We start from the raw sequence: 57,671 nt of genomic DNA on the forward strand, positions 1-57,671 counted from the left end.
GAGGGTATGGATACCGAAACAACGCACATCTTTTCTTGCGCATCCGCCTAGAAACGGGAGGGAAATTTGTCACCCCCGACTTTTGGTGATGAACCCATTTTATAGAGTTTTAACAAAAAAGCTGTGAGATAAATCATGACTTTGGGAAGATGTGATGAAAATCATATCGGTAGTTTGCCGTACCTCATATTACCGCTATGTTGACAAGCGTTACAATGAAAGCGAAAGTAGTGAAGAGGAAGGGGTTGAACATGGAGATTAACAGGGAGATGCGAAAACACAAAATCGCTTTTTAAAATCGATATTAATTTTTACGATTTTAATAGCTTTATCGTTTTGCTTGCCGGCGGGTATTGGATTTTTAAAGAAATGGCTTCAAGGCCAAAAGAGAAGAGGCTGTCCAACAACTCCCGCAGCACAACAGTGCGCGAGGGGAGAATTTATCGGGCAGCCATTTTTACATGTTAGCGCTCTTGTCCTGCTTCTTTCTTTTCATAGCACTGGAAGCAATATAACATTTCTTTTTCTTCACTTACGATACCATTTAAAAAGCCATGCAAACAATGAATCGGTTTGCCGCACCCGGAACAAAAGCCGACGAACTCTTCCAACCGCCATTCTCCTTTCGCGAGCATTGAGAATTTCCATAACGAGTTTGTGATGTCCATCATTACGAAAAATAGGCAAAGTCATTATGATGCGTATATAGATTATTATAATATAAAGTATCTATGTTTTATGAGCAATTTATAGCCGAATTTCATGCTGCAGCAATTTTCCGCTGATTTGACAGCCTAAACTAGGAAAAGTAATGGAGTTGACAAATGACCATGACTCGAGACAGCTTCATTATCCATTTACGATGGAACTGGAAAATTAATTTAAATGAGAGTATTTGGAGAGGGGTTCGAAAATTTGGTGGAGGCTATTGGAAAGAAGTGATAAACTTGACGGACGGTTGTAACTAATTTACGTTCAGATGGATCCAACAAAGAAGAGATAAAACGGGAATGTTCCATCATAATTCTAAGCCAAAACTTATTTTCAGCCAGTGAACGCTCAATAAATTCCTTTTCTGTCAACGATTCAGGTGGATCTGCTTTTGTTTCAGGGGGGAATTAACATTTGATTTTGGGAACCCGTTGCAAAGTGACCAGGTATCGGTGGAGGATTCTGCAAACTTCCCACTCCTTTTTAGAATAATTAAATTACCTAAAATTATATTCAAGGTGCTATTCTTTTGTGTGTTTTTATAGGAAAATATTGTTAAACTATGATGAATTGTATCACAAATAGAGCAAAAATTTTTTAACAACCAGCAGCTTCTATTTGAATAAGGGAAGCTTTTCTTTTTGTTTTCTTCATGTTAAAGTGGTACAAAAGTTTTCGATTGAGGAGTGAACAAAGGTGAAAGAGATTGCAGGAGCAGTTCTTGCCGGCGGGGAGTCGCGGCGTTTTGGCAGCCCGAAAGCGTTTGCGAAACGGGAAGGAACTTATTTTTTTCAGTTTTCTGTCAATGCGCTGCGGCCATTTGTTCAAGAAATATATATTGTCAGTCATCCTTCCCTTATATCGCGCTTTCGACAAGTGACGAATGAAAAAATTTTGCTTGACGAAGAAATGTATCGCGGCCAAGGTCCGCTTGCCGGAATTTATACGGTCATGAGGCGAACGGATGCCGAATGGATTTTTGTTCTTCCTTGTGATATGCCGTATATACGTCCAGATACGGTAGGAAAAATGGTGAAATGTATCGATGAATCGTTTGATATCATCGCTTCTGCTCATTTCGGCCGGATTCAGCCGCTAGTAGGGATATACAACCGGCGCACGCTGCAAGAAATTGGGCAGCTGTTGAACGAACGAAACAATCGAATGCTGTCTTTGTTCGAGCACTGCCGTGTCCGCTATGTCAACGAACAAGACTTTTTCGAAGAGGAATGTGTTTTTCAAAATATTAATTATCGGCAGGAATATGACAATTATATGACATAAGTAATATTGTGATGTGCATCACATGAGCTTCTCTTCTTATGCTTTACAATTGAAAGCAAGGAGGGAGCATTCATGAGAGACTTTCATGAAAATCCGTTTATTGTTATTTGGGAGCTAACGCGGGCGTGTCAGCTTAAGTGCCTTCATTGCCGGGCGGAGGCGCAATATGATCGCGATCCGCGCGAGTTGACGCTGGAAGAGGGAAAAAAACTGATTGACGAAATTTATGAAATGGATCAGCCGCTTCTCGTGTTTACAGGCGGCGACCCATTGATGCGGCCGGATGTGTATGACATTGCTAAATATGCAATTGAGAAAGGATTGCGTGTTTCGATGACGCCAAGTGCGACACCGAATGTGACGAAAGAAGCGATTCGCAAAGCAAAAGAAGTCGGGTTGGCGCGCTGGGCGTTTAGTTTAGATGGACCAAACGCGGAAATTCACGACCATTTTCGCGGAACGCCGGGCTCATTTGACTTAACAATCAAAGCGATTAAATATTTGCATGAACTTGAAATCCCCGTGCAAATTAACACCGTTATATCCCGATATAATGTCCACGTGCTCGACGAAATGGCCGCGCTTGTTGAAAAATTGAAATGTGTGCTTTGGAGCGTCTTTTTCCTTGTGCCAACGGGGCGCGGCAAGGAGACGGATATGATTTCACCAGTTGAACATGAAAAAGTATTTAAATGGCTATATGAAACAAGCAAACGTGTGCCGTTTGATATTAAAACAACAGCAGGGCAGCATTATCGCCGCGTCGTGCTGCAGGAAAAAATGCGCGAGAAGAAAAAGGCGGACGGACAGATCCGCTATGAAGATGTACTCATGAAAGGGCTGACTGGACAAGTGGACGGCCTCGGCCGGGCGCCAAAAGGGGTCAATGATGGGAACGGATTTCTCTTTATCTCGCATATTGGCGATGTGTATCCAAGCGGATTGCTGCCTGTGAAAGCAGGAAATGTACGAGAAACACCGCTGGCGGATATTTACCGTCATTCACCGATTTTTCAAGACTTGAGAAACCCGGATAAGTATAAAGGAAAATGCGGCGTCTGCGAGTTCCGTTTCGTTTGCGGCGGCTCGCGTTCACGGGCGTATGCCGTAACAGGAGATTACTTAGAGAGCGAGCCTTTCTGTGTTTATATTCCAAAGGCGCTGCGTAAGAAGAAACAAACATTGCATTAGCTGGCTCACTGAATGAGTCAGCTTTTTTATCATCCGGATAACGAAAATAATCTATTTTTTACAAATATGTGACACTGTATAAAAATGTGAAAAACATCACATTTTTATCTCTCTATTTTTTTTATTATCAAATTACAAAAATGATTTTTGAATTTAAAAGGAGAGAATACTCATATGAGTCAATTAGCTAAAAAAGCAGCGACAAATGACTTGCCGAAGAAAAAAGGACGAATCGGCATGGATTGGAATCCGGAAAATCCTATGTTTTGGGAACAAGAAGGAAAGAAGCATGCGAGACGCAATCTTTGGATTTCTGTTCCAGCTTTAATGCTAGCCTTTATTGTATGGCAAATTTGGTCTGTTGTCGCGATCCGGTTGAATGATATTGGGTTTTCATTTACCGATAGTCAACTATTTACATTAGCAGCTATTCCAGGCTTAGTCGGTGCGACATTGCGTTTCGTTTATACGTTTGCCGTTGGAAAATTTGGCGGAAGAAACTGGACTGTGTTTTCAACAGCGATTTTATTAATTCCGGCCGTTGGGATTGGCATTGCTGTACAAAATCCGGATACGCCGTATTGGGTGATGATATTGCTCGCCGCATTATGTGGGCTTGGAGGAGGAAACTTTTCTTCATCTTCTGCCAACATTAGCTTCTTTTTTCCGAAAAAAGAAAAAGGAACGGCGCTTGGAATTAATGGCGGCTTAGGAAATATGGGGGTATCTGTTGTTCAATTCGTAACGCCGCTTATCATTACAACGGGGGTATTTGCCGCAATTGGCGGGGAAAGTCAAGTTCTTCCTGATGGAAAAGAGATTTGGCTACAAAACGCAGCATTTATTTGGGTTGTTCCGATTATTCTCTTAACGATCATTGCTTATTTCGGCATGGACAATATTCCAAATGCACAACAATCAGTGTCTGACCAATTTGTTATTATAAAGCGTAAACATACATGGATTATGACATGGCTTTATGTGGCTACATTCGGGTCGTTTATCGGCTATGCAGCAGCGTTTCCGCTTGTGTTAAAATCGCAGTTTCCTGAGCATACATCGCTTGCCTTTTTAGGGGCGTTTCTCGCAGCAGCATCCCGCCCGGTCGGAGGATGGTTATCAGATAAGTTCGGCGGCGCGCGCGTGACAAGTTACGTGTTAGTTACGATGGGAATTGGTGCTGGCGCTGTCATGTATTTTACTAACGAAAAACAGTTTGCCGGGTTTTTGATTTCGTTCTTAATCTTGTTTATCGCAGCGGGAATGGGTTCGGGTTCTACATTCCAAATGATTCCAGTTATTTTTCCGCCAAAAGAAGCGGCACCAGTGCTTGGATTTACGGCAGCATTTGCAGCATATGGCTCATTCCTTATTCCAAAATTATTCGGCTGGTCTGTGCAAACTACAGGAACACCAGTTACAGCATTTTATTTCTTCATCGCTTTTTACGTTATTTCAATTATCTTGAATTGGTATTATTATGCAAGAAAAAATGCGGAAGTAAAATGTTAAAAAGGGTTTAGGAAAAAGAAAAAACTCCTATTGTAGAAGTGCCGCTTGTTTGTATCGAAAACAACCATTCTACAAAGGAGTTTTTTCTATGATAAGAACCGGATCAAGCGCTAGAATGCCACGGTTTTGCCGGGGAGTTGATTAAAATTTGCATTAAAGAAAGAGGGATGACCTGAAAATATTAGGACGCGCAATCACAATTCATTAGTGTGGCTAAATATTTGCCGGTCAGCTTCTTTTAGAAGTCTCCCACCTCTAAAAGAAGCGTAGGTGGGAGATGTTCATTGATTTATTCAATCCGGCAAATTTCGACTGGACAATTTTCGCATTGAATTTCGCTTTTTAAATAGTCAAGGTCGTGAATTGTAATTTTTCCTCTTTTGATAGACAGAATTCCTTTGTTTTTTAACGCATTTAACATGCGGTTGACACTTTCTCTTGTCGTTCCGCAAAAATTTGCTAAATCTTGATTTTTTAACGGCAAATCAATAAGGATGCTGCCGTCTTTGAGAGGAATGCCGTAACTGTTGGACATCCGAATGAGCGTCGAGTAAAGTGCCCCTTTTTTCCCATGCAAAATTAAATCGCGAAACTTCGTTTGCGTCCGTCTCGTATGGTTGCTGAGCCATTGCATATATTCAAATGTCAATGAAGGGTTTAAAAGAAGCTGCTCTTCCAAGTAATCTTTTTCAATAACGGCCACTTCGCCGTCTTCGATGACTTTCGCAGTTAATAAATATTTCGGATCATTTGTAAAAAGTGTCAGCTCCCCGACAATTTCTCCGACGCTGCAAATTCGAAAGCACATTTCTTTTCCGTCCGGGCACGTTTTAATCATTTGCAGTTTGCCTGAGCAGATTAAGTACAGTTCATTTGCCGGCATTCCTTCTTGAAATAGAAAGGAGCCTTTTTTTATTTTTTTGCTATAGTTCGCTGAACGGAGCAATTCTTTTAATTGGTTGAAGCGTGGATTCAATTGTAATTGTTCGGAAGGTAAAGCCATCAGTTTTCACCTCCAAAGTTTCACTCATTATGCATCATTCATCAACGAATCAATGCGTTTAGCTAATTCATTATAGTACGTATATAATAATGTCTCTTCTTCATAAAGCATTGGAACGATTCCATCTTCTCTCGGCGGCTCAAGCGGCAATCGCGAGATGACTTCTGTACATAGCTTATCCGCGAGCAAATCACCGCCGCCTTTTCCGAAAATAAAATATTTTTCATTTTGGCCGGGAGGAGAAAAGTAAGCCATATTTTCGATAACTCCGAGTATTTCATGGTTTGCCTTTAGGGCCATTGTCCCGGCGCGTTCCGCAACGAATGTCGCTGCCGGATGCGGTGTTGTGACAATTAATTCTTTACTTTGCGGAATAAAGTAGTGCATATCAAGGGCGACATCACCAGTGCCCGGCGGCATGTCTAATATAGCATAATCAAGTTCTCCCCATAAGACATCTTCTGTGAAATGCTGCACCATTTTTCCTAACATTGGCCCTCGCCAAACAACCGGGTCGTTTCCATTCAGTAAAAAACCCATGGACATAATTTTGACTCCATGTGATTCGACAGGAATGATTTTTCCGTTAAATGTTTTTGGCTTGAAGGTAATGTTAAAAAATTTTGGCACGCTGAAACCATATATATCTAAATCAATAAGGGCAACATTTTTTCCAAGTCTTGCAAGGGACAAAGCAAGGTTAACAGAAACGGTCGTTTTGCCAACCCCGCCTTTTCCGCTTGTTACTGCAATTACGTTATTTGCCAGCATGAAAACACTCCTTGCATTCAATGTTTACTATCATTTTAGAAATTATTTTTTTTTATCGGTGTGACGAATATCACACTTTTATGCAACTGTCAAAATCCTGTCACAAAGCATAGCTGCGCTTTTCCGTTTTGCAGGAAAATGTGTAGAAAATGTGACGATTTTTGTTTTCCAAGAAATAAGGGGGGATTATGTGATGTTCCTCACAGTGAAAACGAAAAAACATTTTTACAATTAACATTGAAATCAATGGAATGAGGTATTTCGTAAGGAGGTTATCCTTCATGCAAAGATTAGAAAAATCCTTTTACTCGAAAACAAGCATGTATGCTTTTTTTGTTACGCTAGTTTTATTTTTCACCGTTTGGATCGGGACGGGAAAGTTTCAACATATTGACATGGCTCTGCTTGGATATTTGCTGTCCTCGTTCATATTTGCCATCGGTTTAACCGTCCGCATGTGCTCATGGCTGTTAAGACCAGCCACCTATCAAGTAGTAAAAAGAAGTTTAAAAAATTTAAAAGATAAAAAACGTGTCAAGCGCAATATTATCTCAATTTTAAAAACTGCTTTTGAAAATATCTTTTTACAAAAATTTATTTTTAAGCGGGGGATTTACCGGGGAGTTCAACACTTTTTGATTGCCTGGGGATGCATTGGCTCATTCGCGATTACGTTCGGACTTACGTTTGGCTGGATGCGTTTTGATTTAGTTGATTCAGACACGTACCAAATTGTTGTCATGGACCTGCCGACGATCACGATGAAAGCGCATGGAATTTTTGCGGAAATGATTTATAACGGATTAAATATTACCGCGGTGATGGTGTTAGTTGGTGTATGTATGGCACTGGCACGAAGAATTGTCGACAAAGATGTGAAAGTAACGCAGCGGTTTGAGTTCGACTTATTTCCTTTGTATCTGCTTTTGGCTGTAACGGTTTCCGGATTGCTTTTAACCGTTTCTTACACGTTTTTGGACGGCTGGATGCATCATTATATTACGCTTATTCACCAAATTACCGTCGTCGTGATGCTCGTCTATTTTCCGTTTGGCAAATTATTTCATTTGCCAATTCGTCCGTTGGCGACGGCTGTTCCGATGAATTATCAGGAGGAATGGAAAGTGGACACAAGACCATGTAAAAAATGTGGAGCAACTTACAGCAGCGATGAGCAAATTGAAGATGTTAAAGGAATTTTGCAAGCGCAAAATTTCGATTTGCAATTGGCAGACGGCAGCTTTTTAGCGGATTATTGTCCAGCCTGCCGCAGACGGATGCGTGTGATGAAGCAGCTGAATATGGAAGCGCCAAAAGGAAATCCGTACGGTCCGATTCAAACATTGAACGGCATCCAGATTTCTGGATTTGGTAAAAAGCGCTCTGATGAATTTTACAATATACCGAAAGAGGAAGAAAAAGTACATTAAACAAGTGGAGGAGATTCATATGACACAGTATCTCGTTAAAGAAGGGGTAAAAAATTTAATCCATCCGGATGAACAGCTCATTACAACTCATTGCTGTTATTGCGGCATGCAATGCGGCATGCATATTCGCGTTCATAAAAAAACGGGAAAAGTAGTAGGGGTGGAACCGCGGTATGATTGGCCTGTCACGCGCGGAAAAATGTGTCCAAAAGGGGTAACGGCTTATCAAACGATTGAGCATAAAGACCGGATTTTGCGCCCGCTCATTAAAAAGAACGGAAAATTTGTTGAAGCTTCATGGGAAGAAGCATTAGACCTTATCGAAAAAAACTTTAAACGAATTCAAGCTGAATATGGAAAAGACGCTTTAGCCGTATTCGGCGGCGTCTCAATGACAAATGAGAAATGTTACCTTGTTGGAAAGTATGCCCGAGTTGCGTTAGGAACGAGATTTATTGATTATAACGGCCGTTTTTGTATGAGTTCAGCAGCCGGCGGCTTTTTAAAAACATTAGGTATTGACCGTGGCTCTACTCTTCCATGGACGGAATTAGAGCATACCGATTGTTTCTTTATGGCCGGCACAAACACAGCGGAATGCCATCCGACGAGCATTCAATGGTTTTGGCGTGCGAAAGATAAAGGCGCAAAATTAATTGTTGCCGATCCTCGGGAAACGCCAACGGCCCGCGTTGCTGACGTTCATCTTGATCTAAAGCCGGGAACGGATTCCGCGCTTGCCAACGGCATTATGCACTTATTGATTAAAGAAGGCTATGTCGATGAAGAGTACGTCAATGAGCGCTGCAACAACTATGAGGAATTAAAGGCAATGGTCGAAAAGTTCACGCCGGAGTATACAGCGAAAATTACGGGAGTTGCTCCAGAAAAAATTGTGAAAGCCGCTCATATTTACGGACGTTCTCCACGATCCGTTGTCATGTTTGCCCGCGGTGCCGAACAGCAGTCAAAAGGAGTAGACAATGTTTCATTATATACATCCATGGCACTGCTGCGCGGACAAATTGGAAAATTCGCATCAGGTGTTGCAACGTTTACAGGGCAGGGAAACGGTCAAGGCGGACGCGAGCATGGACAAAAATCAGACTTACTTCCGGGGTATAGAAAAATTACCGATCCTGAGGCAGTAAAGTACATTTCAAGCATTTGGGGAATCAAGCCGGAAGACATGCCGGGACCAGGAGTTTCCGCTTATGAAATGTTCGATGAAATTCATAAAGGTACGATTCGTGCTATGCATGTCATTTGCAGCAATCCGGCCGTGTCGGCACCAAACCTAGAATATATTTGGGAAGGGTTAAGAAAGCTTGATTTTCTAGTTGTGAACGACTTTTTCCTTTCCGAAACCGCCGAGTTTGCCGATGTTGTTTTACCGGCTACAACATGGGCGGAAGATGAAGGAACAACGACAAACTTGGAGGGACGTGTCATCCGCATTCGGAAAGTGCGTGAACCTTTAGGAGAAGCAAAGCCGGATTGGATGATTTTAAGCAAAATTGCAGAAAGAATGGGTAAAGGTAAACATTTCCAATATAATAGCGCAAGAGAAATTTTTGACGAACTGCGCCTTGCCTCAAAAGGCGGAAAAGCAGACTATTACGGAATTACGTATGAGCGCATTGACAAAGAAGACGGTGTGTTCTGGCCTTGCCCTTCCGAAGATCATCCGGGAACACCGACAATGTTTAAAGAAAAATTTGGAACTCCAGACGGGAAAGCGAATCTTGCTGTTGTCGATTGGGAACCTGCTGGAGAAGAGCCGACGGAAGAATATCCGCATTATTTAACAACCGGGCGGGTTGTATTCCATTATTTATCTGGAAATCAAACGCGAAGAGTGGATTTTCTAAAAGAGCAATGTCCGGTTCCTTATGCGGAAATGCATCCGGAACTTGCAAGCCAATATCGTTTGAGCAATGGTGATTTAGTGAAGTTAACTACGAAACGGTCATCAATGGTTCTAGAAGTTCGCTTAACAAAAGCGATTCGCAAAGATACCGTGTTTGTTCCTTATCATTGGGGAAAAGAACTTGCGGTTAACCAGCTGACGAGTGCTTGTCTTGATCCGGTTTCGAGAATGCCGGAATTTAAAGTATGTGCCGTGAAGCTCGAAAAAGTGTCAGCAAAAGAGGTGAAAGCGCAATGAGGAAAATTATGTATCTCGAATTTGAACGCTGCATCGGCTGCCGCTCGTGCCAGGCGGCATGCCGGGAGTGCGGCGGACATGAGGCGAAAGAGCGCAACTATGTAGAGTATGTTGATTTTATGGAAAGCCGCCAAACATATCCAATGTTATGCATGCAATGTAAAGACCCGGCGTGCGCCCGCGTCTGTCCGGCTAACGCGATTCAAATAACAGAAGAAGGCGTTGTTTTATCAGCGATGGAAGAAAAATGTATCGGCTGCCGGAATTGTACGTTCGGCTGTCCATTTGGTATACCAAAATTCGATTTTGAAGCAAATAAAATGTATAAATGCGATATGTGTTATGATCGCTCAAAATACGATATCGCTCCGATGTGTGCTTCTGTATGTCCAAGCGATGCGATTCGTTTTATTGATTTTGACGAAATGCAAGCTCTCCGTCGCCGTCGGGCGCAAATGAATTTAGTCGAAGGGAAAAAGCCGCAGGAAGGAAACAAATGGGAGTATGTGCCTGAATTTTTCGGAGTGTATACGGATTGATGGATAAGTGCCCAGAAGGAGAGAGTGTGATGGATAATAAGAAGAAATTAGCACGGAATAAATATGAAACAAATGACGATATGATCAATTTGATTGATAATCTTAACCGTGATGACGATGTGAAGTATAACCGGCGCGCCTTTTTGAAAACGGCCGTCGGCGCTTCGGTCACATTAGGGCTGGCGACATTGCCGTTTTCGATTAAGGCGATGATGAACACGGCTGGCGAAGATGACAAAAGAATAGCGATTGCGAAACTTTCGGAAATATCGAAGGGGCAATCATTGAATTTTAACTATCCAACTGATGAGGATCCTGCCATTTTAGTTCATACGAAAGACGGCAAGTTTGTGGCTTACAATAACAAATGTACTCATTTGCAATGCCCGGTTTTTTACGAAAAAGAACAAGATGTTTTATTGTGTCCGTGCCATAAAGGCTATTTTGATGTAAAAAGCGGTCATCCGCTGGCCGGGCCGCCGCAACGAGAGCTGCCGAGGATCGAACTGGAAATTGTGGATGATACGATTTATGCCGTTGGAAGGAAGGTTCGCCATGGATAAAAAAACGTGCTGGATTGTCATCTTTCTTTCCCTTGCCGTGAATGTCGTCATGCTGCAATGGACAGTAGAAGCTTATTTTGGTTTAGAATATGAGCGGGTGTATTTATTTACGTCAATTGCGTGTTTATCAGTGCTCGCTGCACTCGCTGCATTTTTTAGATGGAGAAACTTGGAATATAAAGAAAAAAAATAAAGAGGCTGTTTCATAAGGGTCTGACTTCACGCACAATCCATCATATATAGGAGCATTATCCAATTACGTCCTGTCCTATATATATGATGGCGGTGGAGGCTGACCCTTTTCTTTTGAAGCAGCCATTACCATTCATTTGTTGATTCGATGTGTAAATGTTGATTACGGAACGTTCGTTCACCAAATGAAGTAATTAATGTACACTCATATATACAGCCTGCTTCATCAAGCTTATAGTCCAGAAGCAATCCGCTGGCAAGTTCGGTTTCTTTGTCGTCGTATACGCTCACTTTTCGCCCTTCTAACGATTTCAATTTAGCCGACATAATAAAGTGAGCCCATTCATTCCAATTTGTCACAATGTAAGCACCTCTTCCGTCAGCAAGATAGCCAAGCAAACTGTTTGAATCATCGACCGTTCCTTCTATGTAATGTTGAATGCTGGTGATGAGGCGGTGAATTTGTTGATATTGTTCAAATGATAAATGGTTTGCAAATGAAAAGATGAGCTGTTGTTTACTTTTTTCGTGTACGATATACACGTCGTTTTTTCGATCTTTTAATGAGACTTTCCAGCCATTGTCTGTTGCCGTTCCTTGAAGAAGTGAAAAAATTTCATGTAAATCTTTTTTTGCGTGATATGATATACTAACAGTTAACATATATGTTGCTCCTCCTGAAAAAAATAGTTTTCAATTATTATAAAGTGAAAGAAAGAGACAATCTGTGAAACATGTCACAACTGAATATAGAATGATTTTATACAATGATGAGAGAGGGTAGCAAACATGACGATGGAATTTTGGCTGCCGATCGCGCTGTCGATGAAAGTTTCACTTACAGCAGGAATCATCGTATTAGTGGCGGGACTTTTTGCGGGAAAGTGGATGTCCCGCCGTCGTTTCAGGGGGAAAACCATTTTAGAAACTTTTTTCATGCTTCCGCTCGTTCTTCCACCATCGGTAATTGGCTTTTTTTTAATCATTCTTTTCGGAAAAAACAGCCCGATTGGAAAAGCGATTGAAGCGCTTTTTCATCATCCGGTTATGTTTACATGGTGGGCTGCCGTCATTGCTTCAGCCGTTGTCTCTTTTCCGTTGATGTACCAATCAGCAAAATCAGGCTTTGAATCGGTCGATGAAGCAGTGGAAGGAGCGGCACGGCTAGATGGTGCAAATGAATTTCAAGTATTTTTCTATATATCGATCCCTTTATCGATGAAGGCAATTGTTTCCGGAGCGATTTTATCGTTTGCAAGAGGATTAGGGGAATTTGGCGCTACTCTCATGTTTGCCGGGAATATTCCTGGAAAGACGGAAACGATCCCGACAGCAATTTTTGTCGCCATTGAATCAGGAAATATGACAATGGCTTGGATGTGGGTATTAGTGACAATCGTCCTTTCCTTTTTGTTATTATTATGCTCAACGATTTTTAAATAAATTTTAGGAGTGTCATTTGATGAAACGAATTGTCGATCGCTTAGGTCGTCCGTTAAAAGATTTGCGCATCTCTGTGACAGATCAATGCAATTTTCGCTGCGTTTATTGTATGCCGGCGGAAATTTTTGGCCCCGATTTTCGCTTTTTACAGCCAAACGAATTGTTAACCGTTGATGAAATGGTGATGCTTGCTCATAGTTTTGCCGATTTAGGAGTTGAAAAAGTCCGCATCACAGGAGGCGAGCCGCTTCTAAGAAAAGATTTAGCTGTTTTTATTGAAAAATTGACGAAAATCGACGGAATTAAAGATATTGCTTTAACAACAAACGGGGTGCATTTAGTAAAGTGGGCGGAAATTTTAAAGCAGGCTGGATTGCAGCGGGTAAATGTAAGCCTCGATGCTCTTGACGATGACGTTTTTAAGAAAATGAACGGCGTTGGAGTGGGGGTTGCTCCGGTTTTAAAAGGAATTGAGGCAGCGAAAAAAGCGGGACTGAAAGTAAAAGTAAACATGGTCGTTAAAAAAGGCTTAAATGATTCACAAATTGTACCGATGGCGCGCTATTTTAAACAGGAAGGTATTACGCTTCGCTTTATCGAGTTTATGGACGTTGGTACGTCAAACGGCTGGGATTTCTCCCACGTTGTCACGAAAAAGGAGATATATGAACAAGTTTGTCAAATTCATCCGCTTGAGCCGGTAGAACCTGACTATTTTGGTGAGGTCGCCAGCCGTTATCGCTACACAGGCACGAATACGGAAGTCGGCTTTATTGCTTCTGTGACCGAATCGTTTTGCCGAAGCTGCACAAGAGCAAGAGTTTCTGCGGATGGAAAATTATATACATGTTTATTTGCCGCAGAAGGAGTGTCGCTAAAGGAGCTTTTAAGACAGGGAGCTGAAAAAGAACGCATTGAGGAATTCATTATCGCGACATGGAATAAACGAACTGACCGATATTCCGATGAACGGACAGAACAAAGTGCTAAAGAACGGAAAAAGATTGAAATGTCTTATATCGGCGGATAGAGAGTTCTATGTTATGTTAACTTGAACGTGATAAAAAGCGGACTGACTCAAGAAATGGGCCAGTCCGTTTTTGCTGCTGTTATGCTTTTATCGTGCTTTCAGCAAGAACGCGCGGGAACAAAATGTTATTTTCTAAGTGAATATGTTCAAAAAGATCGGTTTCTAACGCTTCAAGTCGTTTATAAACGAGCTGATATGTTCTGCAAGCCTCTTGTGGTGGAGTGAAATCAGACGTAATTTCACGAATTTCTTTTATGATATTCCCAGCTGTATCGTGTTCGGTGACAAGTTCGCGAATCACTTGCTTCATTGCTTCTTCATTTTCGTTTGTCGGATTTTGCTCGAATTGTAAAATAAGCGGAAATGCTTTTGTTTCTTCTTTGAGCGTATGTTGTTCTAATTCCGTTTTTAATTCATTAAACAGTTTATGAATTTTTGCTAAATGGGGATGTTCGGCACCGTGTACCCGTAATACTTTCGTCACATAAGGGCTGAGCTGCGGCAGCTCTTCCGCCAAATAGCGGTGATGCGTTTGGACAATGTGGTTAATAAGCTCGGAATAGGAGACTTGCGACCAATTTTTGTCGATTTTTTCAGCTGTTTTTGCATACTCTTCATTAAGTTGTTGTAATATTTCGTCAACAGGTAAATTTTTTTCTTTTAACGTCTCCCCTAAAGGACGGTTTCCGCCGCAGCAAAAATCAATTTTATATGCTTTAAATAAATCGCTTGCCTTTGGAAAAGCGGTCACAATTTCACCGATGATCGATTGTTCTGTAAATTTTTTCTCCATTGGACAATCCCCCTTTAATTTATCGGTTACATTGCAAGCATAACTTCTTTTTTATTGTGAAGAAGTGACCTGCATCACATTTTTGAACAGATTTTGACAAAGTCGTGTCTTATTTATCAGTAATATTAAACTTGTGATAAAAATCATAACCATTCGCTTGTTATTTTCGATACAATGTCAATAGTAGAAAGGAATGGCTGACCTATTGCATAATACAGAATATTTCCGATACATGTGGCCGGAATGATAAACTAGAAGAAGCTATGATGTTTTTAATGATAGAAAAATGTAGAGAGGGATGGATTATGGTTGAAAGAAGAACACCGATTCCTGTTTCCGAGGCGGTTAAAAGGGTGATGATTTATGCAAAAGCGGGAGAGATAGAAACCGTTTCATTAGAAGATGCGTACGGGCGCTATTTAGCGGAGCCGTTAATCGCCGATCATGATGTTCCGCCGTTTGACCGTTCGCCGTATGACGGATTTGCCATTCGTGCCATTGACTCTGCCGCTGCCAGCTCAACGAATCCAGTCGAGTTTGAAGTGATTGAAGAAATTGGTGCCGGCAAGGTCGCTGAAAAAGCAGTGCAGCCGTTTCAAACGGTGCGCATTATGACTGGAGCGCAAATGCCGCCTGAATGCGATGCGGTTGTCATGCTGGAACTGACGAAACAATATGAACGTGACGGTAGAAAATACATGTCGATTAAACGTCCATTTAAGCCGGGAGACAATATTTCTTTTCAAGGAGAGGATGCAAAAAAAGGGACTGTATTAGTTCAAAGAGGAACTTTCATTAATCCGGGCATACAAGCGTTATTGGCAACGTTCGGTTATTCAAAAGTAAAAGTGGCGAAAAGACCGAGAATCGGCATTTTCGCGACCGGCAGCGAGTTATTGGATGTGTCTGAGCCGCTTGTTCCGGGAAAAATCCGCAACAGCAACTCATATATGATTTGCGCGCAAATTATCCGAAATGGAGCACTTCCCGTTTATTTTGGAAAGCTTGCTGATGATGTGGACGAGTGTTTTACGGCGATAAAAAGCGCATTGGAGAACGTAGATATTCTTATTACGACAGGAGGGGTTTCCGTCGGCGATTACGATTATTTGCCGGTCATTTATGAACGGCTCGGGGCAGAAGTGCTGTTTAATAAAATTGCGATGCGCCCGGGAAGTGTAACGACCGTAGCTCAATTAAATGGAAAATTGTTATTTGGGCTCTCCGGTAATCCGTCAGCTTGCTACGTCGGCTATGAATTGTTTGTCCGGCCGGTCGTTCGCACAATGATGTTTTCGCCAAACCCATATTTGCGGCAAACAAAAGCGATTTTGCAGGCCGATTTTCCTAAACCGAATCCGTTTACGAGATTTGTCAGAAGTTATGTCACATATGACCGTGGGCAGCTTTTTGTTTTACCATCAGGAATGGATAAGTCAAACATCGTAACTTCTCTTGCCAAGGCGAATGCGTTGATGGTGCTTCCGGGAGGGACAAGAGGGTTCGAAAAGGGAGCGCTTGTCGATGTGCTCCTGTTAGAAGACGAAGAAGGAAGCTCGCAGTTTGGAGAGGAATCATGAAAATCTTGCAAGTTGTCGGCTATAAAAATAGCGGAAAAACGACGCTTGTCGAAAAACTTATAAAAGAAGCCGCACATCAAGGGTACAGAGTAGGGGCGGTGAAACACCACGGGCATGGCGGTTATCCGGATTTGTCTGAACAATGGAATGATTCAAACCGGCACCGCCAAGCAGGGGCCGTCGTTTCTTCAGTAGAGGGGAACGGATTATTGCAACTGCAGGCGATTCAAGATAAATGGTCGCTGCAACAAATTTTACACATTTATTCCTTCTTTCCAGTCGATGTTGTCTTCGTCGAAGGATTTAAAAAAGAGAAATATCCGAAAATCGTGATGCTGCGGTCGGACGATGACATAGAGCTTTTGACTTCGTTGGAAAATATAATTGCGGTTATTGCATGGACAACGTTATCTAAGTCATTTGCAATCGATTATCCCATCTTTTCGATCGAAGATGAGAAGCAATATATACAATGGATTATGAATGATGTGAGGGATGCGATGTGAACAGTCAACGATTTACGATTACGAAAGAACCAATTTCCATTGAAGAAGTAGTAAAAAAAGTAATTCGCCCAGAAGCGGGGGCAGTCACTACATTTATCGGAACAGTCCGGGAATTTACAAACGGCAAAAGAACATTATTTTTACAATATGAAGCTTATGTTTCGATGGCAGAAAAAAAGCTGGCAGAAATCGGCGAAGAAATTGCCCGAAAATGGCCGGATGCTAAAGTGGCGATTACTCATCGCATTGGAAAGTTAGACATCTCTGATATCGCTGTTGTCATTGCTGTTTCTACCCCTCATCGCAAGGACGCTTATGAGGCGAATCAATATGCGATTGAACGAATTAAACAAATTGTTCCAATTTGGAAAAAAGAGCATTGGGAAAATGGAGAAGAGTGGGTTGGAAACCAATTAGAAACAAAGGCGTATCCAACTGGAAAGCCGGAAGAGGAGGATTTACAGTGATAACAATACTCTTTTTTGCCCATTTGCAAGAGGCAATCGGAAAAGAGCGAATCCAATTGAATTGTGCACCGCTGGCGGTCAAACAGTTAAAGAACCATTTAGAATCAGAATACAATATCGATTTACAGCATGTGATGGTTGCTGTGAATGAGGAGTACGCCTCAGAAAGTGAGCTCATTCATCCGGGAGATACGGTCGCATTTATTCCGCCGGTAAGCGGAGGATGATTTTTGTCTTCCGCCAAAAAATGAACGAACTGAGGTGTCGGTTTATGAAACCGCTTATTCCAAAACAACACGGCGCGTGGGCAATGCTGGTAATCCCGTTTGCATTAGGAGCTTATGCAGGAGGAGTTTCGTGGCTTCATATTCCTTTATTTTTCGGCTGGTTGTTTTTATACTTAGCAACATATCCAATGTTGATGGCCGTCAAAAATAAAAGAAAAGAATATTTTTTTAAGTGGGCTGTCACTTATTTTCTTCTCGCTATCGTTTTGTTGATCATTCCGCTTATTTACGATTTTACATTAATCTATTTTGGGTTTGCCATGCTGCCGTTTTTCTTTATTAATCTTTATTATGCAAAAAAGAAAAATGATCGGGCTCTTTTGAATGATATGGCAGCAATAGCGGCGTTTGGCGTCGGCGGACTTGCAAGCTTCTATATCGGACAAGGCCGCCTAAATATGACAGCGTGGGAAATTTATATGTTTTGCTTTCTGTTTTTTATCGGAAGCACTTTCTATGTCAAAACAATGATTCGCGAAAAAAAGAATGCTATATATAAATGGACATCATGGGGATACCATTTACTGTTAATAATCGGATTAGTCATCGTCGGTTATCCGTTGTTGGCTATTGCCTATGCACCAAGCGTAATAAGGGCGCTGTATCTATACGGAAAATCGTTGTCAGTAATGAAAGTCGGTGTTTTAGAAATTGTTAACTCCGCATATTTCCTTTTAGTTATGTTCTTTCTTTTATAACATGTGGGCGAAAGAGGCTGACTCTGAAGTCAAAGAAATTTTTCTGCAGAGTTAGCCTTCACGGTTAATCGATTCTGCATATTTCTGGCGGACAATCTTCACAATTAATCTCTTCTCTTAAATATTTTAAATTATGAATTTTAATTTTTCCTTTTCGCATCGAGATGATTCCTTTTTTTCGCAGCTCGCTCAGCATGCGGTTGACTACTTCGCGTGATGTGCCGCAAAAATTCGCTAAATCTTGATTCGTTAATTGCAAATTAATTAAAATACCGTCTTCTTTCATGATTCCATAACTGTTGCACATGCGGATAAGGGTCGAATAAAGGGCGCCTTTCTTTCCATGGAGAATAAGGTCACGGAATTTTGTTTGTGTTTTTCGAAAATGATCGCTCATCCACTTCATAAACTGTAACGCCAGCTTGCCGTTTTTTAGCAGGCTTTTTTCAAGAACATCTTTTTTGATAGCGGAAACAACGCCATCTTCAACTACCTTGGCACTTAGCATATATTTCGCCGGCGCGCAAAAAAGAGTAAGTTCCCCGATAAGCTCGCCTTCACTGCATATTCTTAATGTAAGTTCCTGCCCATCTGCTGCTGTTTTACTTATTTGTATTTTTCCCGATTGAATATAATAAATTTCATCGGCTGCCCCGCCTTCATGAAATAAATACGTTCCCTTTTTTATTTCTTTATTGTAATGGACCATATTTAATAATTCTTCAAGTTCATTAGAAATCGTTTGCATTCCTTCCCCATCTTTTCTGCATAAGTCATATATTTGAAAAACATGTAACCATATTATACATATTTTCACTATATTTATGCTAGTAAATATGGAAAGTGTGTTGAGGAATCAAATAATTTAAAAAATAATTAAATATACATTTGATTTTATTTTTATACAGTATTATAATGTTAACTAATTTAAGAGATTTTTAGGAGGCTTATTATGAAAATAGCAATTATTGGAGCAACAGGATATGGCGGAGTGGAATTGCTTCGATTTTTGCAATACCACCCATTTGTACATGTTCAATCTGTTCACTCATCTTCTCAGGAGGGAACAGCTTTATCAGCTGTTTATCCTCATCTGCAGCAGGCTGAATCGTCCATGCTTGAAAAAATTGATGTCGAACAAATTTCCAAAACATCGGATATTGTTTTTTTAGCGACACCGCCCGGAGTATCAAGCGAACTGACACCACGGTTTTACGAGTGCGGTGTTAAGGTGATTGATTTATCCGGTGATTTTCGGATAAAAGAAGGTCATGTTTATGAACAGTGGTATAAACGTACAGCGCCTCCTCAAACATATTTAGAAAAGGCAGTATACGGTCTTTCTGAATGGAATCGGGCAGAAGTTAATGATGCTAAAATTATCGCCAATCCAGGCTGCTATCCGACAGCAACGCTGCTCGGTTTAGCACCGCTTGTACAAAACGGTCTTATTAAAGAAGACTCGATTGTCATTGATGCAAAATCCGGAGTTTCAGGAGCCGGACGCCACGTTTCTCTTAACACGCATTTTTCGGAAACAAACGAGAATGTAAAAATATACAAAGTGAATGAACATCAACATATTCCGGAAATTGAGCAAATGTTGCTGAAGTGGAACGAACAGATAAAACCGATTACATTCAGCACACATTTAATTCCAATGACGCGCGGAATTATGGCAACGATTTATGCCCAAGCGAAAAAAGAGCTGTCAGCGGAAATGTTAGTAGATTTATATAAAACAAGTTATGAGTCTGCAAAGTTTGTGCGCATTCGCGAGCGTGGAAATTATCCGTCAACAAAAGAGGTTTACGGCTCCAACTATTGTGATATCGGAATTGCTTATGATGAACGTACGGGAAGAATTACAGTTGTTTCTGTCATTGACAACTTAGTAAAAGGAGCGGCAGGTCAGGCGATTCAAAATTTGAATATTATGATGGGAATCGAAGAAGATACAGGATTACAGTTTATGCCGGTTTATCCATAATGGGAGGGAGAAACAATGGTTGTTACGAAGCAAGAAGATGAGATTCAACATATCGCAGAAGGAACAATCGTCACACCGAAAGGATTTAAGGCAGCGGGAGTACATGCCGGGCTTCGCTATACAAAAAAAGATTTAGGTGTCATTGTGTGTGATGTCCCTGCTTCATGCGCTGCTGTTTATACACAAAGCCATTTCCAGGCAGCACCATTAAAAGTGACGCAGCAAAGCATCGCCGTCGAACAAAAGCTTCAAGCTGTTGTCGTAAACAGCGCGTGTGCGAACGCCTGCACGGGAGAACAAGGATTAAAAGATGCATATGAAATGAGAAATTTATGCGCAGAGCAACTCGGGCTTCAGCCTCATTTAGTGGCAGTAGCTTCAACAGGAGTTATTGGTGAATTTCTTCCAATGGATAAAATCCGTGCCGGGATCAAACAATTACGGCCGAGTAATTTAGCGGACGATGCCATCGCTTTTCAAACAGCGATTTTAACGACAGATACCGTAATGAAGAAAGCTTGTTACCAAACACAAATCGACGGAAAAGTCGTAACGATTGGCGGAGCAGCGAAAGGCTCCGGAATGATTCATCCGAATATGGCAACGATGCTTGCATTTATAACGACGGACGCCAATATTTCATCAGACTCGCTGCAGGCGGCTCTCCGCTCTATAACAGATGTTTCTTTTAACCAAATTACAGTAGACGGGGAAACGTCAACAAATGATATGGTTGTTGTGATGGCAAGCGGGTTGGCGGAAAACAACGAACTTACGCCAAATCATCCAGAGTGGCATAAATTTTACGAGGCGTTAAAAAAGACGTGCGAAGACTTAGCGAAGCAAATTGCTAAAGACGGAGAAGGAGCGACGAAACTAATCGAGGTGCGTGTGACAGGAGCGGCAAACGATGAGGAAGCGAAACAAGTCGCTAAGAAAATTGTCGGTTCGAATTTAGTAAAAACAGCTGTTTACGGAGCCGACGCCAACTGGGGAAGAATTATCGGAGCGATTGGACATAGCGATGCAACAGTTGATCCAAATAATGTCGATGTTTCGATCGGAGAGATTGTCATGTTAAAAGCTAGTCAGCCGCAAGCCTTTTCCGAAGAAGAAGCGACTGCATATTTACAAAACGAAGAAATTGTCATTGAAGTAAATCTTCATGTCGGAGAGGGAAGAGGAACTGCCTGGGGCTGTGACTTAACTTACGATTATGTGAAAATTAATGCAAGTTACCGTACGTGAGTGATTTTGCTAGAGGGGAGAGAAAAATGGCGGAGACAATAGTCATTAAATGCGGGGGAAGCGTGTTAAGCGAATTATCGGAATCATTTTTTCATAGTTTAAAAGAAATGAAAAACAGAGGAATGAACATTGTGATCGTCCATGGCGGCGGTCCGGAAATCGGGCAAATGTTGAAACAATTAAACATTGCAAGCGAGTTTGTCAACGGTTTGCGGAAAACGACGAGTGAAGTGCTGGAAGTGGTCGAGATGGTTTTAGCGGGAAAAGTGAATAAGCAGCTTGTTTCGCTGTTGCAGAAAAAAGGATTGAAGGCAATTGGGCTTTCAGGGATTGATGCGAATTTAATCGAAGCGAAACCAATTGATGTAGAGCATTTAGGATATGTTGGGGAAGTAACAAATGTAAATCATTTGCTTCTTCAGCAATTAACTGCTTCCGAATATATCCCCGTGATTGCTCCAATCGGTTGTGATCAAACAGGGCAGAAATATAACATTAATGCTGATACGGCGGCAGGGGCGGTGGCGATGGCGCTTGCGGCAAAACATTTATTATTTGTCACCGATGTTCCTGGAATTTTACGAAATGGAACATTAGTCGAACATGCGACCGTTGAGATGATTTTAGAAATGATTGATGAAGGGACGATTTACGGCGGCATGATTCCGAAAGTAAAAGCAGCGATTGAATCCATTGCTGGTCCGCTGCATGAAGTCATTATCGTAAGCGGCAAGCTGCCATTTTTCTCAGCCAATGGTGAAATATGCGGCACAAAAATTATGAAAGAAGCGGGGGTTTATTAAATGGGAGCCTTATTTCCTACATATAACCGTTGGGAGATTGCGGTGGAATCAGCTGAAGGAACGAAAGTAATGGCTAAAGATGGAAAAGAGTATTTAGATTTTGTAGCGGGAATTGCGGTTTGTAACCTCGGTCATCGTCATCCCGCTGTACAGGAAGCGCTTGAAGAGCAGTTAAAAAAAGTATGGCATGTTTCAAATTTGTTCGAAAATGAATTGCAGGAAGAAACAGCGCAGCTGCTTGTACAGCATTGCAACGGTGATGCAGTGTTCTTTTGCAACAGCGGTGCCGAGGCGAACGAGGCAGCATTAAAGCTGGCGCGCAAATATACAGGGCGCTCAAAAGTGATTACGTTTAAGCAGTCCTTCCACGGACGGACATTTGCAACGATGTCAGCGACTGGACAGGAAAAGATTCACAAAGGATTTGGACCGCTTTTACCGGAATTTATTCACCTCCCTTATAACGATATTTCGTCATTAGAAAAAGAAATGAATGAAGAAATTGCCGCGGTTATGGTTGAAGTGGTACAGGGAGAAGGCGGTGTAATTCCGGCTGATGCGTCCTTCTTAAAGGCAATGGAAGAGCTTTGCAGACGATACGGAGCCTTGTTGATCGTCGATGAAGTACAAACAGGTATTGGAAGAACGGGAAAAGCATTTGCCTATCAACATTACGGCATTTCCCCAGATATTATTACGGTTGCAAAAGGATTAGGAAGCGGCTTTCCAGTAGGGGCCATGATTGGAAAGGAGTTTTTAAGAAACTCCTTTACTGCCGGGGTTCACGGTTCTACATTTGGCGGCAATCCGCTTGCGATGGCAGCAGCCAAAGCGACACTGCAAGTCATCTTTGAAGAGAAATTTTTGCAGGAAGTATCGGAAAAAGGAACATATTTTCTGCAAAAGTTAAAGGAAGCGTTGAAAGATGTTGATGTCGTCAAGGAAGTGAGAGGACTTGGCTTAATGATTGGAATTGAATGTAAGTATGATGTTGCTCAACTAATTAAAAATATTCATGCCAATGGTTTGCTTGTATTAACAGCCGGCCCGAATGTCATTCGTCTATTGCCTCCGCTTGTTGTCCGTAAAGATGAAATCGATGAAGCGGTGAAGATGATCCAATATACACTTATAAAGGAAAATGTAGCAGCTAATTAATAAAGTAGCTGCCCCTTTATTGAATTTTATGTATAAAAATGCTTATGTTTAAATAAAAATTCAATCGTGAGGTGTCACAATGAAAGCTTATTTGCATTTAGCAAATGGGAAAACGTTTGAGGGAAAATTAGAAACGGCCATTCCAGACAGTGAAGTGAATGGTGAAGTTGTCTTTTTTACAGGAATGACCGGGTATCAGGAAGTGCTCACTGATCCTTCATATAAAAACCAAATTATTGTATTTACTTATCCGCTCATCGGCAACTACGGAATTAATGCAGCCGATTTTGAAAGCAAAAAGCCCCACGTTCAGGCGGTGGTCGTCTATGAAGCAAGCACGAAAGGATATCATTATCAATCGCAATATAGTTTAAAGGACTATTTGCAAGCATGGAATATTCCTTTGCTTACTCATGTTGACACACGTGCGGTAGTAAAACAAATTCGCACAGAAGGAGCCATGCAGGGGAAGATTAGCTTAACTTCTGAATGCGGAGAATTCGGAGAAACAGAGCGGCAAGAACAGCCTATACAGCAAGTATCTACTACACAAATCGAAACATATGGAAATGGCTCAACACATATCGTGCTTTTCGACTTTGGCTATAAAAAATCCATTTTGCAGTCTTTATTGTCAAGAGGATGTAAAGTTACAGTTGTTCCATACAATACGTCATTTGAAACGATTCAAGCACTTGAGCCGGACGGTATTTTACTGTCAAACGGTCCGGGAAATCCAAAACAGCTTTCATCACAGCTGCCAACGATTCGCAAAGTGATAGACCATTATCCGACTCTCGGGATTTGCTTAGGCCATCAATTAGTTGCCTTAGCATACGGGGCGGATACAGAAAAACTGCGTTTTGGTCATCGCGGAGCCAACCAGCCGGTTTATGATTCAGTGAAAAAGAAGGTATTTATGACATCACAAAATCACGGATATGTCGTAAATAAGGAAAGTTTGGCGCATACGCCGTTTGTGGTTCGTTTTACAAATGTTAACGATCAATCGGTAGAAGGAATGTTCCATCCAACAAAACCGATTTTATCCGTGCAATATCATCCCGAAGCACATCCGGGTCCGAGCGATACGAACAGCATTTTCGATGAATTTTTACAAATTATGAAGAACGTAAGGAGCGAGAAAGTGTATGCCTAAAGATGAGACACTTCAATCGATTTTAATTATTGGTTCAGGACCGATTGTCATCGGCCAGGCAGCGGAATTTGATTATTCCGGTACGCAGGCATGCTTAGCTTTAAAGGAAGAAGGATACCGCATCATCCTTGTGAACAACAATCCAGCGACCATTATGACTGATGAAGTGCATGCAGATGCTGTTTATTTTGAGCCGTTGACAGTAGAAAGTTTAGAGAAAGTCATCGCCAAAGAACGACCCGATGGGCTGCTGGCGACGTTTGGCGGACAGACAGGGTTAAATTTAGCATTCCAGCTCCATGAAAAAGGAATTTTAACAAAATATAATGTGAGATTGTTAGGTACACCGATTGAGGCGATTAAAAAAGGGGAAGACCGTGAAGCGTTCCGCCAGTTAATGTATGAACTGGGCGAACCTGTTCCGGAAAGTGAAATCATTACAAACGTTGAGGATGCCATTGCATTTGCCGAAAAAGTTGGTTTTCCGATTATTATCCGTCCCGCTTACACATTAGGAGGAAGCGGCGGCGGTATTGCTGCTTCAATGGAGGAGTTTGTCTCCCTTGTTGAAAAAGGGCTGGCGGAAAGTCCGATTACGCAATGCTTAATTGAACGAAGCGTTGCCGGTTACAAAGAAATTGAATATGAAGTGATGCGCGATTATACCGATACATGCATTACTGTGTGCAACATGGAAAATGTCGATCCTGTAGGAGTGCATACGGGAGACTCGATTGTTGTTGCACCATCGCAGACATTGACAGATGAGGAATATCATATGCTTCGCAGCGCAGCTGTCAAAATCATTTCTGCGCTTGGAATTATCGGCGGCTGCAACATTCAATTTGCGTTAGACCCATTTAGTAAAAATTATTATTTAATCGAAGTCAACCCGCGCGTGAGCCGCTCCTCGGCATTAGCGTCAAAAGCGACCGGCTATCCAATTGCGCGGATTGCGGCAAAATTGGCGGTCGGATATACGTTGGCGGAATTATTAAATCCGGTCACGAAAAATACGTATGCGAGCTTTGAACCGGCGCTGGACTACGTCGTTGTCAAATTTCCGCGTCTGCCGTTTGATAAATTTCCTTATGCGGACCGTCAGCTTGGCACGCAAATGAAAGCGACGGGTGAAGTGATGGCGATTGATCGGAATATGGAGCGCGCTTTCCAAAAAGCGGTTCATTCATTAGAATGGGAAAATATTGGCTTACTGTTGCCTTCATTGCAGAAGATGACAACGGAAGAGTTGAAGCAATTGATAACAAAAGCCGATGACCGCCGCTTTTTTGCGATATTGGAGCTGTTCCGCCGCGGCGAAAGCATTGAAACGGTGCAGCAATTAACGAAAATCGACCGCTTCTTTTTAAATGTATTCTGGCAATTGATTGCATTAGAAAAAAAGGCGATGGAAACAAACATGCAAGATGTGGACGAGAACACATTGCAACTCCTAAAGGAAAAAGGGTTTTCTGATTTCTTTTTAGCTAACGTATGGAATGTTAGTGAAAAAGAAGTAAGGGAAAAACGAAAAGCATTAGGAATTGTTCCTTCTTATAAAATGGTTGACACATGTGCGGCGGAGTTTCATTCAGAGACAGATTATTATTATTCAAGCTATTTTGGTGAAAGCGAGCTAAAGAAAAGTGATAAGCAAAAAGTATTAATCATTGGTTCCGGACCGATTCGCATCGGACAAGGAATTGAGTTTGACTACAGCTCTGTTCACAGCGTTTATGCGTTGCAGCAGGAAGGCTATGAAACGGTCCTTATTAACAACAATCCGGAAACAGTCAGCACCGATTTCGCTGTTGCCAATCGTTTATATTTTGAGCCGCTTACGTTTGAAGATGTGTTAAACGTCATTGAGGCGGAACAAATCGATAAAGTAATTGTTCAATTCGGCGGACAGACAGCGATTAATCTTGTTAAAGAGCTGGAAGAGGCCGGGGTGAACATCATCGGCGTTTCCCATGATGTGATTGACCAATTGGAAGACCGCGAGCGTTTTTATCAGCTGTTAGAGGAATTAAAGATCCCTCACGTCCCGGGATTGATGGCCGATGATGAAACGCAACTATTTGCGAAAGCAAGAGAGATTGGTTTTCCGGTTTTATTACGACCTTCATATGTGATTGGCGGAAAGGGAATGTTCATTGTAAAAAATGAAGAAGAGCTTCATGGCTTACTAAACGAACATTTTATTACGTACCCTGTATTAATTGATGCGTATTTGCAAGGAAAAGAAGCGGAAGTGGATTTAGTCGCTGATGGAGAAAACATTTTCATTCCAACCATCGTTGAACATGTAGAAAAAGCGGGAGTTCATTCAGGTGACAGCTATGCGATTTTACCGGCAGTGTCACTCACCGAAGATGAAAAAGAACAGATTGTGACATATGCAAGAAAAATCGTTCGCAAGCTGCATTTCAAAGGAATTATGAACATTCAATATGTGATTCATAACCATGTTGTGTACGTGTTGGAAGTGAATCCGCGCGCAAGCCGCACCGTACCGATTGTCAGCAAAACGACAGGTGTTCCGCTTGTGCAAATTGCGACAAAGTTATTGCTTGGGAAATGTTTGGAGGATGTAGTTGAGACAAAAGCCGAACTGCTCGCTGATGTCCCATATGTTGTTTTAAAATATCCTGTCTTTTCAACTCATAAGCTGCCTGGAGTTGACTCGCTTGTCGGACCAGAAATGAAATCAACGGGAGAAGGAATCAGCATCGCAAACACGCTTGAAGAAGCAGCAGCAAAGGCATTCCATCCATATGTTTCACGAAAAGGAGAAGCGAATGAAATTTATTTAGATATCGATGGTTTAGAAGAGACAGATGAAATTAAGCAGCTAACAAACACGATAAAAGAAAAGCGGCTTACGGTTGTTACGGAAGCGCCGTTTGAAGAATGGGTGAAACGTAAGGAAGCATTGGCATTTTTTAGCTTAAAGAAAGATGAACAAAGTTCGACATGGAGAAAACTTGCGCTGTCCCGCCAAATTTTGACGTTTACAGAACTGGAAACATGCCAACTGTTTTTAAAAGGAATTCATTGTAAAGAGTTTTCTGTCTCTTCGATTCAACAGTGGCTTTTCCTAAAACAACAAACAGAGAAAGCGGTGATTTTATGAATACGGCAGCTAATGACAAAAGTGTAAATATAAAAGGAAGAGATTTTTTAGCGCTCAAAGATTTTTCAACTGCAGAAATTGAATATTTATTAGCATTGGCAGGTGAATTAAAGCAAAAACAGCGTTCAGGGGAAACGTTTACTCCTCTCTCCGGGAAAACGCTGGCAATGATTTTTGAAAAACCGTCTACGCGTACAAGAGTTTCATTTGAAGTGGGGATGACGCAGCTTGGCGGTCATGCGCTTTTTTTGAGCAGCAATGATTTGCAGCTTGGGCGCGGTGAGACGATTGCGGATACAGCAAGAGTATTATCACGATACGTTGATGCCATTATGATTCGTACGTTTGCTCATAGTAAAATTGAAGAATTAGCTGAATATGCAACTGTTCCAGTGATTAATGGCTTAACAGATGATGCTCATCCGTGCCAGGCGCTTGCAGATTTATTAACCATTTATGAAATAAAAAAGAAATTTAAAGGGGTTAAGCTTGCCTATGTGGGGGACGGCAATAATGTTGCCCATTCGTTAATGATCGCTGCCGCGAAAGTAGGAATGGACTTTGCGATTGCCTGTCCGATAAACTATGAGCCGAAGAAAAAGATGGTAGAAGAAGCGTTGCAAATTGCTAAACAAACAGGTGCATCCATTACAGTCACAAATCATCCGGATGAAGCGGTGAAAGATGCGGATGTGATTTATACAGATGTATGGACAAGCATGGGACAGGAAAATGAAAGTGCTGAACGTCTGCGCGTTTTTCAGCCGTTTCAAGTAAACGCGGAATTAGTGAAATATGCTAAACATGATTATATTTTCCTTCATTGTTTGCCGGCTCACCGCGGCGAAGAAGTTACGTCAGACATCATTGATGGTGAACATTCTGCCGTGTTCCAACAAGCAGAAAACCGTCTTCATGCACAAAAAGCGATTTTGTTGTCATTATTAGGAGCATAAAAAGCGGCTGTCTCAAACGTGAAGGGTCAGACCCCCGCAACACAATATATCGGCATTAGATAAATGAGCTATATATTGTGAAACGGACATGGGGTCAGACCCTTATGAGACAGCCTTTTTGTATTAAGTAAATAAAATGACGAGTGCGCCGACAATAAAACAATAATAAGAAAAATATTTCAAATTCCCGCGCGCCATAATTCCCATAAACCATTTCAGTGAGTAATAAGATGCGATAAATGAGCCGATAAAGGCAATCGTATATGGAATCAATAATGTACGGATGTTCGGATCATTTAATAAATCAGAAAAGCTTAAAATCATTCCACCGACACTGACAGGGATATAAAGCAAAAATGAAAAACGCAATGCCGTCTCTTGTTTCATTCCTAGCAGCATCGCCGCAACGATGGTCGCTCCTGAACGGCTGATGCCGGGAATTAAAGCAATTGCTTGAGCCATACCAACGATAAGTGCATCTTTTGCTGTTAATTCTCCATCCCGCTTATGTCCGCGCAGGTTGCGAATGACCCATAAGCCAATTCCTGTAATCATTAACGTAAAGCCTAACACTTTTATCGATTTAAAATATTCGGCAATCGCATCTTCAAATAAAATTCCTATAACTCCAGCAGGAATCGTGCCAAGAATTAAATAGGCTATAAAGCGAAAATCATCTTTTGCACTTTGTTCTTTTACCGTTACATATTTCATTCCATTTTTTGTTAAACGAAGCAGGTCTTCTTTGTAAATCAGCAATACCGCAAACAAAGAAGCGGTGTTCATAAGCAGTTCAAAACTAAGACCTTCAATTTTTAACTGTAAAAAGTGCTGGAGCAAAACGAGATGCCCGCTTGAGGAAATGGGGATTGGCTCGGTGAATCCTTGGAAAATTCCCAACAATAAGTATTTAAAGATTAAATATATTTGATTAAGCTGCTCCATCATGATTTCCTCCAACTAATTTTCCGTCCTTCATTATTTAACTATATTTTGCCTCCAAATGTAAACGATAAATGATCGAATAAACGGAAATGTTAATAGTGTAGCTTCGTTTTACAAGGAGGAATCAAAACATGGGTCAACGAAGACACTTTGGACCGGGAGATAAAGCTCCAAATAATGGAGTATATATCGAAATTGGAGAAACAGGAGACAACGTAAAAAATCCAAAGAAACTTAAATTGAAAGCAGGGGACACGTTCCCGGAAACATCGAATCATAACCGTCATTGGACTTACGTGCGCAAACCATAAAGAAAGCGGCGCGTGGAGTCAATATTCAAATGCTCAAAGCCATCCTATTTTCGGGTGGCTTTTCAATTGAAAATAGAAAAAACAATCAGATATAATAAAATTAAAGGTCAAAAAAAGTCAAAAAGGAAGGCGAAAAAGGCAATGGATATGAACAAAATGACGGAAAAAGTTCAAGAAGCATTCATGTCCGCCCAATCGTTAGCTATGCAACATTATCATCAAGAAATCGATATTGTCCATCTGTTACTCGCCTTAATCGAGCAACAAGACGGGTTGGCGAGGCGGATATTCGATTATCTTCACATTGATATTGAAGCGTTTGTCAATGATCTGCATGCACTCATAAAGAAAAAGCCGCAAGTAATCGGAGCTGGTGTAGAGAAAGGAAAAGTATATATTACCCATCATCTCCAACGTCTGTTAGTGAATGCTGAGGAAGAAGCCAAGCGGTTACAAGACGAATACATTTCAGTCGAGCATTTGTTGTTGGCGCTGACAAATGATACACAAGCAAATGAAATCGTGAGCTTATTCAAAAAATATCGTATTGAACGTCATTCGTTATTGAAAGTATTAATGGACATAAGGGGGAATCAACGCGTGACGAGTGCAACTCCTGAAGCTACATATGAAGTGTTAAAAAAATACGGACGGGATTTAGTTGCCGAAGTGAAAGCGGGAAAAATCGATCCTGTGATCGGGCGTGACAGTGAAATTCGCCGCGTCATTCGCATTTTATCGCGCAAAACCAAAAATAACCCGGTGTTAATCGGTGAACCGGGGGTCGGTAAAACAGCGATCGTTGAAGGCTTGGCGCAGCGTATCGTTCGCAAAGATGTTCCGGAAGGGCTAAAGGATAAAACAATTTTTGCGCTTGATATGAGCTCACTTGTTGCCGGGGCGAAATTCCGCGGAGAGTTTGAAGAACGTTTAAAAGCTGTATTAAATGAAATAAAGAAAAGCGAAGGGCGTATTATTCTGTTTATCGATGAACTTCATACGATTGTCGGTGCCGGAAGAGCGGAAGGGGCAATGGATGCAGGCAATATGTTAAAGCCGATGCTTGCACGCGGAGAGCTGCACTGCATCGGGGCGACCACGCTTGATGAGTATCGCCAATATATCGAAAAGGATCCGGCCTTGGAACGACGCTTTCAACAAGTACTCGTTGAGGAACCGACAGTGGAAGATACGATTTCGATTTTGCGGGGATTAAAAGAACGCTTCGAAATTCATCACGGGGTAAATATTCATGACCGGGCGCTTGTTGCGGCAGCTACTTTATCAGACCGGTATATTTCTGAACGCTTTCTTCCGGATAAGGCGATTGACTTAGTGGATGAGGCATGCGCGATGATTCGCACGGAAATTGATTCGATGCCGACGGAATTGGACGAAGTCATGCGCCGCGTCATGCAGCTTGAAATTGAAGAAGCAGCGCTCCGAAAAGAAACAGATGAAGCGAGCAAAGAGCGTCTGGAAGCATTGACAAAAGAATTGGCTGATTTGCGTGAAAAGGCGAACAGCATGAAAGTAAAGTGGCAGCAGGAAAAAGAGGAGATTCAAAACGTACGCAATTTGCGTGAGGCGTTGGAAAAAGCAAAACGCGAATTAGAGGAAGCGGAAAATGAGTATGATTTAAATAAAGCCGCTGAATTGCGTCATGGCCGCATTCCTCAGCTTGAAAAAGAATTAAAGCAGCTTGAACAGAAAATGAGCGAAAAACAAGAGGAAGGACGTTTGCTTCGTGAAGAAGTGACGGAAGAAGAAATCGCGGAAGTTGTATCAAGATGGACAGGCATTCCGCTTGCTAAGCTTGTCGAAGGAGAACGTGAGAAACTATTGCGCCTGCAAGACATTTTACATGAACGTGTCATCGGTCAAGACGAAGCGGTAGAGCTTGTTGCCGATGCAGTGCTGCGCGCCCGTGCCGGCATTAAAGATCCGAATCGGCCAATTGGCTCTTTTATCTTCTTAGGACCAACCGGAGTCGGAAAAACGGAGCTCGCCAAAGCGTTAGCACAATCATTGTTTGACAGTGAAGAACAAATGGTCCGCATCGATATGTCAGAGTATATGGAAAAACACGCTGTATCTCGTTTAATCGGCGCACCTCCTGGATATGTCGGCTATGAAGAAGGCGGACAGTTAACGGAAGCGGTTCGCCGCAAACCTTATTCCGTCATTCTTTTAGATGAAATCGAGAAAGCTCATCCGGAAGTGTTTAATATTTTACTGCAAGTGCTTGATGATGGACGAATTACAGATTCGCAAGGCAGAACGGTCGATTTTAAAAATACCGTCATCATTATGACATCCAATATTGGTTCACACTTCCTGCTTGAAGGAGTAACAAATGAAGGAGAAATGAAAGAAGAAACAAGGGAGCAAGTATTACAGCAATTGCGGGCACATTTCCGTCCGGAATTTTTAAACCGCATCGATGATATTATTTTATTTAAGCCGTTAACTGTGAATGAAGTTAAAGGAATTGTCGATAAATTGGTGAAAGAGCTTAGCCAGCGGCTTGCCGACCGTCATATTACGCTAACATTGACAGACAAAGCAAAAGAATATATTGCAACTGCCGGATTTGATCCTGTTTACGGAGCGCGTCCGTTAAGGCGGTTTATCCAAAAACACATTGAAACGAAATTGGCAAAAGAAATCATTGCCGGCCGCATAAAAGACTACAGCAATGTGCTGATTGACTACGAAAACGGCCAAATTATGCTTGAAAAGCAATAAGAAAAAATGAGGGCTGACCCAAAAGCGAAGTGCCGGACCTCACAATCTATATATTATGGGTTGCACGTGAGGTCAGACACGAATGGGTCAGCCCCTGTTTTTGTAAGCATTAGCAGTGTTCAGCTTTGAGCATTTTTTAATGATGTTCTACAGGATCGTTTGGAATCACATTTGCAATCACGATAATGATAACGGTAGCTACTACAGCTAACAATGAACCAGATGCGAAATCATATGCGTTGCCTTGCATTGAGCTTACAACATATGTAGCCATGTGCACAAGCAAAAATGTCCAAAAGAAAGTCCAGAAAAATTTCATCGCCTTCACCTCAGTTTCCATAACATTCTTTTTTTATCTTAGCATAATTAACTTCGGTAGCAAAGCTGTTTTCTAAAATTGGCGTTTTGTCCTGTCGCTCTAGGCAAATGCCCTTACCACTTTGATTATTCCACATAAATTATAATGTACAATTATGTACTGTGAAAGTAAGGGTGAAATGTGATGACAATCAAGGAACGCTTCTTTCAGCTTGATGAACAATGGTGTACGATTCATTTGCCTGAACGTCCCAACGGTTTTGCTATATTGCTCATTGGAGATACGAATCATTTTGTCAATGAAAAAACGAGCTTTTGGATGCAGCATGCAGGAAGAAGCCAACTTATTGAAGAGTTGAAACAATACGGCTATACCATTTTTTATTCGAATTTATATGGCAGGCATTGGGGAAGCCCAAAAGCAGTTCGGCTTGCTAAACAGCTCATTTATTACGTATTAAAAAGTGAAATACTAAACAAGCGAATCTATCTTCTTGCTGAAGGAATGGGTGCTTTAGCTGCTTTACGTCTAGTGGATGCAATGCCGGAGCGAATTCGCGCAGTGGCGATGCTGAGTCCATGTTTAGATTTGCAGGCACAAGTAGCTTATGAACGAGAAAATAAATTTTTTTACAAACGAATGATAAAAGAAATAGCTTCAGCCTATGAGGTGAAGGATGAAAATGTTTCCTCCGTTCTTTCGTCACTGTCAACGAACCAGAAGTGTTTCCCGGTGAAAATATGGCAAATGTCTGGCGTTGCTCATTATCCATCTTCGCTTCATTGCCGAAAATATGAAGAATTAAGGAAAACTTGGTGTTGTCCGATTACGGTTATTTATCATTTGCCGGAAAAAAGATACGGATTTTCTCATGCGATCCATAAGTTTTATCAAGAGAATAATGATTTATCATAAACTTCCTCTATCAAGCGCAAACAAATGGTAGAGGAACGATTTTTTATGGCAAAAATAAATAAACTTTACCATATCGTCTCATGCATGTAAAATGAAGGTGAAAAACAAGCATTTTCAATGTCAGTTTTTTAGGGAGAGAGGATTTGAGGGAGTGCAACATTTAATGAAAAAACCTCTTTTAGCTATACTTTTATGCTTTTTTATATTAGCAAGCTGTCAACCAGTAGGACGGACAAGTGGACAGCTGGAAAAAGTGGGATTATTAGTTCCCGAAACGATTAATGATCAAGTTTGGGGAACGAAAGGATATAAAGGGTTATTGAAGATTCAGTCGCAGTTTAAAGTAGATGTTTTCTATAAAGAAGGCATGGATAATGAAGCAGCCGTGAAACAAGCTGTGGCAGAATTTGACCGTAAAGGGGTCAATTTAATTTTTGGACACGGAAGCGAGTACGCTGAATATTTCAATCGTCTAGCTTCGCAATATCCTCATATTCATTTCGTTTGCTTTAATGGAGAAGCAAAAGAAAAAAATGTAACGAGTTTAAATTTTGCCGGGAACGCTATGGGGTTTTTTGGAGGAATGGTTGCGGGAGAAATGACAAAGACAGGTAAAGTCGGAGTAATCGCCGCTTTTGAATGGCAGCCTGAAGTGAACGGTTTTTTTGAAGGAGCGTTATACCAAAACGAAAATGTTGAGGTGGAAGTCCGCTTTGTTCAACATTGGGATGATGTTCACCGCGCTCTAGAGTTGCTTGATGAATTAATTGCTGATGGGGTTGATGTTGTTTATCCGGCCGGTGATGGGTTTAATGTTCCTGTCATTGAAAAACTAAAGCAGCACGGCCTCTATGCCATTGGTTACGTTACTGACCAATCCGATTTAGGAAAGGCGACTGTTTTAACAAGTACTGTCCAACATGTTGACCGCTTATATGAACTCGTTGCAAAACAATTTAATGATGGAAAATTAAAATCAGGAAATTTATACTTTGACTTTCAGGATGGAGTCATTTCCATGGGAAAATTTAGTCCGCTAGTTGATCAACAGTTTCGTCAAGAACTGGCTAATGAAATTGAGCGCTATCAAAAGACCGGTAAATTACCGAATGAACAATGAGGCTGACCCGAAAACAAAGTGTCAGACCCCACAACACATATATAGCATGTCATATTGGTCCAATAAGCTATATATGGTAAGATGTGCGTGAGGTCAGACACGGATGGGTCAGCCCTTGTTTTTAAACAAATTGAATAAAGGAGTCATTTGCTTGACAATTGGTTTAAATTTTTCAAAAGACGAAACAAGCGTGTCGATATCTTTCATCAGCTGCATATAATCGATTTGCTGCGGCGGCTCTGAAGCATGAGTTTCATCTTTTTTATGCTCTGTCATAGCTTGTCTTTGTGGAAATGGCCCGAACATGAGACGGGAAAATCGATCGTTATATATATTTCTTTTATTTTTACCGTTAATTTCCATATAATCTCCCTCTTCCCCTTTTATTTACTAGTACTTTATGAAAAAATTCAGAGTGTGTGAATAGACGATTGCCGCTATTGAACAAAGGTAATTTTATATTGCACATCCCGTAAAATTCAGTTAAAATTAGTACCAAGTAATAATAATTGGTTATATATATAAATATAAAAGGGGTTGTTCGGCATGAATGCAGGGATTATAGGAATAGGCCGATATTTACCTGAAAAAGTATTGACAAATTTTGATTTGGAAAAAATGATGGATACATCCGATGAATGGATTCGTACGAGAACAGGAATTGAAGAACGAAGAATCGCTTCGGATGATATGAATACGTCCGATATGGGATATTTAGCGGCTTTAAAAGCGATCGAGCATGCAGGAATTTCCGCGCAAGACATTGATCTTATTCTAGTGGCAACAGTGACGCCGGATCGCCCGTTTCCTTCCGTGGCATGTATGCTGCAGGAACGTTTAGGGGCGGCCAAAGCGGCAGCGCTTGATATTAGCGCGGCGTGCGCAGGATTTATATACGGCATGGTTACAGCGAAACAATTTATTGAAACAGGTGCTTATAAATATATACTAGTAGTAGGGGTTGAAAAACTATCAAAAATTCTTAATTGGCAAGATCGCAACACGGCCGTTTTATTTGGCGATGGCGCCGGAGCAGTAGTCATGGGACCTGTCTCCGAAGGACGCGGCATTTTATCGTTTGAGTTAGGAGCAGATGGAACAGGCGGAAAGCATTTATATCAAGATGAATATGTGATTATGAACGGCAGAGAAGTGTTTAAATTTGCGGTAAGACAAATGGGAGAATCGTGCATTAACGTATTAGAAAAAGCCGGATTGACAAAAAAAGATGTTGACTTTCTTATCCCGCACCAAGCGAACATTCGAATCGTCGAAGCGGCACGGCAGCGTTTAGAATTGCCGGAGGATAAAATGTCAACAACGATTAGAAAATATGGAAATACTTCGGCTGCTTCGATTCCAATTTCGATTGTCGAAGAGTATGAGGCTGGCAAGATTAAAGATGACGATTTAATTATTATGGTCGGTTTTGGCGGCGGATTAACATGGGGAGCTGTTGCGTTGCGCTGGGGCCGTTAATCAATGACAATGGACATTCTTTTATGTATTATTAAAAGAAAAAAGGAGCTGCGGAAAAGATGAAAAAGAGAAGAGTCGTTGTCACAGGCTTAGGAGCTGTTACGCCGCTTGGGAACGATGTAGAAACAACATGGAAGCATTTAATTGCCGGAAAATCAGGAATCGGTCCGCTGACCCGCGTCAATCCTGATGATTATCCAGCAAAAGTAGCAGCAGAATTGAAAGATTTTAATCCGGAAAACTATATGGATAAAAGAGATGCAAGAAAAATGGACCGCTTTACGCAATATGCCGTTGCCGCTTCGTTGATGGCCGTGCAAGATGCGGATTTAAAGATTACAGAGGAAAACGCACCGCGCGTCGGTGTTTGGATCGGTTCAGGAATCGGCGGCATGGAAACGTTTGAACAGCAGTTTGAAATCTTTCAACAGCGGGGATACCGCCGCGTCAGTCCGTTTTTTGTGCCGATGATGATTCCGGATATGGCTGCTGGTCAAGTTTCGATTATTCTCGGGGCAAAAGGCATTAACTCATGTACGGTGACAGCGTGTGCCACGGGAACGAACTCGATTGGTGACGCTTTCAAAGTGATTCAGCGGGGCGATGCCGACGTCATGATTACAGGAGGAACGGAAGCGCCGATCACAAAGATGTCTTTAGCCGGCTTTTGCGCGAATACGGCACTATCAACGAATCCAGATCCAAAAACAGCGAGCCGTCCGTTTGATAAAAACCGCGATGGTTTTGTTATGGGGGAAGGCGCTGGTATTCTTATACTGGAAGAATTAGAGCATGCGTTAAAACGCGGTGCAAAAATTTATGCCGAAATTGTTGGTTACGGGGCAACAGGAGATGCTTATCATATCACAGCTCCCGCTCCGGGCGGTGAAGGCGGGGTGCGCGCAATGAGACAGGCGCTTTCTGATGCAGGAATGAAACCGGAAGAAATTGACTATATTAACGCGCACGGTACAAGTACAGAATATAACGATAAATATGAAACAATGGCTATTAAAGAAGTGTTCGGTGAACATGCTTATAAGTTGGCCGTCAGCTCAACAAAATCGATGACGGGTCACTTGCTGGGAGCAGCAGGCGCTGTCGAAGCAGTGTTCTCCATATTAACGATTAAAGAAGGGATCATTCCGCCGACGATTAACTATGAAACACCAGATCCAGAATGCGACCTTGATTATGTGCCAAACGTTGCCCGTAAACAAGAAGTGCGAGCTGTATTAAGCAACTCGCTTGGATTTGGCGGACATAATGCGACATTAATCTTTAAAAAATATGAATAAAAAATAAAAGAGGCTGACTTAGTGGCCTCTTTTATTTTTGGGGAAGTCATGTTTCACTTCACTTTTCCTATATTCATATGATAGTAAAAAAGATAAAGGGATGACGCGAAAATGGCTGTTTTGCCTACAGATGAATGGTTAATGAACGTGAAAAAGCCCCCGATGGAATTATGTGAAAAGCTAGTGCCGTATTTTAAAGAAAAAGAAGCGACTTCCCGTGAAATTTTTTTACATTTGACAAGACACGGGATGTGCCGATCGGCAAATGGATTACAGCAAGTTGTCCAAGAAATGAAAACAAAGCGTATATGGGAAAAAGCTACCGAAATATATAAAGTACTAATAAAAAAATGGAATGGTCCAGATATTCCTATTTTTATTTTTCCGGCGGATTGGCGAAATGGAAGGTTACAGCGCGAGTTTAACGGTAAAGGGGGCCTTTCCTATCGAGATAAACTGTTTTTGTTTTTGCTGCCGCATCATACAAAAAAGGAGATGGAAGCGTTAATCATTCATGAGTACAATCATGTTTGCCGGTTAAGGAGAATGGCAAAGAAAGAAGAAGATTATACATTGCTCGATGCGATCGTTCTAGAAGGATTGTCAGAAAATGCCGTACGTAAATATGTCGGCCCATCCTATAATGCAAAGTGGACGAACTATTATTCTGCAAAACAATTAGCAGAATTTTGGCAGAAATATATTTTACCTTATCAATCTATTCATGTTACCCATCCGCTTTATGACCGTCTGCTTTATGGATTGAACTTCTATCCAAAAATGCTTGGTTATGCAGTTGGATATGACCTTGTCAATCGTTGTTTACAAAAGAGAGATGTCACTTTTGCAAAGTTAATGTCTTTAACTTCCGAGCAAATCGCTAAACTTGCTGACCGAGACGTTTCATGAATGAAATCGTCTCTTTTATTATTTCGTCATTCCTTTCTTTTCTGCAGCATACATTTAGTAATAGATGGACAAGTTTTGCGCGGAAAAGGAATGATGCGATGATACGAGTTTTCGTTTATCTAGTCGGCTTTGGTTTTTCGATCATTGGCGGGGTTACCTCGATTGCGTATTTAAATATTATTGCAGATGGACAAGGAATCATCGATTATTTTTATTTTATAAGTAAAAAAGCGGAATGTTATTTATTTCCATTAGGTCTTTTTCTTATTTGGTTAAGCCTTTATTTTCCGAGTAATCAAGAATAAATGGATAAAAAAGGTTTTGTTGGAATAAAATGAACTACCTCTGCCTATACTGATGGACAAATAGGTTTTGAAGTGAGGGGTATTTCATGTTGTATCTTCATGATATTTGGGTCAATTGGTTTGAAGGGGAAGAAAATGGTTATAACGTATGCTATTTTCATGAATGGCGCAAAGATGACCAAGTCGAGCTTTTAGACCAAGTCCCTTTATTGAAAGTTTCCTCGGCATTGTACGACTATATTGAAAATAGCTTATCGGAAATTCCACAGGCACTTCTTGAGGAAGTATATCAAAAAACATTTGTAAGAAAAAATCATGAACGCATTCAGTTAGATTATTGTTTTGTCGTTTCTGACGGCAAAGGGATACTTGCTGTTGATACAATCGGCTATAACATTCCGATTCGTAAAAGCCGATTAATCCCAAGACAAGAACAGTTAGTATACGATATGATTGCGGAACAAGAGGAAGCTGTATATCCGTTTCATGCTTACGAGAAAGAACATCATATATTGTCGCCTTCACCGCACTTAATGAGCGGATTAACGCGGAAAGAACGACAGCTTAAGCAGCTTCTCTTTATGGCTCTTGATCAGCTTTATTCGACAAAAAATGTGGCCGAAGTACGTTATTGGTATACAGAGTGGGCTCCGGAAAAATATTCTCACATTCAAAAAATGTCTTTTGAAGAGGCGTGGAATCACTTATATGAAGAGACAAAGTACGGATGGACGGACAAGCATGTTCAGCTTTGTGAGAATTTAATTAAAGGCCAGCCGTTCTTTGAGAAGTTATGGGAAACGGAACAGGAACCGAAAGTAAATTAAAAGAGCTGTCTTATAAGGGTCTGACCTCACGAGTAATATATATAGTGTTCTTATTCAACGTTATATATATTATGGTTGTGGGGTCTGACCCTTTGCTCATGAGACAGCCTCCATATTTTTATTTTTTTCTCTTTCTTCCAAGCCCCATCGCATTTTCCATTTTCTTTAACATTTTATTGGCAACTTTATTTGCTTTTTCTGCTCCTTCATCAAGAACTTCGTCCAGCAGATCGCTTTCCATTAAATTGTAATATTTTTCTTGAATTGGCGTTAGTGTGTCGATGATGACTTGCGCAAGGTCTGCTTTGAACTCTCCATATCCTTTTCCTTCGTATTCTTTTTCTAATTCGTCGATTGTTTTATTCGCTAAAATCGAATAAATGTTCAACAAGTTTGTAATTCCCGGTTTATTTTCTTTATCGTGTTTAATAATGCCGTCGGAATCTGTAACAGCGCTTTTAATTTTCTTTTCAATTGTTTTTGCATCATCGAGCAATGTGATAAATGCTTTTTTGTTTGGGTCTGACTTGCTCATTTTCTTTGTCGGGTCAGCAAGTGACATAATCCGCGCGCCTACTTTTGGTATGCGTGCTTCCGGGAGAGTAAAAATTTCGCCATATCGCTTATTAAACCGTTCTGCTAAATCGCGCGTCAATTCAATGTGCTGCTTTTGGTCTTCGCCAACCGGAACGATATCTGTGCTGTAAAGCAAAATGTCGGCAGCCATGAGCGGCGGGTACGTTAACAAACCTGCGCTGACCGCTTCTTTACCTGCGGATTTATCTTTAAATTGCGTCATCCGCTCTAATTCTCCGATATAGGCGATGCATTGCAGCATCCAGCCTGCTTGAGCATGGGCCGGAACTTCGGATTGAATAAACAATGTTGCTTTGTTCGGATCAATACCGACTGCTAAATAGAGTGCAGCTAAACTGCGAATGTTTTTGCGAAGTTCAAGGCGATCTTGCGGCACAGTAATCGCATGTTGGTCAACAATGCAAAAATAGCAGTTGTATTCGTTTTGTAATTCGACAAACTGCTTCATTGCACCGATGTAATTCCCAAGAGTAATGACACCGCTTGGTTGAATGCCAGAAAAAATCGTTTTCATCCAATCACTCCTTTAAAAACATAATAAAAAACCCAATCGCTCCTATAACAGTTAGGGACGATTGGGACCGCGTTGCCACCCTAGTTATTGTACCATAAGTACAATCACTCAATCCATGTTTATTGCAAAACATGGCACCTTTGTAACGTAAGGCGGACGTCCAAGCCTACTTGCCGTTCAGCTTGAATGCTCGAAAGCCCATTCCATATTGCTAGCCACTTGTTCGCACCAACCACAAGCTCTCTGAATGCATCGCAATATGTACTATTCTTTCTCATCGCATGCATATTTTTGCTAAATATTCTAAAGTAAATGTTTTTAAAATGCAAGCTTAGCGTATAAATACAATGATTCAAAAACAAGCAAGTACTTTAAACCGCTTCCAATGGAGACATTTGAAGAATATTTTTGCATGTTTGCTGCCTCAATTGGGAATCATAATGCGTGTCTCCTTTGTTAGTTAACTTACTATAATTTCTAAGAAAGGGTATGTCTGTATATTTTTTATTAAAATATATATAATTATTTTGTAAATTATTCCAAAAAAATTTTTGTTAATTCGATAAATTCAGAATTGAAAAATATATATATTTGTTAATAATTTGATGAAATGAAACAAAAATACAAATGTAAGCGGTTTAATTTTTCGTTTTGTAAATTTTTTATTTACATTTGCAAAAAAAACTTATAAAATTTTAAGTAATTGTATCAAAAATCATTATATCAGAAAAAACATAAACTAAAAATTCAGAAGATTTAAATTTAAAAAATTGTAAAAAATTCTTTTCTAATATATTTTAATATATTTTATAATCAAAATCACAAACGGAATCTTCTGATAAATCAGAACGTATAATAAAATTCTGAAATAATATTTTTCGAAAAAGACAATAAAAACAATTTTTAAGTTTTGAAAATCATTATGTAGCAGCATTCGCTCAATACGGTATAAAAGTTCTGCGTTCTACGTGGAGCTTTTAATAATAAAAAGTACTCTAAGGGGGGAAATCCATTGAAGAAGAGAGTTTCATTTCTTTTTAGCCTAATGCTAGTCTTAAGTCTTTTCCTTTCTGCATGTGGAGGTTTCCAGAAGAAGGAAGAATCTGCTGGTGATAAAGGAAAAGATGGAGACAAAACGGCCGATGTGCCACAAGAATTGCGTATTAACATTAAAACAGAGCCATTCTCACTAAACCCGGGTTTAGCTAATGATTCCGTTTCTGGCAGCGTATTGAACCAAACATTTGAAGGATTAACTCGGATTAAGGATGGCAAACCTGAGTTAGCGATGGCAGAAAGCTATGAAGTTTCTAAGGATTTGAAAACATACACATTCAAATTGCGTGATGCCAAATGGACAAATGGGGACCCGGTTACCGCAAAAGACTTCGAATACGCGTGGAAATGGGCACTCGATCCAAAAAACCAGGCACAATATGCTTATCAACTTTACTACATTAAAAATGCCCAAGCATTTAACGAAGGAAAAGCAAAAGCGGAAGATGTTGGTGTGAAAGCAATCGACGACAAAACGCTGCAAGTTACGCTTGAGAGCCCAACACCTTATTTCTTAGAATTAACAGCATTCTACACTTATTATCCGGTCAACAGCAAAATGGCTCAACAAAATCCAAAATGGTATACAAATGCTGGCGACCAGTACACTTCTAACGGACCATTCAAGATGGTTAGCTGGGAACATAATAATAAAATCGTTCTTGAAAAGAACGAAAATTACTGGGATGCTAACAGCGTAAAACTTGAAAAAATTGAAATGGTTATGGTCAATGACACGAACACAGAGCTTTCCATGTTTAATAATGGCGAGCTGGATTGGGCAGGTATGCCTACAGGTCAATTGCCGCCTGACTCTTTACCAAAATTAAAAGAGGAAGGAAAATTAAACGTTCAACCAATTGCGGGTGTTTACTGGTATAAATTTAATACAGAAAAACCGCCATTAAACAACGTCAACATTCGTAAGGCTCTTGCATATGCCATCAACCGTAAAGCAATTGTTGAAAACGTAGCAAAAGGCGGAGAAATTCCGGCTATGGCTGCTGTACCACCAACCATGTTCCCGGAGAACGAAAAAGGCTACTTTAAAGATAATGATGTTGAAAAAGCAAAAGAATACTTGAAAAAAGGTCTTGAAGAGCTTGGCTTGAAAGATGTAAAAGATTTACCGCCAATTACATTATCGTTTAATACGGACGATAAACATGCAAAAATTGCCCAAGCCATTCAAGATATGTGGAAGAAAAACTTAGGTATTGAAGTAAAACTTGAAAATGCTGAATGGGCAGTTTATATTGACAAACTGCACTCTGGAGATTTCCAAATCGGCCGTATGGGCTGGTTAGGCGACTTTAACGATCCAATTAACTTCTTAGAGTTATACCGCGACAAAAAAGGCGGTAACAATAATACAAACTGGGAAAACCCAGAATATAAACAATTGTTAATCGATTCTCAAAAGGAAACAGATTCTGAAAAACGTAAAGAAATGCTAAAAGAAGCTGAAACAATCTTAATGGATGAGATGCCAATTGCGCCGATCTTTTTCTATACAAATACTTGGGTTCAAAAAGATAACTTAAAAGATGTAGAAATGTCAGGTCTTGGCGATGTTCAGTTTAAATGGGCATATTTTGAATAATGCTAAAGAATGAAGGTATATGGGGTAATACTCATATACCTTCATTGCTCGTTAAGGATCTTTGTAAAAAAGTGGAGGTGCAGGGAATTTGTTAAGGTATATAAGCAAACGGTTGCTTTACATGCTTCTGTCTTTATTTTTAATTGTTACAGCTACCTTCTTTTTAATGAGAGCTGCTCCGGGAGGACCGTTCACGAGTGAGAAACAAATTCCGCCGGAAATTGAAAAAAATTTAAATGAATTTTATGGATTAGATCTCCCTTGGTATCATCAATATTTTAATTATTTAGTTTCTATTGCGAAGTGGGATTTCGGTCCATCTTTTAAATATAAAGGACAAACGGTGAATGATTTGATTGAAGAGGGGTTTCCGGTTTCATTTTTCCTTGGTATGGAAGCTTTATTATTAGCTGTAAGTATCGGGGTTTTACTTGGTATTATTGCTGCATTAAATCATAATAAATGGCAGGATTACGGCGCGATGGTTTTTGCTGTTCTCGGAATATCCGTTCCAAGTTTCATTATGGCCTCGATCTTACAATATTTTTTAGCGATTAAATTGGGATGGTTTCCGGTTGCGCGTTGGGAATCTTTACAGCACACGGTTTTACCGGCACTTGCTCTTGCAGCGACGCTGACGGCATTTATTGCCCGTTTAACTCGCTCAAGTATGTTGGAAGTATTGGGCAATGATTATATTCGAACAGCGAAAGCAAAAGGGCTTTCAAGAGGACAAATTACAGTGAAACATGCGATCCGCAATGCATTATTGCCCGTTGTAACATATCTTGGACCTTTGTCTGCACAAGTTTTAACGGGTAGCTTTGTCATCGAAAAAATCTTTGGTATCCCTGGTCTTGGAAGCCACTTTGTAACAAGCATTACGAACCGTGACTATACAACGATTATGGGAGTCACGGTGTTTTACAGCATTCTTTTATTACTGGCTGTTCTTCTAGTTGATATTGCCTATGGCTTTATTGATCCGCGTATTAAACTAGCTGGTGGCAAGAAAGGAGAGTAATCATGCAGCAAATTCCTAAAGAGATGTTTCAGCCGGCGATAGCAGATACTAGGGAAGCCGAAAAAATATCAAAACCAAGCTTGTCATTTTGGAAAGATGTTTCCATACGTTTCCGGAAAAATAAGTTAGCGATGTTTGGATTGATTTTATTAATTATTTTAGTGTTCATGGCCATTTTTGGTCCATATATGACAAAATATGACTATGCCACGAATGACTTAATGAATACGAATCAACCGCCATCTTCTGAACATTGGTTCGGCACTGATGAGCTTGGACGTGATATATTTGCACGTACATGGTATGGGGCCCGCATTTCTTTATTTATCGGCTTGTCAGCAGCGCTTATCGATTTAGTTATTGGCGTGCTTTGGGGCGGCATTGCAGGTTATCGCGGCGGTAAAACAGATGAAATAATGATGCGTATTGCTGATATTTTATATGGGGTTCCATACTTGCTTTTAGTAATCATATTAATGGTTATTTTAGGACAAGGCTTAGGAACCATGATCCTTGCTATGACGATTACCGGATGGGTGAACATGGCCCGGATTGTTCGCGGACAAGTGCTGCAGCTGAAAAATCAGGAATATGTCATGGCATCCCAAACGCTTGGCGCGAGTACAGCAAGAATTATGTTTAAACATTTAATTCCAAATGCGATGGGTTCGATTCTTGTTACGATGACATTAACTATTCCTGGCGCCATTTTTACAGAAGCCTTTTTAAGCTATTTAGGTTTAGGCGTTCCACAGCCTTTAGCAAGCTGGGGAACAATGGCTTCAGAAGGAGTACAAGCATTGCAATATTATCCATGGCGTTTATTCTTCCCGGCTACGTTTATTTGCTTAACGATTTTTGCGTTTAATGTAGTTGGAGATGGATTACGGGATGCATTAGATCCAAGATTACGTAAGTAAGGGTGAGAACATGGAAAAATTATTGGAAGTAAAAGATTTAGAAGTCTCATTCCAAACATATGGCGGAGAAGTGCAAGCGGTTCGAGGTGTAAGCTTTCATTTAAATAAAGGAGAAACATTAGCGATTGTTGGTGAATCAGGCTCAGGAAAAAGTGTGACTTCTCAAACGATTATGCGTCTTATTCCAACGCCGCCTGGGAAAATCAAAAATGGCCAAATTATCTTTAACGGTGAAGACCTTGTAAAGAAAACGGATAAAGAAATGGAACAGATTCGCGGAAAAGATATCGGTATGATTTTCCAGGATCCGATGACATCGTTAAACCCAACGATGAAAGTTGGACAGCAAATTATGGAAGTTTTAATGAAACATTTGAAAATGTCCAAATCAGCTGCAAAAGAACGTGCCATTGAATTATTACGCCTTGTTGGCATTCCGATGCCGGAAAAACGTGTAAATCAATATCCCCACGAGTTTTCCGGGGGAATGAGACAACGTGCCATGATCGCGGTTGCCTTAGCTTCAAATCCGAAGCTATTAATCGCCGATGAACCGACAACGGCATTGGACGTAACGATTCAGGCGCAAATTTTAGAATTAATGAAAGATTTACAGAAGAAAACAGGGACGTCCATTATCTTTATCACCCATGACTTAGGGGTAGTAGCAAACGTAGCTGATCGTGTGGCTGTTATGTATGCGGGAAAAATCGTTGAAATGGGTACGGTTGATGAAATTTTCTACGATCCAAGACATCCTTATACATGGGGGCTGCTTGCTTCGATGCCAAGTCTTGACAGTGACGATAAAGCAGAATTAGCGGCGATTCCCGGCTCACCTCCAGATTTAACGAATCCGCCAAAAGGAGATGCATTTGCTCCGCGGAATCCATACGCAATGAAAATTGATTTTGAGCTCGAGCCGCCGATGTTTAAAATTTCGGATACACATTACGCAGCGACATGGCTGCTTCATCCGGATGCACCAAAAGTAGAGCCGCCTGAAGCAGTAAAAAAACGCTTGCGTAAGCTCTCCTCTAACTACCCGCAACCAGTCATTGTAAAGGAGAGTGAGTAAAATGGCAGAAAAACAAAAACTAATTGAAATAAAAAATTTAAAGCAATATTTTAATGTAGGAAAAGGTAACGTTATTAAAGCAGTGGATGGCTTAACCTTTGATATTTACAAAGGTGAGACACTTGGACTAGTAGGGGAATCCGGCTGCGGTAAATCAACAACAGGACGGACGATTATTGGATTGTACAAGGCAACGGAAGGAGAAGTGCTTTTTAATGGTGTGAATGTGCACGCCAAAAAATCGGCAAAAGAATTAAAAACATTGAAGCGAAAAATGCAAATGATTTTCCAAGACCCGTATGCATCGTTAAATCCACGTATGACCGTAGCGGATATTATTGCCGAGGGAATTGACATTCATGGTCTTGCGAAAACGAAAGAAGAGCGCATGCAAAGAGTGTATGAGCTGCTTGAAACCGTTGGATTAAATAAAGAGCATGCGAACCGCTATCCTCACGAATTTTCCGGAGGTCAGCGTCAACGTATCGGGATCGCCCGCGCATTAGCGGTGGAACCGGAATTCATTATCGCCGATGAACCGATTTCTGCCTTAGACGTGTCTATTCAGGCGCAGGTTGTTAACTTAATGAAAAAACTGCAGCGTGAGAAAGGGTTAACATACTTATTTATTGCCCACGATCTTTCAATGGTAAAATATATAAGTGATCGAATTGGTGTCATGTATTTCGGAAAATTAGTGGAATTGGCAGATGCAGAAGAGTTATATCGCAACCCGATTCATCCATATACAAAAGCGCTGTTGTCTGCGATTCCATTGCCGGATCCGGAAACAGAACGTGTCCGCAAGCGTATTGTATACGATCCATCGCAACACAATTATAAAGAAGGGGAAGAGCTTAGCCTCCGCGAAATTACGCCGGGACATTTCGTTTTATGTTCTGAAGCGGAATATAAACAATATAAAGCAATGTATACGTAAAAAGGGCTGTCCCGAAAGTAGAACATCTACTGGAGGGGAAGCCCTTTTCTTTTTATAAGCTTGTAGTAAGAAGCGGCAGCTGTCTAAACATGGACTTATTGCTGTTTTAACTTATTTTGTTGGCAGAACATGTTTAGTCAACAAAAAGTTTATGAGCCAGCTTAAATGAAAGTTAGCTTTTCTTTTCCATGTTCAGCCGTTTTATTATCTTATTTCTTACCGCCAACTAGTTTCCAGCCTGTTTGTGTTTTTTCGGTTTGGTTTACGTTTTCCATGCGGTTGGAACCGCCGAATAGTTTTTGGCCGATACCGTTAACAAGCACTCCCATCATGGCAGTCATACCGATTACGAACAGTGCAACGATTGTAAGATCGATAAAATATTGTGTCACCCGTATCCCCTCCGTTGTCAACCATTTCTTCTACTTCTATTTTAGAAGATTTTTCTTCTAATTGAAAGAAATAGTTTAGATTATTCTACAACCGCTTTCCTTGTTTGTTCTGTTGTATCGAGGGTAATAATGTTTTTTCGCTTTTCGCATATTTCTGAATTTAAATATGAATTTTTTCAACGTTTACAGGAGAAGTAGCGATGAAGGGGATGGCAATCATGTTTCAATCTGTTTTGTGATAAAGTTAGAAAAAATATATCTTTCTAAACAAATTTGTTGTATAATATACAATATAAAATTAAAGTAATTTCAAATTAATACGTTTTTTAATCACCGCTTCTAGTCTTTGCTAGCATAGAGATTGACTGCTTTTTATCGATATATATTTCGATCCTGTTAAGGGAGTGAAGCCGAGTTATGGTAACATTGTATACTTCACCAAGTTGTACGTCATGCCGGAAAGCAAAGGCATGGTTAGAGAAACATAATATTCCTTATGTTGAACGAAACATTTTTGCTGAACCATTAACGATTGAAGAGATTAAAGAAATTCTTCGTATGACAGAAAATGGAACAGATGAGATTATTTCCACACGTTCTAAAATTTTTCAACAGCTTAATATAAATGTTGAATCGATGCCGTTGCAAGATTTGTATGAAGTGATTCGGCAAAATCCGGGGCTTTTGCGAAGACCGATTATCATTGATGAGAAGCGCCTGCAAGTAGGCTACAACGAAGATGAGATACGCCGTTTTCTGCCGAGAAAAGTGCGCACTTACCATCTTCGTCAAGCACAGCGGCTTGTTAACCAATAAAAGGCTTCTACATGGTTTTTCCATGTAGAAGTTTTTTATTTGGTTAATGTGTTTCTGCCCGGCGGTTTAAAATGCTTCCAAGAAAAATAACAATAATGATGGTGAGAATTGGCAGAATGGATTTGAAAAAGGTAAATTGGTCATATATATATTGGATTCGCTGTTCATTTGTCATCATTTTTCCCGATGTGTAAGCTAAAATAGCTGCCCCGATATAAACGAGGATAGGATAACGTTCCATCCAATGAAGAATGACTTTACTGCCAAAAATAATAATAGGAACAGAGATAAGAAAACCAAAGATGACAAGAAAAGTATTGCCATGAGCTGCACCGGCAATCGCAATCACATTATCTAATCCCATCGCAATATCTGCTGTTACAATCGTTTGCACTGCCCGCCAAAGTGTAGCTCTAGGTTTTATAACAGCAGCATTTTCTTCTTTTGCAATAAGAAGCTTCAATGAAATAAAAAGCAAGATCATGCCGCCAACTAACTGTAAAAATGGAACTTTTAACAAATAAACAACTGCAGCTGTCAAAATAATGCGAACGATAATGGCCAGCGCTGTCCCTAATATGATAGCAAGATTCCGCTGGCGTTCGGGAAGATTGCGGCTTGCCATCGCAATGACTACTGCATTATCTCCGCCGAGAATAATATCAATGCCGACTATGATTAATATAGAAGAAATATGTTCATATATCATTCGCGTCCTCCGCTCATATTTTTCATTTCAACAAAAGTATAGTAGGACATGTCTAATTTCATCACTAAATTTTTAAATTAGGGGTTTTTTTATTTCCCTTCTCGCGTGTTTTATCATAAAATAGAAGTACAAGGCATATGCTTTTAGTTATAAGGCATATGCTCGGGGGTAAAAATCCCTTCAACATTCATAAACAGGAAGGGAGAGTCTTTCGTATGGAAATGGAGCGTATTAATGAGCATACTGTTAAATTTTACATCTCATATGTTGACATAGAGGAGCGCGGCTTTGATCGAGAAGAAATTTGGTATAACCGTGAGCGAAGCGAAGAGTTATTTTGGGAAATGATGGACGAGGTTCATAGCGAAGGTGATTTTTCGCTTGAAGGTCCGCTTTGGATTCAAGTCCAAGCGCTGGAAAAAGGATTGGAAGTGTTAGTAACAAAAGCGCAGCTGTCTAAAGATGGAAGCAAACTTGAGCTTCCGCTTCCGGAAGATAAAATAAAAGATTTTCCGGTAGATGAAAAAATCGAAGAGCTGCTTGACCAGCATTTTAATGTTGGGAAAGATGTAGAAGTTTTACCGGAAGAGGATGAAGAAGCTCTTCATTTTACAATTTATTTCAAGGATATTGAAGATTTGATTGCTTTAGCTCATCGTGCCGATTTTACAAATCTCAACAACCGTTTATTCATGTTCGAAAATCGTTATTATTTATATGTTGAATTTAATGAAGATGATTATGAAGAACATGAAATTGATAATATGTTAAGTCTGTTGTTAGAATATGGAATGGATTCACAGCTAACGATTTATCGTCTTGAAGAATACGGAAAAGAGATTATTCAAGAAAACGCTTTAGCGACGTTAGCAAAACATTTTCCATTGAAATAAAAGGGCTGTCCCATAAGGGTCTGACCTGGCACACCATTCACCGTATATCGTGTCATTACCAAACATGATGTATGATATATTGTGGTTGTAGGGTCTGACCTTTTGCTTTAGACAGCCCTTTTTTCCGCGAATTGAATCTGATGTAATGGTTAGGTGAAAATCGTTGCGAAACGCATTGCAAGTTCTCATATTCATCTTTTTAATCGGCATTTTATTTTTCATTTCAAAAGACTACTTAGAAGGCTGGATTTTTGGTTTTCTCAGCCTTTTAATTACTTGTTCGGTTATTTTTATCGCATTTGTGATTTCCTTAGAGAACCGGCATCCAACGCAAACATTGACGTGGCTGGTTGTACTTGGAAGTTTTCCGCTGCTTGGCTTTTTCTTTTATTTAATGTTCGGACAAAATTATCGAAAAAAACGGCTATTTAAGAAAAAAGCGGCACTTGATGAGCAAGCTTTTTTAAAGTTCGAAGGAAATCGCCATTTTCAATTTGAGGATCTCCATTATATAAGTGAGCATCAACAGCCTCTGCTTCGTCTCGCACATCGTCTTGGAAAAAGCCCGATTTCACTTGCTACGGAAACGAAAGTACTCACAAACGGTGAAGCTACTTTTGCGGCGATTTTTGAGGAGTTAAAAAAAGCGACCCACCATATTCATTTAGAGTACTATATTGTAAGGCATGATGAAGTCGGACAGGAGCTAAAGGAAATATTAATCGACAAGGCAAAAAAAGGAGTTCATGTCCGGTTTCTTTATGATGCCGTTGGAAGCTGGAAACTTTCCAATACATATATTGAGGAGCTGCGGGAAGCAGGGGTGGAAATGGTTCCTTTTTCTCCTGTCCGCCTGCCGTTTTTAAATAACAAAATTAATTTCCGCAACCATCGGAAAATTATTGTCATTGACGGGACAATCGGCTTTGTCGGCGGCTTAAATATTGGTGATGAGTATTTAGGGAAAAATGAGTATTTCGGATTTTGGCGCGATACGCATCTATGGCTCAAAGGAGAAGCTGTGCGTACGCTTCAGCTTATTTTTTTGCAGGATTGGTATTATATGACGGGGCAAACGTTATTAACGCTGAACTATTTATCACCTAAGCTTGCCGAAAACAGTGGCCAGGGCGGCGTTCAATTGATTGCCGGCGGTCCGGACAACGAATGGGAAGTCATTAAACATTTATTTTTTGCAATGATTACATCGGCAAAAAAATCGATTTGGATTGCTTCGCCATATTTTGTTCCTGATGAAGATATTTTAACAGCTTTAAAAGTGGCGGCGTTAAGCGGCATTGATGTCCGTCTTCTCGTTCCGCAGCGTCCCGATAAAAAAATCGTTTTTTACGCATCCCGTTCGTATTTTCCGGCGCTACTTGAAGCCGGAGCGAAAATTTATGAGTATGGGAAAGGTTTTTTGCACAGCAAAATTATTATCGTCGATGGAGAGCTTGCTTCGATCGGGACAGCCAATATGGACATGCGGAGCTTTCATCTTAATTTTGAAGTGAATGCCTTTTTATATCATACAGACAGCACAAAAACACTTGTCAGTGATTTTCTTCAAGATATTGAAGATTCCACACTCATTGACTATGATGTGTTTAAAAAGCGTCCGATTTGGATTCGCATTGTCGAATCGACAGCAAGATTATTATCACCGCTTCTTTAATGAGGCTTTCTTATAAGGGACGAACCCTTATGAGAAAGCCCTTTTTAGTTAAAAGCAGGACTTTTTGAGAGAGCAACGAATGTATTAAATATTTCATTGTATAAGGAGGATGATGCTTTGCTTGTTGCCTTGTTAAAAAACGGCTCACCTATATCTTTGCTGGATGATTGGAGCATAGAGCAGCTTGATTGGTTGCGGAAGAAAGAAACGTTTATTTGTCCGGTATGCAAAAATGAGGTTGTGTTAAAATTAGGAAGAAAGCGTATTACACATTTCGCCCATCGAAAGGAAGCTGTTTGTGCTATTGAACATGAAACAGAGTCTTCTTATCATTTGGCAGGAAAAGCGGATTTGTTTCAATGGTTAAAAAGGCAAGGTTTAGAGATAAAGCTTGAACCGTATTTGCAGTCCATCCGGCAACGCCCTGATTTGCTGTTTTCGTATAAAGGAAAAACATACGCTATCGAATATCAATGTTCCACAATAAGTGAAGAACTGTTTCGAAAGCGGACGGCTTCGTTTTTAAAAGCAGGAATTAAGCCGTTATGGATTCTCGGCGCGAATCGTTTCCATCGCTCTTCTGCTTATTCTTTCAGACTTTCCGCTTTTCAATGGCTGTTTGCCCATCCGGCATTGCCTCCATCTCATCTCCTAATTCTTTATTATTGCCCGCAAACAAAACGATTTTTTCGTATTGTTCCTCTTGCCTCTTTTTCCGTTTATAACACTTTCTCAACGGTTATTATCGATTCTGTTGAACGGCTGTCATTCGAGAAACTGTTCCATATAGATTCTATTTCATTGCCAAGCATGTTTTGGCACGAATGGTTCATGCAGAAAAAACGCTGGCGGCTGACGTTTCCGTTTTATCCAACGAAAGAAAATCGTCTCGTTTGCACGTATTTTTATAAGCATAATATCGTTCCCGCACTTTTTCCGATTGAAGCAGGTTTGCCAATTAAATATGGCTATTTATTTGAAACACCGCCGTTTATTTGGCAGACGTATATATTCATTGTTATGATGAAAAAGCAAAAAAACGGTATGTTTTATTTTAGCGATGTATACTCATCCATCAGCCAAATGGTGCGCACTCGCAAACTAAAAGTAAGAAACTTGCCGCTTCACTACTTTCGCGCGATTAACGAGTATTTATTATTGCTTGTACAACTAGGATATATAAAAATAGTGAATAGCACGACCTTTCAGCTAATCAAACCGTTTACCGTTCCAAAAACGATTGAGGAAGCGCTCAAAATGGATTATGAGTTGCTAAAAATAATCGAAAAACGCGGTTTTATCCTTTAGTTTAGAGGGAATTTCCGAAAAAATCGAGAATACTATTAAATGCATCCATAAAGGAAAAGGAGGTTTGCCGGCATGGCAGAAAATAAAACAGTCAAAACGCTTCCTTCCCGAAGCGAAATCCCTGTTGAGGACACGTGGAGACTAGAAGACATTTTTCCTACCGACGAAGCGTGGGAACAAGAGTTTCAAGAAGTGAAAAAAATGATTCCGAACATTTTGAACTACCAAGGAAAACTTGGCGAATCAGCAGACGTTCTTTACGAGGCGCTTCAATATCAAGATGAATTATCGATGCGGCTAGGCAAGCTGTATACATATGCCCATATGCGCTATGACCAAGATACAACGAATTCGTTTTATCAAGGTTTGAACGACCGTGCTTCCAATCTTTATTCTGAAGCAGCAAGCGCGATGTCGTTTATCGTTCCGGAAATTTTATCGATTGATGAAAATAAACTAAAAACGTTTCTTGAAGAAAACGCGGAATTGCGATTGTATGAACATGCTTTAGATGAAATCAACCGCCAGCGCCGGCATGTTTTATCGGCAAAAGAAGAGGCGCTGCTCGCTCAAGCGGCAGAAGTAATGGCATCATCAAGCAATACGTTTGGGATGTTGAACAATGCCGATTTAACATTTCCAACGATTATTGATGAAAACGGCGACGAAGTGGAGGTGACACACGGCCGCTATATCCGTTTTCTTGAGAGCGAAGATCGCCGCGTACGCCGTGATGCGTTTAAAGCGGTTTATGAAACATACGGCAAATATAAAAACACATTTGCGAGCACATTAAACGGGGCGGTTAAAAAGGACAACTTCTTTGCGCGCGTCCGCAATTACAAATCAGCCCGTGAAGCGGCATTAAGCAGCAATAACATTCCGGAAAGCGTGTACGACAATCTCGTCGAGACGATTAATAAAAATTTGCATTTGCTACACCGCTATGTCCGCTTACGTAAAAAAGTATTAGGCGTTGACGAATTGCATATGTATGACTTATATACACCGCTTGTGAAAAATGTAAACATGAAAGTCACATATGAAGAAGCAAAAGAGTATTTGTTAAAAGGACTGGCTCCGCTTGGTGAAGATTATTTGAATGTCATCAAAGAAGGCTTTGAAAACCGCTGGGTCGATGTCCATGAAAATAAAGGAAAACGAAGCGGAGCGTATTCATCAGGTTCATATGGCACAAATCCGTATATCTTAATGAACTGGCAGGACAATGTAAACAACTTGTTTACGCTCGCTCATGAATTTGGACATTCTGTACACAGCTATTACACAAGAAAAACGCAGCCATATGTATATGGAAATTATTCGATTTTCGTCGCAGAAGTAGCATCGACGTGCAACGAGGCGCTGTTAAATGATTATTTGTTAAAAACGATTGATGATGAGAAAAAACGTCTGTACTTGTTGAATCATTATTTGGAAGCCTTCCGCGGCACGGTGTTCCGGCAAACGATGTTTGCTGAGTTTGAACATATCATTCATCTAAAAGCGCAGGAAGGCGAAGCATTAACGGCTGATTTGTTGACATCGATTTATTATGATTTAAATAAAAAGTATTTCGGTGATGACATTGTCATTGATGAAGAAATTGGTTTAGAATGGGCGCGCATTCCGCACTTTTATTACAATTACTACGTCTACCAATATGCGACAGGATTCAGTGCGGCAACCGCATTAAGCAAACAAATTTTAGAGGAAGGAGAACCGGCTGTAAAGCGTTATATCGAGTTCTTAAAAGCGGGAAGCTCCGATTATCCAATTGAAGTGTTGAAAAAAGCGGGCGTCGATATGACGACAGCGAAGCCGATTGAGGAAGCATGCAAGGTGTTTGCACAAAAATTAGAAGAAATGGAACAGCTTCTGTCATAAGCAAAAACAGAGGGGTTGCCTCCCATAAATGTATGTTCTCACATATAGCGTTTTGTCCATTGTTATGCGTTGTGGGGGGCTGCCACTTTGCTTTAGTGTTTAAATCCGTTAAAGCGATTTCGATGATTTAATATCGATAGTGTAAAGAGGATGGAGAGAAATAATAGTGGCGCTGCAATAAGGAGTGGAACAAGCTTCATAAGTCCTAATAAATAGAAAAATAAAGAAACGATCGTCATTAATCCGGCAAAAAAGAGCGGGAGTTTTTTCATAATCTCCTCCGAAATTGTTTTCATTCTTCATATATTTTAACTATATGATCGTTCATAAAATTCATTCATGATCACTTAGGCGCTTGGATTATAACAATTGTTGAGCTGCTATTTCATAATCAATATCAATTATGACAAAAATGTGAACAATCACACAAAGTTATTGTCAAAACTCAAAAAGGTTTGCTATTATAATAACGTGAATGGAATCACAAACAAACAAACTTATACCCCTTTGTTTGACCGTGAAAAATTTCTCCCATCCCCTTTGTTGTCTTGATGACGAGAAAAAGACTCGGCATTTGCCGAGTCTTTTTCTTTATTTATCTGCACAGGAGATATATCGCCAAAATGTTCCATATTTCACTGGAACTTTTTCTACTTTTTGTTTCAACTGCAATTTTTTCATTTCCCTTTCGACTTCATTTGGCGGCATATTATAGACAACCGCGATTTCTTTTGTAGCGACAAAATTAAAATAACTTAAAAATGACTCCAGCGGTGGTGGAGGAGCTGGTTCAGGCAGAAATCCGAGCATTTCATGGATAAGCTCCACATAGATTTCATAAGGATAACAGCCGGAAATTTTTATGCCTTCCTCTTCGATATTTTCGTTGAAGAAAACAAGGGAAGGGATTTCATGAACATCCATCTCTGAAGTAATTTTTAAATCGCATTGAAATGCTTTGGCTGCACTGTTTGAGTAAAGGTCTTTCATAAATTCATCCACATCGAGCTGAACGCTTTTGGCACATTCAATTAATATAGCTGGATTAGAAATATCTTGTTTTTCTAAAAAAACGACTTCTTGCAATTTCCTTAAAAACCGGATTCCTGCGCTCCTCCCTTGCAGCTCTGCGGCTTTAATGGCAATAGAGGCAGCGTAAGGGGGAGAAATGGGATTTTCCAATGATAAACTTCTGTCACAAGCCATTCTCGAGCGGCTTGCTGTTCGCTCCCATGTTTGCGCGATATTTTCAAACTTTTGTTTTTTCGTTACATTTAGCGTTGCTAATTTTCCGCTTAATACATATCTGAGAGTAAAATAGCGTCCGTATTCAATAAAAAGCTTTTTAATGATTGGCTCAAGTGCCCAACATTCAGGGCATAGCGGATCGATAAATAAGTAAATTTCTAAAGGTTTTTTCTCGCTTCGGCAATGCTGGGAAGCCGGCCAAGTGTTTGTCTCTTTCCCAGCTAACTTGTCGCTCAAGTGAATACTCCTTTCTCTGTAGAATTGTCTGGTGTATTAACCATATGATGAGCTGTTAAAACAAGCCGTTGAAAAAACTCTTCACGCAAGGGGCCGGACAAACCAACTTCATCCATTGCTTCACTCATACAAGAAAGCCATGCTTTTGCCCGTGTAGGTGTAATTTCGAATGGTAAATGGCGAGCCCGCAGCATTGGATGACCATGCTCTTCCGTATAGAGAGGCGGTCCGCCTAAATATTGTGTTAAAAACTGCTTCTGCTTTCTTGCTGTTTCCGTTAAGTCTTTTGGGAAGATCGGCGCCAGATCCGGATGCCTTGCCACAAGTTTATAAAAAGCTTCGACAAGCTTTGAAATCATTTCTTCTCCGCCAATCGCTTCATAAGGTGTCTCGAATTGCTTTGCCATATTCCAAAACTCCTTTAGAAAATAAATATTACGTACTGCTATTTTAACAATCACGATGGCTTATCTCAAATAAAGCGCCTCAAAAAAAAAAAAGCGGAGGCGGCTTGCTTAGCTCTCGAAGCCAAATGTTCTTCACCCGCAGAAGTGCTTGACACTTCGAGGGGGAAGGTTATTTGGCAGAAGAGAGCTAGCCGCCGAAGCTGGACAAAAAAAAGCGGAGGCGGCTCAATTTCGCCTAAAGGCTGCCCACGTCCTGTGGGCAACGGCGAAATGTCGCCATCCTAGCTCCCTCAAAGCCAAATGTTCTTCGCCTGCAGAAGTGCTTGGCGCTTCGAGAAGAAGAGAGCTAGATAAACAGAAAACCCGCCTTCAATTGAAACAGCGGGTTTTCGTTATGAATAGTATGTGTCCATCACTTTTTTCACATACGCTTGCGTTTCTTTAAACGGAGGAATCCCGCCATATTTATCGACGTTTCCGGGACCTGCATTGTAAGCGGCAAGGGCAAGCGCAATATTTCCATTATAGCGGTCGAGCAAGCTTCTTAAATACTTTGTTCCCCCTTCAATATTTT

58 protein-coding genes and 1 other annotated feature (1 of these 59 running past the window's edge) are annotated in these 57,671 nt (G+C 40.6%); of the genes, 41 read left to right on the plus strand and 17 right to left on the minus strand.

All coding sequences use genetic code 11. From position 1 onward, the window contains the following. Window positions 1–464: 464 nt before the first annotated feature. Both B0I26_RS18390 and B0I26_RS13625 read right to left on the minus strand, forming a co-directional pair. The gene (locus tag B0I26_RS18390; RefSeq protein ID WP_181502911.1) at window positions 465–611 is read right to left on the minus strand and encodes a hypothetical protein; all 147 of its coding nucleotides are present in this window, start codon (window positions 609–611) and stop codon (window positions 465–467) included. A 270-nt stretch (window positions 612–881) separates the two neighbouring features. Then, the gene (locus B0I26_RS13625) at window positions 882–1,022 is read right to left on the minus strand and encodes a hypothetical protein (RefSeq protein ID WP_342767131.1); all 141 of its coding nucleotides are present in this window, start codon (window positions 1,020–1,022) and stop codon (window positions 882–884) included. A 385-nt stretch (window positions 1,023–1,407) separates the two neighbouring features. Between B0I26_RS13625 and B0I26_RS13630 the strand changes: the two genes are divergently transcribed. From B0I26_RS13630 to B0I26_RS13640, 3 genes are all read left to right on the plus strand, one after another. Beyond that, a complete protein-coding gene (locus B0I26_RS13630; RefSeq protein WP_111645975.1) occupies window positions 1,408–1,995 on the plus strand; it encodes a molybdenum cofactor guanylyltransferase in 588 nt (195 codons plus the stop codon). Between the two features lie 72 nt (window positions 1,996–2,067). Continuing rightward, window positions 2,068–3,186, plus strand: coding sequence for a TIGR04053 family radical SAM/SPASM domain-containing protein (locus tag B0I26_RS13635; RefSeq protein ID WP_111645976.1), 1,119 nt, complete (start codon window positions 2,068–2,070; stop codon window positions 3,184–3,186). 237 nt (window positions 3,187–3,423) lie between these two features. Further along, on the plus strand, window positions 3,424–4,698 hold the full coding sequence (locus B0I26_RS13640; protein WP_245934803.1) for a NarK family nitrate/nitrite MFS transporter: 1,275 nt from the start codon (window positions 3,424–3,426) through the stop codon (window positions 4,696–4,698). Window positions 4,699–4,987: 289 nt separating this feature from the next. Here B0I26_RS13640 and B0I26_RS13645 read toward each other — a convergent pair whose 3' ends face one another. Beyond that, entirely contained in the window at window positions 4,988–5,701 is a 714-nt protein-coding gene (locus tag B0I26_RS13645) for a Crp/Fnr family transcriptional regulator (protein ID WP_111645978.1), read from the minus strand. A gap of 27 nt (window positions 5,702–5,728) precedes the next feature. Continuing rightward, window positions 5,729–6,472 (minus strand): Mrp/NBP35 family ATP-binding protein, encoded by a 744-nt coding sequence (locus B0I26_RS13650; RefSeq protein WP_111645979.1) that lies wholly within the window; start codon window positions 6,470–6,472, stop codon window positions 5,729–5,731. A gap of 281 nt (window positions 6,473–6,753) precedes the next feature. On the opposite strand from B0I26_RS13650, the gene B0I26_RS13655 reads away from it, so the two are divergent. Genes B0I26_RS13655 through B0I26_RS13675 form a run of 5 tightly spaced genes read left to right on the plus strand, consistent with a single transcriptional unit; the run spans window position 6,754 to window position 11,364 of the window. Continuing rightward, a complete protein-coding gene (locus B0I26_RS13655) occupies window positions 6,754–7,902 on the plus strand; it encodes an MFS transporter (RefSeq protein ID WP_111645980.1) in 1,149 nt (382 codons plus the stop codon). Window positions 7,903–7,921: 19 nt separating this feature from the next. Beyond that, window positions 7,922–10,069, plus strand: coding sequence for a formate dehydrogenase subunit alpha (gene fdhF / locus B0I26_RS13660; protein ID WP_111645981.1), 2,148 nt, complete (start codon window positions 7,922–7,924; stop codon window positions 10,067–10,069). Next, on the plus strand, window positions 10,066–10,608 hold the full coding sequence (locus tag B0I26_RS13665) for a 4Fe-4S dicluster domain-containing protein (RefSeq protein WP_111645982.1): 543 nt from the start codon (window positions 10,066–10,068) through the stop codon (window positions 10,606–10,608). Before fdhF ends, B0I26_RS13665 begins: the two co-directional genes overlap by 4 nt. 29 nt (window positions 10,609–10,637) lie before the next feature. After that, window positions 10,638–11,171, plus strand: coding sequence for a Rieske 2Fe-2S domain-containing protein (locus tag B0I26_RS13670; protein WP_111645983.1), 534 nt, complete (start codon window positions 10,638–10,640; stop codon window positions 11,169–11,171). Beyond that, the gene (locus B0I26_RS13675; RefSeq protein ID WP_111645984.1) at window positions 11,164–11,364 is read left to right on the plus strand and encodes a hypothetical protein; all 201 of its coding nucleotides are present in this window, start codon (window positions 11,164–11,166) and stop codon (window positions 11,362–11,364) included. Before B0I26_RS13670 ends, B0I26_RS13675 begins: the two co-directional genes overlap by 8 nt. A gap of 125 nt (window positions 11,365–11,489) precedes the next feature. Here B0I26_RS13675 and B0I26_RS13680 read toward each other — a convergent pair whose 3' ends face one another. Then, complete coding sequence (locus tag B0I26_RS13680; protein WP_111645985.1) at window positions 11,490–12,026, minus strand: hypothetical protein; 537 nt, start codon at window positions 12,024–12,026, stop codon at window positions 11,490–11,492. 126 nt (window positions 12,027–12,152) lie between these two features. Here B0I26_RS13680 and modB point away from each other — a divergent pair, with 126 nt between their 5' ends. Both modB and moaA read left to right on the plus strand, forming a co-directional pair. Beyond that, a complete protein-coding gene (gene modB, locus B0I26_RS13685; protein WP_111645986.1) occupies window positions 12,153–12,806 on the plus strand; it encodes a molybdate ABC transporter permease subunit in 654 nt (217 codons plus the stop codon). 19 nt (window positions 12,807–12,825) lie between these two features. Next, a complete protein-coding gene (gene moaA / locus B0I26_RS13690) occupies window positions 12,826–13,836 on the plus strand; it encodes a GTP 3',8-cyclase MoaA (protein ID WP_111645987.1) in 1,011 nt (336 codons plus the stop codon). 79 nt (window positions 13,837–13,915) lie between these two features. Here moaA and ric read toward each other — a convergent pair whose 3' ends face one another. Then, entirely contained in the window at window positions 13,916–14,629 is a 714-nt protein-coding gene (gene ric, locus B0I26_RS13695) for an iron-sulfur cluster repair di-iron protein (RefSeq protein ID WP_111645988.1), read from the minus strand. A 305-nt stretch (window positions 14,630–14,934) separates the two neighbouring features. On the opposite strand from ric, the gene B0I26_RS13700 reads away from it, so the two are divergent. From B0I26_RS13700 to B0I26_RS13720, 5 genes are read left to right on the plus strand one after another with little or no spacing between them, the layout of a single operon-like run. Beyond that, complete coding sequence (locus B0I26_RS13700) at window positions 14,935–16,209, plus strand: molybdopterin molybdotransferase MoeA (RefSeq protein WP_111645989.1); 1,275 nt, start codon at window positions 14,935–14,937, stop codon at window positions 16,207–16,209. Beyond that, on the plus strand, window positions 16,206–16,715 hold the full coding sequence (mobB, locus tag B0I26_RS13705) for a molybdopterin-guanine dinucleotide biosynthesis protein B (protein ID WP_111645990.1): 510 nt from the start codon (window positions 16,206–16,208) through the stop codon (window positions 16,713–16,715). The genes B0I26_RS13700 and mobB overlap by 4 nt, the downstream gene beginning before the upstream one ends. Next, window positions 16,712–17,182 carry a molybdenum cofactor biosynthesis protein MoaE gene (locus tag B0I26_RS13710; RefSeq protein WP_111645991.1) on the plus strand — a complete coding sequence of 157 codons (471 nt, stop codon included), beginning with the start codon at window positions 16,712–16,714 and terminating at the stop codon, window positions 17,180–17,182. Before mobB ends, B0I26_RS13710 begins: the two co-directional genes overlap by 4 nt. Next, window positions 17,179–17,409, plus strand: a complete 231-nt coding sequence (gene moaD / locus B0I26_RS13715) for a molybdopterin converting factor subunit 1 (protein ID WP_111645992.1) — start codon at window positions 17,179–17,181, stop codon at window positions 17,407–17,409. The genes B0I26_RS13710 and moaD overlap by 4 nt, the downstream gene beginning before the upstream one ends. Window positions 17,410–17,453: 44 nt before the next feature. Beyond that, window positions 17,454–18,167, plus strand: a complete 714-nt coding sequence (locus B0I26_RS13720) for a YwiC-like family protein (RefSeq protein ID WP_111645993.1) — start codon at window positions 17,454–17,456, stop codon at window positions 18,165–18,167. 64 nt (window positions 18,168–18,231) lie between these two features. On the opposite strand, the gene B0I26_RS13725 is transcribed toward B0I26_RS13720, so the two are convergent. Next, window positions 18,232–18,915, minus strand: coding sequence for a Crp/Fnr family transcriptional regulator (locus B0I26_RS13725; RefSeq protein ID WP_111645994.1), 684 nt, complete (start codon window positions 18,913–18,915; stop codon window positions 18,232–18,234). A 204-nt stretch (window positions 18,916–19,119) separates the two neighbouring features. On the opposite strand from B0I26_RS13725, the gene argC reads away from it, so the two are divergent. The 7 genes from argC to argF all read left to right on the plus strand — a co-directional run bounded on the left by argC (window position 19,120) and on the right by argF (window position 28,617). Continuing rightward, window positions 19,120–20,157 (plus strand): N-acetyl-gamma-glutamyl-phosphate reductase, encoded by a 1,038-nt coding sequence (gene argC, locus B0I26_RS13730; protein WP_111645995.1) that lies wholly within the window; start codon window positions 19,120–19,122, stop codon window positions 20,155–20,157. Window positions 20,158–20,172: 15 nt separating this feature from the next. Further along, the gene (argJ, locus tag B0I26_RS13735) at window positions 20,173–21,405 is read left to right on the plus strand and encodes a bifunctional ornithine acetyltransferase/N-acetylglutamate synthase (RefSeq protein WP_111645996.1); all 1,233 of its coding nucleotides are present in this window, start codon (window positions 20,173–20,175) and stop codon (window positions 21,403–21,405) included. A gap of 26 nt (window positions 21,406–21,431) precedes the next feature. Further along, complete coding sequence (argB, locus tag B0I26_RS13740; RefSeq protein ID WP_111645997.1) at window positions 21,432–22,208, plus strand: acetylglutamate kinase; 777 nt, start codon at window positions 21,432–21,434, stop codon at window positions 22,206–22,208. Next, window positions 22,209–23,366 carry an acetylornithine transaminase gene (locus tag B0I26_RS13745; RefSeq protein WP_111645998.1) on the plus strand — a complete coding sequence of 386 codons (1,158 nt, stop codon included), beginning with the start codon at window positions 22,209–22,211 and terminating at the stop codon, window positions 23,364–23,366. 79 nt (window positions 23,367–23,445) lie between these two features. Continuing rightward, on the plus strand, window positions 23,446–24,525 hold the full coding sequence (locus B0I26_RS13750; RefSeq protein ID WP_111645999.1) for a carbamoyl phosphate synthase small subunit: 1,080 nt from the start codon (window positions 23,446–23,448) through the stop codon (window positions 24,523–24,525). Continuing rightward, window positions 24,518–27,661: a carbamoyl phosphate synthase large subunit gene (locus B0I26_RS13755; RefSeq protein ID WP_111646000.1), complete on the plus strand. Its 3,144-nt coding sequence runs from the start codon at window positions 24,518–24,520 to the stop codon at window positions 27,659–27,661. The genes B0I26_RS13750 and B0I26_RS13755 overlap by 8 nt, the downstream gene beginning before the upstream one ends. Continuing rightward, complete coding sequence (gene argF / locus B0I26_RS13760) at window positions 27,658–28,617, plus strand: ornithine carbamoyltransferase (protein ID WP_111646001.1); 960 nt, start codon at window positions 27,658–27,660, stop codon at window positions 28,615–28,617. The genes B0I26_RS13755 and argF overlap by 4 nt, the downstream gene beginning before the upstream one ends. 123 nt (window positions 28,618–28,740) lie before the next feature. Here argF and B0I26_RS13765 read toward each other — a convergent pair whose 3' ends face one another. Then, window positions 28,741–29,562: an undecaprenyl-diphosphate phosphatase gene (locus B0I26_RS13765; protein ID WP_111646002.1), complete on the minus strand. Its 822-nt coding sequence runs from the start codon at window positions 29,560–29,562 to the stop codon at window positions 28,741–28,743. A gap of 131 nt (window positions 29,563–29,693) precedes the next feature. Between B0I26_RS13765 and B0I26_RS13770 the strand changes: the two genes are divergently transcribed. Together B0I26_RS13770 and clpB are read left to right on the plus strand one after the other, a co-directional pair. Further along, a complete protein-coding gene (locus B0I26_RS13770) occupies window positions 29,694–29,873 on the plus strand; it encodes a YjzC family protein (protein ID WP_111646003.1) in 180 nt (59 codons plus the stop codon). Window positions 29,874–30,014: 141 nt separating this feature from the next. Next, entirely contained in the window at window positions 30,015–32,621 is a 2,607-nt protein-coding gene (gene clpB / locus B0I26_RS13775; RefSeq protein ID WP_111646037.1) for an ATP-dependent chaperone ClpB, read from the plus strand. A 136-nt stretch (window positions 32,622–32,757) separates the two neighbouring features. Here clpB and B0I26_RS13780 read toward each other — a convergent pair whose 3' ends face one another. Beyond that, window positions 32,758–32,940: a DUF2929 family protein gene (locus B0I26_RS13780; RefSeq protein ID WP_111646004.1), complete on the minus strand. Its 183-nt coding sequence runs from the start codon at window positions 32,938–32,940 to the stop codon at window positions 32,758–32,760. 183 nt (window positions 32,941–33,123) lie between these two features. On the opposite strand from B0I26_RS13780, the gene B0I26_RS13785 reads away from it, so the two are divergent. Both B0I26_RS13785 and B0I26_RS13790 read left to right on the plus strand, forming a co-directional pair. Then, window positions 33,124–33,855, plus strand: coding sequence for a hypothetical protein (locus B0I26_RS13785; protein ID WP_111646005.1), 732 nt, complete (start codon window positions 33,124–33,126; stop codon window positions 33,853–33,855). Window positions 33,856–34,018: 163 nt separating this feature from the next. Next, window positions 34,019–34,975, plus strand: coding sequence for a BMP family ABC transporter substrate-binding protein (locus B0I26_RS13790; protein ID WP_111646006.1), 957 nt, complete (start codon window positions 34,019–34,021; stop codon window positions 34,973–34,975). A gap of 108 nt (window positions 34,976–35,083) precedes the next feature. Here B0I26_RS13790 and B0I26_RS13795 read toward each other — a convergent pair whose 3' ends face one another. Continuing rightward, window positions 35,084–35,338 (minus strand): hypothetical protein, encoded by a 255-nt coding sequence (locus tag B0I26_RS13795; protein WP_111646007.1) that lies wholly within the window; start codon window positions 35,336–35,338, stop codon window positions 35,084–35,086. A gap of 183 nt (window positions 35,339–35,521) precedes the next feature. Here B0I26_RS13795 and B0I26_RS13800 point away from each other — a divergent pair, with 183 nt between their 5' ends. The 5 genes from B0I26_RS13800 to B0I26_RS13820 all read left to right on the plus strand — a co-directional run bounded on the left by B0I26_RS13800 (window position 35,522) and on the right by B0I26_RS13820 (window position 39,793). Continuing rightward, window positions 35,522–36,454 (plus strand): beta-ketoacyl-ACP synthase III, encoded by a 933-nt coding sequence (locus tag B0I26_RS13800; protein WP_111646008.1) that lies wholly within the window; start codon window positions 35,522–35,524, stop codon window positions 36,452–36,454. A gap of 59 nt (window positions 36,455–36,513) precedes the next feature. Continuing rightward, a complete protein-coding gene (gene fabF / locus B0I26_RS13805; protein ID WP_111646009.1) occupies window positions 36,514–37,752 on the plus strand; it encodes a beta-ketoacyl-ACP synthase II in 1,239 nt (412 codons plus the stop codon). Window positions 37,753–37,863: 111 nt separating this feature from the next. After that, entirely contained in the window at window positions 37,864–38,661 is a 798-nt protein-coding gene (locus B0I26_RS13810; RefSeq protein WP_111646010.1) for a DUF2268 domain-containing protein, read from the plus strand. A 98-nt stretch (window positions 38,662–38,759) separates the two neighbouring features. Continuing rightward, entirely contained in the window at window positions 38,760–38,966 is a 207-nt protein-coding gene (locus B0I26_RS13815; RefSeq protein WP_111646038.1) for a hypothetical protein, read from the plus strand. Between the two features lie 86 nt (window positions 38,967–39,052). Then, window positions 39,053–39,793 carry a YjbA family protein gene (locus B0I26_RS13820; protein WP_111646011.1) on the plus strand — a complete coding sequence of 247 codons (741 nt, stop codon included), beginning with the start codon at window positions 39,053–39,055 and terminating at the stop codon, window positions 39,791–39,793. 118 nt (window positions 39,794–39,911) lie between these two features. Here B0I26_RS13820 and trpS read toward each other — a convergent pair whose 3' ends face one another. Further along, window positions 39,912–40,904, minus strand: coding sequence for a tryptophan--tRNA ligase (trpS, locus tag B0I26_RS13825; protein ID WP_111646012.1), 993 nt, complete (start codon window positions 40,902–40,904; stop codon window positions 39,912–39,914). 50 nt (window positions 40,905–40,954) lie between these two features. After that, window positions 40,955–41,191 (minus strand) — a binding site (T-box leader). 725 nt (window positions 41,192–41,916) lie between these two features. Here trpS and B0I26_RS13830 point away from each other — a divergent pair. The 5 genes from B0I26_RS13830 (at window position 41,917) to B0I26_RS13850 (ending at window position 47,525) form a co-directional block, all read left to right on the plus strand. Further along, entirely contained in the window at window positions 41,917–43,563 is a 1,647-nt protein-coding gene (locus tag B0I26_RS13830) for a peptide ABC transporter substrate-binding protein (protein WP_111646013.1), read from the plus strand. 88 nt (window positions 43,564–43,651) lie between these two features. After that, complete coding sequence (locus tag B0I26_RS13835; RefSeq protein WP_111646014.1) at window positions 43,652–44,587, plus strand: ABC transporter permease; 936 nt, start codon at window positions 43,652–43,654, stop codon at window positions 44,585–44,587. 2 nt (window positions 44,588–44,589) lie between these two features. Continuing rightward, on the plus strand, window positions 44,590–45,507 hold the full coding sequence (locus B0I26_RS13840) for an ABC transporter permease (RefSeq protein ID WP_111646015.1): 918 nt from the start codon (window positions 44,590–44,592) through the stop codon (window positions 45,505–45,507). A gap of 10 nt (window positions 45,508–45,517) precedes the next feature. Then, on the plus strand, window positions 45,518–46,585 hold the full coding sequence (locus B0I26_RS13845; RefSeq protein WP_111646016.1) for an ABC transporter ATP-binding protein: 1,068 nt from the start codon (window positions 45,518–45,520) through the stop codon (window positions 46,583–46,585). Window position 46,586: 1 nt separating this feature from the next. After that, window positions 46,587–47,525: an ABC transporter ATP-binding protein gene (locus B0I26_RS13850; protein ID WP_111646017.1), complete on the plus strand. Its 939-nt coding sequence runs from the start codon at window positions 46,587–46,589 to the stop codon at window positions 47,523–47,525. Window positions 47,526–47,734: 209 nt separating this feature from the next. On the opposite strand, the gene B0I26_RS13855 is transcribed toward B0I26_RS13850, so the two are convergent. Further along, window positions 47,735–47,917, minus strand: a complete 183-nt coding sequence (locus B0I26_RS13855) for a hypothetical protein (protein WP_111646018.1) — start codon at window positions 47,915–47,917, stop codon at window positions 47,735–47,737. Window positions 47,918–48,334: 417 nt separating this feature from the next. Here B0I26_RS13855 and spxA point away from each other — a divergent pair, with 417 nt between their 5' ends. Then, entirely contained in the window at window positions 48,335–48,733 is a 399-nt protein-coding gene (spxA, locus tag B0I26_RS13860) for a transcriptional regulator SpxA (RefSeq protein ID WP_111646019.1), read from the plus strand. Window positions 48,734–48,776: 43 nt separating this feature from the next. Here spxA and B0I26_RS13865 read toward each other — a convergent pair whose 3' ends face one another. Next, the gene (locus B0I26_RS13865; protein WP_111646020.1) at window positions 48,777–49,442 is read right to left on the minus strand and encodes a TerC family protein; all 666 of its coding nucleotides are present in this window, start codon (window positions 49,440–49,442) and stop codon (window positions 48,777–48,779) included. A 215-nt stretch (window positions 49,443–49,657) separates the two neighbouring features. On the opposite strand from B0I26_RS13865, the gene mecA reads away from it, so the two are divergent. The 4 genes from mecA (at window position 49,658) to pepF (ending at window position 55,205) form a co-directional block, all read left to right on the plus strand. Then, window positions 49,658–50,335, plus strand: a complete 678-nt coding sequence (mecA, locus tag B0I26_RS13870) for an adaptor protein MecA (RefSeq protein ID WP_111646021.1) — start codon at window positions 49,658–49,660, stop codon at window positions 50,333–50,335. A 163-nt stretch (window positions 50,336–50,498) separates the two neighbouring features. Further along, window positions 50,499–52,010 (plus strand): cardiolipin synthase, encoded by a 1,512-nt coding sequence (gene cls, locus B0I26_RS13875; protein WP_111646022.1) that lies wholly within the window; start codon window positions 50,499–50,501, stop codon window positions 52,008–52,010. Between the two features lie 117 nt (window positions 52,011–52,127). Continuing rightward, window positions 52,128–53,318: a competence protein CoiA gene (locus B0I26_RS13880; RefSeq protein ID WP_181502913.1), complete on the plus strand. Its 1,191-nt coding sequence runs from the start codon at window positions 52,128–52,130 to the stop codon at window positions 53,316–53,318. A gap of 72 nt (window positions 53,319–53,390) precedes the next feature. Then, window positions 53,391–55,205, plus strand: a complete 1,815-nt coding sequence (gene pepF / locus B0I26_RS13885) for an oligoendopeptidase F (RefSeq protein ID WP_111646024.1) — start codon at window positions 53,391–53,393, stop codon at window positions 55,203–55,205. A gap of 92 nt (window positions 55,206–55,297) precedes the next feature. Here the strand turns inward: pepF and B0I26_RS13890 are convergent, their stop codons facing one another. From B0I26_RS13890 to B0I26_RS13905, 4 genes are all read right to left on the minus strand, one after another. Then, window positions 55,298–55,477, minus strand: coding sequence for a hypothetical protein (locus B0I26_RS13890; protein ID WP_111646025.1), 180 nt, complete (start codon window positions 55,475–55,477; stop codon window positions 55,298–55,300). A gap of 319 nt (window positions 55,478–55,796) precedes the next feature. Then, window positions 55,797–56,690, minus strand: coding sequence for a ClpXP adapter SpxH family protein (locus B0I26_RS13895; protein ID WP_111646026.1), 894 nt, complete (start codon window positions 56,688–56,690; stop codon window positions 55,797–55,799). Beyond that, window positions 56,687–57,097, minus strand: a complete 411-nt coding sequence (locus B0I26_RS13900) for a globin domain-containing protein (RefSeq protein WP_111646027.1) — start codon at window positions 57,095–57,097, stop codon at window positions 56,687–56,689. The genes B0I26_RS13895 and B0I26_RS13900 overlap by 4 nt, the downstream gene beginning before the upstream one ends. A gap of 392 nt (window positions 57,098–57,489) precedes the next feature. After that, window positions 57,490–57,671, minus strand: the 3' end of a protein-coding gene (locus B0I26_RS13905; protein ID WP_111646028.1) for a lytic transglycosylase domain-containing protein. 418 nt of this gene lie beyond the right edge of the window; the window shows 182 of its 600 coding nt (coding positions 419–600); its start codon lies beyond the right edge, outside the window; the stop codon is at window positions 57,490–57,492.

It is taken from the genome of Paranoxybacillus vitaminiphilus (genome assembly GCF_003259935.1).
GTDB lineage: Bacteria > Bacillota > Bacilli > Bacillales > Anoxybacillaceae > Paranoxybacillus > Paranoxybacillus vitaminiphilus.

Excerpts from the sequence above, each read along its gene's own strand:
- B0I26_RS13665 (WP_111645982.1), top strand. The coding sequence starts at position 10,066 with ATGAGGAAAATTATGTATCTCGAATTTGAACGCTGCATCGGCTGCCGC.
- B0I26_RS13670 (WP_111645983.1), top strand. The coding sequence starts at position 10,638 with ATGGATAATAAGAAGAAATTAGCACGGAATAAATATGAAACAAATGAC.
- B0I26_RS13755 (WP_111646000.1), top strand. The coding sequence starts at position 24,518 with ATGCCTAAAGATGAGACACTTCAATCGATTTTAATTATTGGTTCAGGA.
- B0I26_RS13720 (WP_111645993.1), top strand. The coding sequence starts at position 17,454 with ATGAAACCGCTTATTCCAAAACAACACGGCGCGTGGGCAATGCTGGTA.
- B0I26_RS13725 (WP_111645994.1), bottom strand. The coding sequence starts at position 18,915 with ATGCAAACGATTTCTAATGAACTTGAAGAATTATTAAATATGGTCCAT.
- mecA (WP_111646021.1), top strand. The coding sequence starts at position 49,658 with ATGGAAATGGAGCGTATTAATGAGCATACTGTTAAATTTTACATCTCA.
- B0I26_RS13800 (WP_111646008.1), top strand. The coding sequence starts at position 35,522 with ATGAATGCAGGGATTATAGGAATAGGCCGATATTTACCTGAAAAAGTA.
- spxA (WP_111646019.1), top strand. The coding sequence starts at position 48,335 with ATGGTAACATTGTATACTTCACCAAGTTGTACGTCATGCCGGAAAGCA.
- B0I26_RS13900 (WP_111646027.1), bottom strand. The coding sequence starts at position 57,097 with ATGGCAAAGCAATTCGAGACACCTTATGAAGCGATTGGCGGAGAAGAA.
- B0I26_RS13785 (WP_111646005.1), top strand. The coding sequence starts at position 33,124 with ATGACAATCAAGGAACGCTTCTTTCAGCTTGATGAACAATGGTGTACG.
- B0I26_RS13640 (WP_245934803.1), top strand. The coding sequence starts at position 3,424 with ATGGATTGGAATCCGGAAAATCCTATGTTTTGGGAACAAGAAGGAAAG.
- B0I26_RS13795 (WP_111646007.1), bottom strand. The coding sequence starts at position 35,338 with ATGGAAATTAACGGTAAAAATAAAAGAAATATATATAACGATCGATTT.
- B0I26_RS13765 (WP_111646002.1), bottom strand. The coding sequence starts at position 29,562 with ATGGAGCAGCTTAATCAAATATATTTAATCTTTAAATACTTATTGTTG.
- argJ (WP_111645996.1), top strand. The coding sequence starts at position 20,173 with ATGGTTGTTACGAAGCAAGAAGATGAGATTCAACATATCGCAGAAGGA.
- argB (WP_111645997.1), top strand. The coding sequence starts at position 21,432 with ATGGCGGAGACAATAGTCATTAAATGCGGGGGAAGCGTGTTAAGCGAA.
- argF (WP_111646001.1), top strand. The coding sequence starts at position 27,658 with ATGAATACGGCAGCTAATGACAAAAGTGTAAATATAAAAGGAAGAGAT.
- B0I26_RS13890 (WP_111646025.1), bottom strand. The coding sequence starts at position 55,477 with ATGAAAAAACTCCCGCTCTTTTTTGCCGGATTAATGACGATCGTTTCT.
- B0I26_RS13635 (WP_111645976.1), top strand. The coding sequence starts at position 2,068 with ATGAGAGACTTTCATGAAAATCCGTTTATTGTTATTTGGGAGCTAACG.
- argC (WP_111645995.1), top strand. The coding sequence starts at position 19,120 with ATGAAAATAGCAATTATTGGAGCAACAGGATATGGCGGAGTGGAATTG.
- B0I26_RS13655 (WP_111645980.1), top strand. The coding sequence starts at position 6,754 with ATGCAAAGATTAGAAAAATCCTTTTACTCGAAAACAAGCATGTATGCT.
- B0I26_RS13845 (WP_111646016.1), top strand. The coding sequence starts at position 45,518 with ATGGAAAAATTATTGGAAGTAAAAGATTTAGAAGTCTCATTCCAAACA.
- fdhF (WP_111645981.1), top strand. The coding sequence starts at position 7,922 with ATGACACAGTATCTCGTTAAAGAAGGGGTAAAAAATTTAATCCATCCG.
- B0I26_RS13810 (WP_111646010.1), top strand. The coding sequence starts at position 37,864 with ATGGCTGTTTTGCCTACAGATGAATGGTTAATGAACGTGAAAAAGCCC.
- B0I26_RS13840 (WP_111646015.1), top strand. The coding sequence starts at position 44,590 with ATGCAGCAAATTCCTAAAGAGATGTTTCAGCCGGCGATAGCAGATACT.
- B0I26_RS13850 (WP_111646017.1), top strand. The coding sequence starts at position 46,587 with ATGGCAGAAAAACAAAAACTAATTGAAATAAAAAATTTAAAGCAATAT.
- B0I26_RS13820 (WP_111646011.1), top strand. The coding sequence starts at position 39,053 with ATGTTGTATCTTCATGATATTTGGGTCAATTGGTTTGAAGGGGAAGAA.
- B0I26_RS13750 (WP_111645999.1), top strand. The coding sequence starts at position 23,446 with ATGAAAGCTTATTTGCATTTAGCAAATGGGAAAACGTTTGAGGGAAAA.
- B0I26_RS13865 (WP_111646020.1), bottom strand. The coding sequence starts at position 49,442 with ATGATATATGAACATATTTCTTCTATATTAATCATAGTCGGCATTGAT.
- B0I26_RS13700 (WP_111645989.1), top strand. The coding sequence starts at position 14,935 with ATGGTTGAAAGAAGAACACCGATTCCTGTTTCCGAGGCGGTTAAAAGG.
- B0I26_RS13680 (WP_111645985.1), bottom strand. The coding sequence starts at position 12,026 with ATGTTAACTGTTAGTATATCATATCACGCAAAAAAAGATTTACATGAA.
- B0I26_RS13645 (WP_111645978.1), bottom strand. The coding sequence starts at position 5,701 with ATGGCTTTACCTTCCGAACAATTACAATTGAATCCACGCTTCAACCAA.
- B0I26_RS13650 (WP_111645979.1), bottom strand. The coding sequence starts at position 6,472 with ATGCTGGCAAATAACGTAATTGCAGTAACAAGCGGAAAAGGCGGGGTT.
- B0I26_RS13625 (WP_342767131.1), bottom strand. The coding sequence starts at position 1,022 with ATGATGGAACATTCCCGTTTTATCTCTTCTTTGTTGGATCCATCTGAA.
- mobB (WP_111645990.1), top strand. The coding sequence starts at position 16,206 with ATGAAAATCTTGCAAGTTGTCGGCTATAAAAATAGCGGAAAAACGACG.
- B0I26_RS13815 (WP_111646038.1), top strand. The coding sequence starts at position 38,760 with ATGATACGAGTTTTCGTTTATCTAGTCGGCTTTGGTTTTTCGATCATT.
- B0I26_RS13790 (WP_111646006.1), top strand. The coding sequence starts at position 34,019 with ATGAAAAAACCTCTTTTAGCTATACTTTTATGCTTTTTTATATTAGCA.
- clpB (WP_111646037.1), top strand. The coding sequence starts at position 30,015 with ATGGATATGAACAAAATGACGGAAAAAGTTCAAGAAGCATTCATGTCC.
- B0I26_RS13745 (WP_111645998.1), top strand. The coding sequence starts at position 22,209 with ATGGGAGCCTTATTTCCTACATATAACCGTTGGGAGATTGCGGTGGAA.
- moaA (WP_111645987.1), top strand. The coding sequence starts at position 12,826 with ATGAAACGAATTGTCGATCGCTTAGGTCGTCCGTTAAAAGATTTGCGC.
- fabF (WP_111646009.1), top strand. The coding sequence starts at position 36,514 with ATGAAAAAGAGAAGAGTCGTTGTCACAGGCTTAGGAGCTGTTACGCCG.
- B0I26_RS13770 (WP_111646003.1), top strand. The coding sequence starts at position 29,694 with ATGGGTCAACGAAGACACTTTGGACCGGGAGATAAAGCTCCAAATAAT.
- ric (WP_111645988.1), bottom strand. The coding sequence starts at position 14,629 with ATGGAGAAAAAATTTACAGAACAATCGATCATCGGTGAAATTGTGACC.
- modB (WP_111645986.1), top strand. The coding sequence starts at position 12,153 with ATGACGATGGAATTTTGGCTGCCGATCGCGCTGTCGATGAAAGTTTCA.
- trpS (WP_111646012.1), bottom strand. The coding sequence starts at position 40,904 with ATGAAAACGATTTTTTCTGGCATTCAACCAAGCGGTGTCATTACTCTT.
- pepF (WP_111646024.1), top strand. The coding sequence starts at position 53,391 with ATGGCAGAAAATAAAACAGTCAAAACGCTTCCTTCCCGAAGCGAAATC.
- B0I26_RS13675 (WP_111645984.1), top strand. The coding sequence starts at position 11,164 with ATGGATAAAAAAACGTGCTGGATTGTCATCTTTCTTTCCCTTGCCGTG.
- B0I26_RS13780 (WP_111646004.1), bottom strand. The coding sequence starts at position 32,940 with ATGAAATTTTTCTGGACTTTCTTTTGGACATTTTTGCTTGTGCACATG.